This window comes from Trueperaceae bacterium (assembly GCA_002707365.1).
In the GTDB taxonomy this organism is placed as follows: domain Bacteria; phylum Deinococcota; class Deinococci; order Deinococcales; family Trueperaceae; genus UBA6957.
This window is the reverse complement of sequence record PAMQ01000007.1, coordinates 57,672-107,500: the sequence shown is the minus strand read 5'-3', so window position 1 is coordinate 107,500 and position 49,829 is coordinate 57,672. Positions and strand designations below refer to the sequence as shown.

Annotated in this window: 46 protein-coding genes and 1 tRNA gene (2 of these 47 cut by a window edge); 25 read left to right on the top strand and 22 right to left on the bottom strand. The window is 46.3% G+C overall.

The features are described 5' to 3' along the window. Positions 1-642 carry the 5' portion of an aspartate aminotransferase family protein gene (locus tag CMO31_02655; protein ID MAZ52900.1) on the bottom strand. The gene continues 837 nt to the left of window position 1, outside the view, so only the first 642 of its 1,479 coding nucleotides appear in the window; the start codon lies at positions 640-642; the stop codon falls past the left edge of the window. Beyond that, entirely contained in the window at positions 639-1,211 is a 573-nt protein-coding gene (locus CMO31_02650; protein ID MAZ52899.1) for a hypothetical protein, read from the bottom strand. Before CMO31_02650 ends, CMO31_02655 begins: the two co-directional genes overlap by 4 nt. A 592-nt stretch (positions 1,212-1,803) precedes the next feature. Between CMO31_02650 and CMO31_02645 the strand changes: the two genes are divergently transcribed. The 4 genes from CMO31_02645 (at position 1,804) to CMO31_02630 (ending at position 6,151) form a co-directional block, all read left to right on the top strand. Beyond that, positions 1,804-3,255: an RNA methyltransferase gene (locus tag CMO31_02645; GenBank protein ID MAZ52898.1), complete on the top strand. Its 1,452-nt coding sequence runs from the start codon at positions 1,804-1,806 to the stop codon at positions 3,253-3,255. Positions 3,256-3,300: 45 nt separating this feature from the next. After that, on the top strand, positions 3,301-4,077 hold the full coding sequence (locus tag CMO31_02640; protein MAZ52897.1) for an imidazole glycerol phosphate synthase subunit HisF: 777 nt from the start codon (positions 3,301-3,303) through the stop codon (positions 4,075-4,077). A gap of 48 nt (positions 4,078-4,125) precedes the next feature. Next, positions 4,126-5,247, top strand: coding sequence for a cystathionine gamma-synthase (locus CMO31_02635; GenBank protein ID MAZ52896.1), 1,122 nt, complete (start codon positions 4,126-4,128; stop codon positions 5,245-5,247). Between the two features lie 286 nt (positions 5,248-5,533). Beyond that, positions 5,534-6,151, top strand: a complete 618-nt coding sequence (locus CMO31_02630; GenBank protein ID MAZ52895.1) for a bifunctional phosphoribosyl-AMP cyclohydrolase/phosphoribosyl-ATP pyrophosphatase — start codon at positions 5,534-5,536, stop codon at positions 6,149-6,151. Positions 6,152-6,420: 269 nt separating this feature from the next. On the opposite strand, the gene rdgB is transcribed toward CMO31_02630, so the two are convergent. Further along, entirely contained in the window at positions 6,421-7,014 is a 594-nt protein-coding gene (rdgB, locus tag CMO31_02625; GenBank protein ID MAZ52894.1) for a non-canonical purine NTP pyrophosphatase, RdgB/HAM1 family, read from the bottom strand. A gap of 752 nt (positions 7,015-7,766) precedes the next feature. Here rdgB and rnr point away from each other — a divergent pair. Both rnr and CMO31_02615 read left to right on the top strand, forming a co-directional pair. After that, a complete protein-coding gene (rnr, locus tag CMO31_02620) occupies positions 7,767-10,094 on the top strand; it encodes a ribonuclease R (protein ID MAZ52893.1) in 2,328 nt (775 codons plus the stop codon). 204 nt (positions 10,095-10,298) lie between these two features. Then, positions 10,299-11,651, top strand: a complete 1,353-nt coding sequence (locus CMO31_02615; GenBank protein MAZ52892.1) for a hypothetical protein — start codon at positions 10,299-10,301, stop codon at positions 11,649-11,651. Between the two features lie 127 nt (positions 11,652-11,778). Here the strand turns inward: CMO31_02615 and carB are convergent, their stop codons facing one another. From carB to CMO31_02600, 3 genes are all read right to left on the bottom strand, one after another. Further along, positions 11,779-14,877 carry a carbamoyl phosphate synthase large subunit gene (gene carB / locus CMO31_02610; protein MAZ52891.1) on the bottom strand — a complete coding sequence of 1,033 codons (3,099 nt, stop codon included), beginning with the start codon at positions 14,875-14,877 and terminating at the stop codon, positions 11,779-11,781. 350 nt (positions 14,878-15,227) lie between these two features. Continuing rightward, positions 15,228-15,440, bottom strand: coding sequence for an RNA-binding protein (locus tag CMO31_02605; GenBank protein ID MAZ52890.1), 213 nt, complete (start codon positions 15,438-15,440; stop codon positions 15,228-15,230). A 254-nt stretch (positions 15,441-15,694) separates the two neighbouring features. After that, a complete protein-coding gene (locus CMO31_02600) occupies positions 15,695-16,540 on the bottom strand; it encodes a prephenate dehydratase (protein ID MAZ52889.1) in 846 nt (281 codons plus the stop codon). A gap of 765 nt (positions 16,541-17,305) precedes the next feature. On the opposite strand from CMO31_02600, the gene CMO31_02595 reads away from it, so the two are divergent. The 9 genes from CMO31_02595 (at position 17,306) to CMO31_02555 (ending at position 25,024) form a co-directional block, all read left to right on the top strand. After that, on the top strand, positions 17,306-18,316 hold the full coding sequence (locus CMO31_02595) for a hypothetical protein (GenBank protein ID MAZ52888.1): 1,011 nt from the start codon (positions 17,306-17,308) through the stop codon (positions 18,314-18,316). Positions 18,317-18,360: 44 nt separating this feature from the next. Then, entirely contained in the window at positions 18,361-20,664 is a 2,304-nt protein-coding gene (locus CMO31_02590) for a Na+/H+ antiporter subunit A (GenBank protein MAZ52887.1), read from the top strand. After that, complete coding sequence (locus CMO31_02585; protein ID MAZ52886.1) at positions 20,651-21,103, top strand: Na(+)/H(+) antiporter subunit B; 453 nt, start codon at positions 20,651-20,653, stop codon at positions 21,101-21,103. Before CMO31_02590 ends, CMO31_02585 begins: the two co-directional genes overlap by 14 nt. Then, entirely contained in the window at positions 21,103-21,519 is a 417-nt protein-coding gene (locus CMO31_02580) for a cation transporter (protein ID MAZ52885.1), read from the top strand. Before CMO31_02585 ends, CMO31_02580 begins: the two co-directional genes overlap by 1 nt. Then, positions 21,519-23,042, top strand: a complete 1,524-nt coding sequence (locus CMO31_02575) for a hypothetical protein (GenBank protein ID MAZ52884.1) — start codon at positions 21,519-21,521, stop codon at positions 23,040-23,042. The genes CMO31_02580 and CMO31_02575 overlap by 1 nt, the downstream gene beginning before the upstream one ends. Before the next feature lie 5 nt (positions 23,043-23,047). Beyond that, positions 23,048-23,515 (top strand): Na+/H+ antiporter subunit E, encoded by a 468-nt coding sequence (locus tag CMO31_02570; protein MAZ52883.1) that lies wholly within the window; start codon positions 23,048-23,050, stop codon positions 23,513-23,515. A 13-nt stretch (positions 23,516-23,528) separates the two neighbouring features. Next, on the top strand, positions 23,529-23,789 hold the full coding sequence (locus tag CMO31_02565) for a cation transporter (GenBank protein MAZ52882.1): 261 nt from the start codon (positions 23,529-23,531) through the stop codon (positions 23,787-23,789). Next, entirely contained in the window at positions 23,786-24,241 is a 456-nt protein-coding gene (locus CMO31_02560) for a cation:proton antiporter (protein ID MAZ52881.1), read from the top strand. The genes CMO31_02565 and CMO31_02560 overlap by 4 nt, the downstream gene beginning before the upstream one ends. 81 nt (positions 24,242-24,322) lie before the next feature. Then, positions 24,323-25,024 (top strand): transcriptional regulator, encoded by a 702-nt coding sequence (locus CMO31_02555; GenBank protein ID MAZ52880.1) that lies wholly within the window; start codon positions 24,323-24,325, stop codon positions 25,022-25,024. Between the two features lie 181 nt (positions 25,025-25,205). Here the strand turns inward: CMO31_02555 and CMO31_02550 are convergent, their stop codons facing one another. From CMO31_02550 to CMO31_02540, 3 genes are all read right to left on the bottom strand, one after another. Beyond that, complete coding sequence (locus tag CMO31_02550; protein MAZ52879.1) at positions 25,206-26,951, bottom strand: potassium transporter TrkA; 1,746 nt, start codon at positions 26,949-26,951, stop codon at positions 25,206-25,208. Positions 26,952-27,375: 424 nt separating this feature from the next. Then, positions 27,376-27,801 (bottom strand): hypothetical protein, encoded by a 426-nt coding sequence (locus CMO31_02545; protein ID MAZ52878.1) that lies wholly within the window; start codon positions 27,799-27,801, stop codon positions 27,376-27,378. Between the two features lie 152 nt (positions 27,802-27,953). Then, positions 27,954-28,394 (bottom strand): ribonuclease HI, encoded by a 441-nt coding sequence (locus CMO31_02540; GenBank protein MAZ52877.1) that lies wholly within the window; start codon positions 28,392-28,394, stop codon positions 27,954-27,956. A gap of 170 nt (positions 28,395-28,564) precedes the next feature. Here CMO31_02540 and CMO31_02535 point away from each other — a divergent pair, with 170 nt between their 5' ends. Together CMO31_02535 and CMO31_02530 are read left to right on the top strand one after the other, a co-directional pair. Then, complete coding sequence (locus CMO31_02535; protein ID MAZ52876.1) at positions 28,565-29,467, top strand: MerR family transcriptional regulator; 903 nt, start codon at positions 28,565-28,567, stop codon at positions 29,465-29,467. 160 nt (positions 29,468-29,627) lie between these two features. Next, complete coding sequence (locus CMO31_02530) at positions 29,628-30,206, top strand: Crp/Fnr family transcriptional regulator (protein ID MAZ52875.1); 579 nt, start codon at positions 29,628-29,630, stop codon at positions 30,204-30,206. Between the two features lie 86 nt (positions 30,207-30,292). On the opposite strand, the gene acpS is transcribed toward CMO31_02530, so the two are convergent. From acpS to CMO31_02515, 3 genes are read right to left on the bottom strand one after another with little or no spacing between them, the layout of a single operon-like run. After that, positions 30,293-30,661, bottom strand: coding sequence for a holo-[acyl-carrier-protein] synthase (gene acpS, locus CMO31_02525; protein MAZ52874.1), 369 nt, complete (start codon positions 30,659-30,661; stop codon positions 30,293-30,295). Beyond that, positions 30,658-31,350 (bottom strand): ribose 5-phosphate isomerase A, encoded by a 693-nt coding sequence (locus CMO31_02520; protein ID MAZ52873.1) that lies wholly within the window; start codon positions 31,348-31,350, stop codon positions 30,658-30,660. The genes acpS and CMO31_02520 overlap by 4 nt, the downstream gene beginning before the upstream one ends. Further along, the gene (locus CMO31_02515; GenBank protein MAZ52872.1) at positions 31,347-31,811 is read right to left on the bottom strand and encodes a peroxiredoxin; all 465 of its coding nucleotides are present in this window, start codon (positions 31,809-31,811) and stop codon (positions 31,347-31,349) included. The genes CMO31_02520 and CMO31_02515 overlap by 4 nt, the downstream gene beginning before the upstream one ends. Before the next feature lie 126 nt (positions 31,812-31,937). On the opposite strand from CMO31_02515, the gene CMO31_02510 reads away from it, so the two are divergent. The 4 genes from CMO31_02510 (at position 31,938) to CMO31_02495 (ending at position 34,084) form a co-directional block, all read left to right on the top strand. Then, a complete protein-coding gene (locus CMO31_02510; GenBank protein MAZ52871.1) occupies positions 31,938-32,507 on the top strand; it encodes a septum formation inhibitor Maf in 570 nt (189 codons plus the stop codon). Further along, on the top strand, positions 32,491-33,282 hold the full coding sequence (locus CMO31_02505) for a rod shape-determining protein MreC (protein ID MAZ52870.1): 792 nt from the start codon (positions 32,491-32,493) through the stop codon (positions 33,280-33,282). Before CMO31_02510 ends, CMO31_02505 begins: the two co-directional genes overlap by 17 nt. Positions 33,283-33,455: 173 nt before the next feature. Further along, the gene (locus tag CMO31_02500) at positions 33,456-33,650 is read left to right on the top strand and encodes a hypothetical protein (protein MAZ52869.1); all 195 of its coding nucleotides are present in this window, start codon (positions 33,456-33,458) and stop codon (positions 33,648-33,650) included. A 14-nt stretch (positions 33,651-33,664) separates the two neighbouring features. Next, positions 33,665-34,084: an osmotically inducible protein OsmC gene (locus tag CMO31_02495; GenBank protein ID MAZ52868.1), complete on the top strand. Its 420-nt coding sequence runs from the start codon at positions 33,665-33,667 to the stop codon at positions 34,082-34,084. A 134-nt stretch (positions 34,085-34,218) separates the two neighbouring features. Here CMO31_02495 and CMO31_02490 read toward each other — a convergent pair whose 3' ends face one another. Beyond that, entirely contained in the window at positions 34,219-36,747 is a 2,529-nt protein-coding gene (locus CMO31_02490) for a leucine--tRNA ligase (protein MAZ52867.1), read from the bottom strand. A gap of 393 nt (positions 36,748-37,140) precedes the next feature. Here CMO31_02490 and lpdA point away from each other — a divergent pair, with 393 nt between their 5' ends. Then, positions 37,141-38,529, top strand: coding sequence for a dihydrolipoyl dehydrogenase (lpdA, locus tag CMO31_02485; GenBank protein ID MAZ52866.1), 1,389 nt, complete (start codon positions 37,141-37,143; stop codon positions 38,527-38,529). 36 nt (positions 38,530-38,565) lie between these two features. Here lpdA and CMO31_02480 read toward each other — a convergent pair whose 3' ends face one another. The 3 genes from CMO31_02480 to argF are packed head-to-tail and all read right to left on the bottom strand — an operon-like array spanning position 38,566 to position 41,716. Next, complete coding sequence (locus tag CMO31_02480; protein MAZ52865.1) at positions 38,566-39,720, bottom strand: bifunctional ornithine acetyltransferase/N-acetylglutamate synthase; 1,155 nt, start codon at positions 39,718-39,720, stop codon at positions 38,566-38,568. Further along, positions 39,711-40,775 carry an N-acetyl-gamma-glutamyl-phosphate reductase gene (argC, locus tag CMO31_02475; protein MAZ52864.1) on the bottom strand — a complete coding sequence of 355 codons (1,065 nt, stop codon included), beginning with the start codon at positions 40,773-40,775 and terminating at the stop codon, positions 39,711-39,713. The genes CMO31_02480 and argC overlap by 10 nt, the downstream gene beginning before the upstream one ends. Then, positions 40,772-41,716 carry an ornithine carbamoyltransferase gene (argF, locus tag CMO31_02470; GenBank protein MAZ52863.1) on the bottom strand — a complete coding sequence of 315 codons (945 nt, stop codon included), beginning with the start codon at positions 41,714-41,716 and terminating at the stop codon, positions 40,772-40,774. Before argF ends, argC begins: the two co-directional genes overlap by 4 nt. 373 nt (positions 41,717-42,089) lie before the next feature. Between argF and CMO31_02465 the strand changes: the two genes are divergently transcribed. Continuing rightward, positions 42,090-42,581 carry a hypothetical protein gene (locus tag CMO31_02465; GenBank protein ID MAZ52862.1) on the top strand — a complete coding sequence of 164 codons (492 nt, stop codon included), beginning with the start codon at positions 42,090-42,092 and terminating at the stop codon, positions 42,579-42,581. Between the two features lie 66 nt (positions 42,582-42,647). Here the strand turns inward: CMO31_02465 and CMO31_02460 are convergent, their stop codons facing one another. The 5 genes from CMO31_02460 to ffh all read right to left on the bottom strand — a co-directional run bounded on the left by CMO31_02460 (position 42,648) and on the right by ffh (position 46,022). Further along, positions 42,648-43,400, bottom strand: a complete 753-nt coding sequence (locus tag CMO31_02460; GenBank protein ID MAZ52861.1) for a tRNA (guanosine(37)-N1)-methyltransferase TrmD — start codon at positions 43,398-43,400, stop codon at positions 42,648-42,650. Then, positions 43,397-43,837 carry a hypothetical protein gene (locus CMO31_02455; GenBank protein ID MAZ52860.1) on the bottom strand — a complete coding sequence of 147 codons (441 nt, stop codon included), beginning with the start codon at positions 43,835-43,837 and terminating at the stop codon, positions 43,397-43,399. The genes CMO31_02460 and CMO31_02455 overlap by 4 nt, the downstream gene beginning before the upstream one ends. 200 nt (positions 43,838-44,037) lie before the next feature. Beyond that, a complete protein-coding gene (locus CMO31_02450) occupies positions 44,038-44,268 on the bottom strand; it encodes an RNA-binding protein (GenBank protein MAZ52859.1) in 231 nt (76 codons plus the stop codon). A 16-nt stretch (positions 44,269-44,284) separates the two neighbouring features. Beyond that, on the bottom strand, positions 44,285-44,584 hold the full coding sequence (locus CMO31_02445) for a 30S ribosomal protein S16 (GenBank protein ID MAZ52858.1): 300 nt from the start codon (positions 44,582-44,584) through the stop codon (positions 44,285-44,287). A gap of 130 nt (positions 44,585-44,714) precedes the next feature. Continuing rightward, entirely contained in the window at positions 44,715-46,022 is a 1,308-nt protein-coding gene (gene ffh / locus CMO31_02440; GenBank protein MAZ52857.1) for a signal recognition particle protein, read from the bottom strand. A gap of 506 nt (positions 46,023-46,528) precedes the next feature. On the opposite strand from ffh, the gene CMO31_02435 reads away from it, so the two are divergent. Further along, a complete protein-coding gene (locus tag CMO31_02435; protein ID MAZ52856.1) occupies positions 46,529-48,247 on the top strand; it encodes an NAD-dependent malic enzyme in 1,719 nt (572 codons plus the stop codon). Between the two features lie 287 nt (positions 48,248-48,534). Here CMO31_02435 and CMO31_02430 read toward each other — a convergent pair. After that, positions 48,535-48,611 (bottom strand) — tRNA-Arg (locus tag CMO31_02430). 54 nt (positions 48,612-48,665) lie between these two features. Between CMO31_02430 and CMO31_02425 the strand changes: the two genes are divergently transcribed. Further along, positions 48,666-49,829 carry the 5' portion of a hypothetical protein gene (locus CMO31_02425; GenBank protein ID MAZ52855.1) on the top strand. 1,200 nt of this gene lie beyond the right edge of the window, so 1,164 of the gene's 2,364 nt are visible here — the first part of the coding sequence; it begins with the start codon at positions 48,666-48,668; the stop codon falls past the right edge of the window.

Sequence of the window (49,829 nt, the reverse complement as noted above, 5' to 3'; positions counted from 1 at the left end):
ATTTCCATATGGAAGAGTGATTACGCCGGGTAGCAGTGGGGCAAAGGGAGCCTGGAGTTCAGGGTTAGGGGTTAAGGAGAGCGCGCCGAGGGTCTTACCGTGATAGGCCGAAGTGAAGTTGATTATGTATTTGCTCCTCGGCTGGGAGCCACGGGCAAATTTTATTGCCGTCTCTACCGCTTCTGCACCACTATTGGAAAAGAACACTCCACTATCAGAGTGGCTCGGCGCTTCACTAGCGAGGAGAGATACTAAGTTAGTTTCAAGGGCTGCTCGCCAATCTGAAGCCGCTTGCTGTGGTAATCCCATGCTGGTGTTTCCATCGATAAAGTTAGTTATGAACTGTAGAAGCGGTGGGTATGATTCGCCGAAGGGCAGGGCAGCATAACCTCCTGCGTTGATTAGATGGCGCCCATCTGGGTCTTGGAGTGTCCAAGGGTCGATTACTTGAAAGGGACCACCTATATCCAGGATGTTGACGGCTCTAATTAAGTCTGCGTTACCATGTTTCTTTTCTAGGCTTAGGGTTGCATTTACGGATAGGCCAGTAAAGATATCGTCTGTTCTTATTGGCAGGGGAACTTGATTCGGGCCCGTCGTGCTTGCCTTAGGGAGGCGAGGATCAGAAGGGTTAATACTCATGGAAGTGGTTGGGTGTAACGGTTGCCTGCTCCGTCAATTACCTCGATTGTGGTCTGGTCGTCAGGAATAAAGTCGATGGTGAATTGGTGGTTACGGCTAGGAATAAATTGAAGAGGAATCCCAGCTACACGTACTGATTGGACACTTAAGTTATCTTGTGCCAATCCCTGGACTCTGAAACGACCGTTTTCTAGTTCGGTCACTTCAAACTCAAGGGTTGGGGCAGTGGCGTCAACAACCAACTTATGAGTTAGGCGGGACGTACGTCCGCTGGTGTCTTCTACTTCTATTAAAGAGATTATTTCTCCTTCTTGTTCTTGCAAAGCACGGAATTTAAACTGGACAAGCTTCATTCCAATCTCAGTAACGTAGGATTCTTTTCCGAAGTCAGACATGAGGTCCCCACCATTTACTCGGATTGAAACGATACCCTCATCATCCAGAGCATAGCCACCGATGACTAGGTTTTCAGTCGTTCTAGTAGCACCACTAGGGGGATTAGTGATGCTAACGATTGGAGCTAAAGAGTCGGTTCTTTTAAGACACCCAGAAAGGGCAGCGCAAAGCATTGACCCTAAAAATATTAGACGAAAATACCCCAGGTTCATTGTGGACAAGTGTACCGCAGCTAGATAAATTCTGCATATTTTTTGGACTTAGACTGGGAACGAGCTTTGATCCAAAGATCAGGAATGTTATGGATTGCTGTGGGGTAAGCATCAAACGTAATTCCTTTGGCTGTTATTGCTATGAGATGCGGAGTAGTCTATTTAACAGAGATTTGTAAAGCTAGGGCCAATTGTCAGGTTGACGGTTCTAAGGGTCTTAATTAGGAACCTCTTGAAACTCTCTGATCTACTAGGGCGCTCTATAAAATAATATTTGGCAGGAATTATTAACTTTTAGGACTTCTTTTCGTTACTGTCGTCCAAGCTATTCTCTAATTTTGGTTCGAGTGTGGAGTCTTTCTGGACGACATTGGTCTCCCTTGGCGCCTTGGGATTGATGGAGTCTAAGTTGTCAGTAGCAGAAGAGAATTCGTTTACAGGTTCTGTAGCTGTGATTGTAGAGGTAGATGAATCATCCTCTGGCGCAGGTATGGGGTTATTCTTGTTTCGATTTAAAAAGAATCGCACTAAAGCGTAAGCTAGGCCAGCAACTATGGCAATCGGAACAAGGAACCGTAGTAAAGACCAGATAATTCCAGCTACGAATTTTAAACCAATACCAACTAAACCAAGAACCCAACCGATTAACCAAATTAGGCCTGTAGCTAATAGAAGAGCAATGAGGCCAAAAACTACCAGTTCGACAATTTCTTTAAAGGACCGCCTCATAGTTTGTAGTATAGCGCGTTGCGTCAGTTACACTGCCGTCGTGTACAGAGAACTGTCATTAGAGCGAATGGTTCATGGAGGACGAGCAGTCGCGCGACTGGATGATGGCCAGATTGCCCTGGTACAAGGTGGTATTCCCGGCGAGGTAGTACGAGCGAGATTGGAGTACAGATCAGGGGTCTTTCAGGGTGAGGTCGACGAGGTGGTGCTTGCTTCTCAGGATCGAATCGAAACTCCCTTACATCCTGGCCTAGACTACGGTTTTATAACTTATCCTAGACAATTAGCGTTAAAGCGTGAGGTCTTAATTGATGCTTTTCGTCGGACTTCTGGGGAAGAGCATCAATTTTCTCCTGTCACTCCTTCGCCGAATATTTTCGAGTATAGACATGTGGTTCAACCAGCGGTTAGGTTTGGCAGCCTTGGATACAGGAGTTCCAACAGCGACAAGATCGTAACGCTTACTGAGGATGTCACGGCTATTCCTTCTGTTAGGTTGGCTTGGGAGGCTATTACAGAACAGTACCTGCCTCGTGGGCTTGTTGAGGTAGCTATTAGAGGGAACGAGAAGGGCGAAACCTTGGTGGCCTTAATTGCAAAGAAGCCCGAGCGGGAATATCTTGATTTTGCCCATGATCTCATATCAGCAGGGATCCTTGGGGTTTCGTATGCCCCTTACGATTTGCGGGGTCGGTTCCGATCTGGACGTAGCCGCTTGGCTGGAGCGCGAACCATCAAACAGCGATACGGAAATTTAGAAATTACAGTATCTGCTAATTCTTTCGCACAACCAAACCCAGCTGCCGCTGCTCTTGCCTATAGCGAAATTAATAAAATCGTCTCGGGGGGTCATTCTGCATGGGAATTATTTTCGGGAGGGGGAGCAATCGCAATGCAAATAGCTGACCGTTATGAAACAGTAACGGCAATTGAGATAGATCGAGCTAGTGTTGAAAGAGGTGATCGCGATGCGTTGAGTATGGGTTTGGACAACATAGTTTTTTTGTTCAAAGATGCCCGATCCTTAAAGTTGCCTGATGGAATTGACCTTCTCGTAGTTGATCCACCTCGGGCTGGTTTAAATAAGAAGCTTAGACAGGCAATCCTTACATCAGATGTTTCAGCAATAATATATTTGTCTTGTGATGTGGCTACTTGGGCTAGAGATGTGACCCATCTAACTCAAGGTCAGTATCAGTTGGATTATGTGAGGCCTTTCGATTTTTTCCCACATACTCACCACTTTGAAATCTTATCTCAACTTCGTCGCAGTTAGTTTGTTGATGGCCGTTAAACTTGTTTGTCAAGGTATGCTGTTCGGGTGCTTGCGAAGAGAATTATCCCTTGTTTAGATGTTCACGGTGGTAGAACAACCCGAGGTCAGCAATTTGGGCGGGCTGAAGAGGGAGAATTGAATGATGTTGGCGACCCTGTTAGCCTAGCAGTAAAATATAATAAGCAGGGAGCAGATGAATTAGTTTTCTACGACATCACGGCAACTGCTGAAGGTCGGGGGACGATACTCAATGTTGTAGCTGAGGTAGCAGAACGGTGCTTCATGCCTCTTACCGTGGGTGGAGGAATACGAACTTTTGAGGATTTCCGACAGTTTTTCCTGTCAGGTGCCGACAAGGTCTCGATAAACTCAGGGGCTGTTACGAGACCAGACGTAATAAGGGCAGCAGCGGATCATTATGGGTCACAGGCAGTGGTTCTTTCAATAGATGTCTTGCAATCAAGCAGTGGTCACTGGGAAGTCTATATAGCTGGTGGTCGAAAAGCGACTGGGCTTGAGCTTCTCGCTTGGGCAGAACAAGGTCAGATTCTAGGGGCTGGAGAGATAGTTTTAAATAGTATAAATGCTGATGGGATGAAAACCGGTTACGACATTCAGGCGACACGAGCCCTAGCTAGGACGGTTGATATTCCAGTTGTTGCTTCAGGGGGAGCTGGTAATGCTGAACATATGCGGGAGGTCCTCCAAGAAGGAGAAGCAGATGCTGCTCTCGCAGCTGGAATATTTCATAGTGATCAAACTTCCGTAGGTGATGTTAAGCAAATTCTAGCGGCTGCTGGGGTTCATGTCCGCAGGGCCTAGTTACTAATAAATGATTCGTAGGGCATACAGGGAGAAGTCATGAAAAAGATGCGTTTCGAGACACTTGCGATTCACGCAGGTTCCGAGGTCGACTCTGATACTGGGGCGATAGTTACACCTATTCATCTGTCGACTACTTTTGAGCGTGACCCGTCTGGTGAGTACTCTAGGGGATTTTCCTACTCCCGAAGTGATAACCCAAATCGGCGATCTTTGGAGTTATTAATGACAGAACTTGAGGGGGGGGAAGACGCAGCTGCTTTTGGTTCGGGTTCCGCTGCTGCGGCTGCTGTGTTCCGGTCACTACGTCCTGGTGACCATGCTTTAGTACCCGATATGATGTATCACGGTATTCGTAGTTTCCTCCAACAGGCTGTGGTGCCTTGGGGGGTTGAACTGACTTCTGTAGATATGACAAACACGCATGCAGTGGCGGACAAAGTTCGTTCAACAACGCGTCTCGTTTGGCTTGAGACTCCCTCCAACCCTTCGCTGGGGATTACTGATATTAGAGCTGTAGCAGATATCGCACACGATGCTGGGGCGGTTGTCGCTTGTGATAACACCTGGACGCCACCTCCGCTTCAGCCGGCTCTTACGCTTGGTGCCGATTTAGCTATTCATGCTTCAACGAAATATCTCGCTGGGCATGGCGATGTTATGGGAGGCATTGTCATTGCTCGAAAAGGTGTCGATTTATTTGAAAAAATAAGGTTTCTCCAGGTGAATGAGGGCGCGGTTCCATCTCCATTTGATTGTTGGTTGACTGTGCGGGGCATTAAGACCCTTCCTTATCGGGTTCGTGCTCAGCAAGATAGCGCTAAATTGATTGCGCTTTTCTTAGATGATCATGCTTGTGTTGAGCGAGTTAATTATCCAGGCCTTGAGGGCCATCCTGGGCATGAGGTTGCTCGAAGGCAAATGATGGGTTTTGGCCCAATGCTTTCGTTCGAAGTGTTAGGTGGTCGTGAGGAGGCAATGCGGGTTGCAGCCAATGTTGAATTAGTCACTCGGGCAACGAGCCTCGGAGGCATTGAGACGCTTATCGAACACAGAGCTAGTATCGAGGGAGTTAATAGTCCAACCCCAGATAATCTTCTCCGGCTTTCCGTTGGTTTAGAGCATCATGATGACCTTTTGGCAGACCTCCAAAAGGCTCTTCGCAAATAATTAGACACCAGACGTCTCTAGGCATACCTACAATATCTGCGACCTTTGCAGGGCTAATACAAGCTGGTTTATCTGCTGATAGGACAGGATGGCGTCCTATCAGCAGATAAAAGAAAGCTCTATCTTTACTATTTGCGTGGGCTGCTTTTCTATTTGTACTTAGTTGAGATTAATGATTTGCTTGGTCCATTTAATTCCTAAAAGGGATTTAGGCTTGTTTAATTATGGGATTAAAATAAGTTTTATAACGTACCTAAGGACAGTTTGTTGAGTACACTAGGTCGTTATGAAGTTACCTGACATACAATTCGATGCTAGTGGTCTAGTTCCGGTGGTGGTTCAGCACGGTATCAGTGGGCAGGTATTGACTCTTGCCTACGCAAATTATGAGGCGATTGAGCTGACCCTTGAAACTGGGGAGGCCCATTTTTGGAGTCGAACTCGTCAGGAGATATGGCGAAAAGGTGCTACGAGCGGTTCTTTACAGCAGGTCATAGAGGTGCGATACGACTGCGATGCTGATACCCTACTGTATCGAGTTGACCCAGCCGGACCAGCTTGCCATACCGGACAACGTACATGTTTTTATCGGACGGTAGCTGGTAATGCTGTCCCTTCGGTTGGCGAGATCATCTTGTCTCTCGAAGAGACCATTGCTGATCGGATTCAGAAGGAACCTGAAGGATCTTATGTGGTTAATATGCATAGTCGTGGGATCGGTTATGTAGCTCAAAAGGTGATCGAGGAGGCTGGCGAGACGGTTGTAGCAGCACTACAGGGTCATGATGAAGAAACCGTCCAGGAGGCGGCAGATCTAATTTTCCACCTTTTGATGCTCTTACGGGAGCGAGAGATTACTTTCCAACAGGTAGTTACGGAGTTAGCGAAACGTGATGAGAAATAAACTGTGAGGGTGCTAACTATACAACCTCGGTGAGTTGGTTATCGAGACGATTAGGGCTCCCAGGTGATTGTTCTAAGAGAGTTATCGCTTTTCGTTTTGGCCTATCCATATAGGCATAACTTTTAATCAACTATTATGAGTTTTGCTAAGTAGAGATTTTGGTCTTCTTAATTCGGGAGAACATGGTTTACCAATAAGGTTATAAATTACCACTAAGGGTGTAGGCAGTAGTATTCAGTCAACTACTCAATTCTAAAAATTGTACGTTTTTATGTCAGTTCGCGAAACCATGTTATGAGGCTTTTTAGTGCTTTGCCTCGGTGACTAACACGTTGCTTTTCGTCTTTCGTAGCTTCAGCAAAGGTTTTGCCCAACTCTGGACAGAAAAATATGGGGTCGTAACCGAAGCCACTTTTGCCCCGGGGGCTGGGCAGTATTTCTCCAGCAACTTGTCCGGTGAAGGTTTTTGACAGGCCACTTGGGAGAAAAAAGGCGATGGTACAAACAAATTGCGCATCTCTTTTACCCCCGGGCACGCCATCTAATTCTTTGAGGAGGTAATTTATTCTTTCTGAGTCCGATAAGATTCCACCAAATCGAGCGGAAAAAATGCCAGGTTTCCCCGCTAAGGCATTGACTTCGAGGCCGGAATCATCTGCGATTGCTGGTAGATTGGTTTGGTGCGCAACATATTTAGACTTTAGTAAAGCATTCTCAATATAAGATGATCCAGTCTCTTCAGGTAGACTAAAGACCCCCGCCTCTGTCGGTGAAAGAATTGTCTCATATATGGCGGTAAGTGATTTTCGGAATTCTGCGAATTTACCAGGGTTGCTTGTAGCGATAACAACAGAGGAATTCATATTTGCAGCTGGGCCCTGGAATCGACTCTGTGCGGAAAAGTAATTACTTGGGTTGTTGTCACCGTAAACGGTTGAACGTAGTGGTTACCGACTATTGGATTTATGAGTAGAGTTCCCTGGGTGTCGATCGATTTTAAGTCGAGAGTGGTGATAATGTTCATAGGTTGCTTGCATTTTATATTTTCTAGGTACTCATTAGTAAGCTAGAGGTTAATTTCCAATTAATCTATGATGATTCTACCGTTTTCTTCAAAAAGGAACTAGTTTAGATTTGTTTTGAGCAGCTATCACATAAAAAATAATGTAGCGGATTTTTGGATATTTTCGTTAACCAAAAAACAGTTGGAACCATAATTATTCATAGTCGTCTAAGAAATTGTTACATACTGTTTGTGCTAGGACGAAATAATATGAAAAATTTGGTCAATACGAGTCGATTAAAGGGTGCCAGGTTACTTTCGGTTGGGGGGATTTGGTTTTCAGTGATCAGTTGTCTTTTATAAGAATGATTCTTTGGGGTTGGATGTATATCTTCCTTGGTCTGTAAGGTTGCTAGCAAACAAGACTGTCCCGTATTAGCTAAACCCCTGGAAATTCCTTTTAGGCTGTGGCAATTATCTTAGGATATACGTCTGATTTTTGTTGATAACTGCATTTTTTGCGTTAAATTAATGGGTAAGTACCTGTCAGGAAGCTTTATCATCTGCTCATGGTGACCAGTTTTGATTTAAAGAGCACGTTAAACTGAATCGATTATGCAGTTATCTAAAGACGAACTATTTGCTTTTTTTATTGATCATCCGGAACGACCATGGCATGTTCAGGATTTACAAAAACGCTTTGAGCTTGAGGATCGTACAGGGTTGAACAAAATACTAGGGATGCTAGTTAATGAAGGCTTATTGATACGTACTCGACGTCGCACCTATGGCCTTCCCAATGAAATGAACATAAAACCTGGTCGCTTACAGGTTACTTCTGGCGGCTACGGTTTCGTTATTCTCGATGAAGGCGGTAAAGACATCTTTGTTCCCGCGAAAAATCTTGGGACTGCTTGGGACGGTGATCGGATTATGGTTCGGCCTAATTCTTCTCAGGGAGATAATGGGCGTCCTAGTGGGGAGGTTGTGCGGATCATAGAGCGGCGGCATAACCGGATTGGGGGGACTCTTGAATACGGTCGGGGTCACGCGATTTTACGACCGGATTCTCCTCGTTTAGGTGACCGTATTTTGCTGGTGCCTGACTCTGTAGGTCATCTAGAGGCTGGTACGAGGTTGGTTGCTCGCATGATTTGGCCGGAAGACTCCGGTGAATTAGATCCTTTTGGCGAATTGGAGGAGGTGCTTGGAAGGGGTGACGACCCTGAGATCGAGACCCGGGCAGTCATTATTAAATTCGACCTCAAAGATGTTTTCGATCCCGATACTATTTCGGAGGCTTCTGCGGTTCCTCCTAAGGTTACTGGTGAAATGATGACTGGTAGGACAGACTACCGACATCTAAACACTTTTACCATTGATGGTAAGGATGCAAAAGATTTTGATGACGCGATTTCAGTTGAGCGGCTTTCGGGTCGGAGTAGAGACGGTCTAGTCCGAATAGGGGTACACATTGCAGATGTGTCTCACTACGTTGCAGAGGGGACCACTCTTGATCGGGAGGCTAGGGAGCGTGCTACAAGCGTATATCTGCCAGGCAGAGTTTTGCCAATGTTACCGGAACAACTGTCAAATGGCATCTGTTCTCTGGTTGAAGGGGAGTCAAGATTGGCGTTATCCGCTCTCATTGATTTGACTCGGGGCGGACAGGTCAAAAGAGTTCGTTTTCGGGAGACCGTAATCGTTTCGGATGCCCGTCTAGACTATCAGCAGGTCCAGGAATTTGCCGATGGGGGGAGGTTGCCCAGAGGAAAGCAAAAACTTGAACGAGATGTTCGACTACTAATTAAACTGACGCAGTCTATTCGCGAAGCTCGGCAATCGGAGGGTGCACTCGATTTTGATCTCGCTGAGGCTAAGGTTGATGTTGATGAGGAGGGATCACTTGACCTGACACCGATTCGTTCCAATATTGCTCGACAAATTGTCGAGGAGTTGATGCTTTTAGCAAACCGGTTGGTTGCAAAAGAATTGTCTGAGCGGGACGTGCCGACATTGTACCGTGTTCACGAGGATCCTAACCCTGAGAAGGTTCAAATGTTGGGAAAGGCTTTGGGAAGACTTGGGTATGAGATTGATCCTAAACAACTGGAGTCGCAGGATTTGCAGAAGGTTATTGCTGAGGCTTCCGGAAAGCCTGAGGCGCAACTGGTGAACATCCTGATGCTTCGCAGTCTGAAGAGAGCCCGTTATAGTGCAGAAAATTTGGGCCACTATGGTCTGGCCTTTACAGATTATCTTCACTTCACCAGTCCTATACGGCGCTATCCGGATCTCGTTGTGCACAGAGTCCTCAAGGCCTCTTTGCAGCATAGGCTGTCGCCGACTCTCAAGGAGCGCTTAAGGGCTGATTTTCCTGGTCTTGCAGAAATTTCAAGTCAGCGAGAGAAGCTTGCTGAGGAAGCTGAAAGGGATTTGACTCGGTATTACCATTCCAAATGGGCGAGTGAACGTTGTGGCGAGGTCTTTGAAGGAGTCATAAGCGGTGTTAACAATTTTGGTCTATTCGTAGCTCTTCGGAATGCTGTCGAGGGTCTGGTTCACATTTCCAACTTAGACGATGACTACTATTTGTTTCTAGAAGACGCTCTTACGTTGTTAGGAAGAAACACCAAGAAACGGTATCGACTAGGGGATCGGATCGAGGTCACGATTGCTCAAGCTAATCCTATTACGCGCCATATTGATTTACTTCCAGGCAGGACAGCGGTACCAGAGGCAATATTAAGCAACACTAAAATTATTGGTGGTCCCAAGGGTTTAAGTAAGAAGCCATTTAGTCAGCAGTCATTGGCCCAAGTTGAAGTACCTTTACGAAACAGGGATCCAGTGGCTGATAATTCGGAAGCTCAGGGCGTTAAATCACCCAAACACCTTAAAAAGATCCTGGTCTTTGGGAACAAAAATATCAGACGGTAAAGGCTTGTAAATTAGTTACTCATGTTTGTACTGGCGAAATGGAGTCTAGACCCTACCGGCAGAAGGCGTTATAGAATGGGCTAGATGATGACCAAGGTAAATCTTAGGTACAAGTTATTGTACCCAAGTGATTCCTTTTCGCGTATTCAGGATTATGAAATGAGAGCTATTGTGTCATGACGGGTTTGTGCCTGGGGGAGGTATATGACTGAAACCTTCAAATATGTCCTGACGCGGGTTTGTTTACGGTCTGGCCAACTTACTTTGCCCTATGCGATGCTTGGTCTTTTCCCAAAAACGGGTACCGTAGTCGTGATTGATGCAGAGAATAATCGTGAGTACGAGTTGTCTTTCCCGAGTCAACGGAATGTCATAGGTTTGGCAGATTATTTTCGGGAAAAAGAGTTGCAAGTAAATGACATATTGCTTTTTCAGCATGATGCAGGAGGCCGGTTCGGCATTTCGGTAGTTCCTCGCCCGCAAAAATCTGTATTTAAGGAGACCGATGCCATCAAGAGTATCCTTAGTAATTTTTATCAGGCAGGTGTTTCGAGCTCGGAGGCAGAGATAAGGGCAACATACCCACAGATCCCAGACGGGTTTGATCTTCGGGAGGCCTTAACTATGGATAGGAGGCTCGCATTCACTGATGGTCGTTGGCAACCAGTTGAACGTGTAAGGGCAGAAGAGGCGGTTATGGATGAGGTGTCCGCAGAATCGCCAAAACCGCTATTAGGGCTTGGTGTTATTGACGAAGCTCCCTCTTATCCCAAAGGATTGTCAGGCGATACAGGGGATTCTGGGTTTGGTGCAGAGGAGAATGATAGTGAGCTCATGGCTCATAATCGAGCTCACTTTTTGTTCAGTGAGTTTGGATACTCTGTAGAAGGCATTACGCAAAGGCAGCTGTTGGTCAAAACAGATCTAGGTCGAAGAAAGTATCAGGTTTTTGTTTACCTTTTGCCTCCTAATGAACGCATTGATTGGTCAACTCTATTATCTTGTCGGCGAGACAGTGGGGCTACCTACCTATGTGTAGTTGGAGACGAACGAGATCTAGAACGACTCCATTCTCCAGCTGAACTGGCGAGAGCTTCTCTTTGGCCCTGGGTTGGGTTAGAACGCGTACAAGAGTTTTCTACTTTTGTCTCTTTGAACCCACTTGATTTAGAGCCATTTTTTGAGCGTGATGGACTGCTTGGTCGAGGGATTGGGCGCCTCGAGAAGTCCGTTAGGAAACGCGTAGGCGAGATGCGCGCTGTTGATGTGATTTTGGCGCGATTAGCAGATATGCGTGCGCCATCAGTCTTTCTTCTCGAGGATATTGTTGATGTAGAGCTTCCACGAGACCAACTTTTAACCCTACTTGAATATTTAGCAAAGGCGCCTTTCAATCTTGTTAGTCGCGTAGATAATGGTGAGTTTTGTCTTCATGCCCCAGTACCTGAGGCGCTCTCGCAGTTGTCAACCTATTTGCTTTCGGTACGGGACCGTTTTTTGGGTGTTGAGGGGGAAACGTTTGTAATGGGTCGTAATTACGACGAAGCTGGGGCATAACCTAAGATCTTAAAAAAGCCTTAGGCAATACATTACTCTTGTTGTGCATTGGTTTGAGAGTTAATGGGTCTTATTAAAAACAGGGTTATGTTGGAGTGATTTTGTGATTTTATGGCCATGAAAAAGTTTATTTAGAGAGATCCTGGAGGGCAATAACACCTGCATCAGTTTGGTTTGCAGCATGTATCGCACGTACGGTCCACCAAGCAGCTTCTAGGGTTGTAGTGAAAGGAATACCGGTTTCTAGAGCCTGGCGTAAAGCTTCGCTGTGATTAGTATCTATCAAGAGCTGATAGTCCTTAGGGTTGGGCAGGTTAGCCTTGCTTCCATGAATAACCTTAAAGCCAATTCTTTGGCATTCGGAACTCAGGTCCTTTAGTGATCCTATGCGTGAAGGGTCTTCAATAATCGCAATAGTTCCTTCTTGGGGAAGGACGATGCCAGCACCAAGCTGTGCTTTCCAATAAGCCAAGTGAGGGTCGCTGTCAATGCCCATGCTTTCTCCAGTAGATCGCATCTCTGGCCCCAGAATCGGTGGGACAGCTGTGAATTTCTCGAAGGGTAGCACTGCCTCCTTCACGCTGTAATGCGTCGGTTTAGGCATTTCTGTAAGTCCAACATCTGCCAGGCTATGTCCGGCAGCGATGAGGGCAGCATATTTGGCTAGGGGGTGACCTATCGCTTTTGATAAGTATGGGACTGTTCTACTAGCTCGCGGGTTGGCCTCGATTATGTATACTTCCTGAGCACGAACAACGTACTGAATGTTGATTAGCCCACGAACACCAATTGCATTAGACAGTTGTATGCTGTAATCCACGATTCGGGCTTGGATTTCTTTTGTGAGGGTTACTGGTGGCGTTATACAGGCGCTATCGCCTGAATGGATTCCGGCGCCCTCAATGTGTTCCATAATGCCGGCGACTATAGTTTCTTTGCCGTCCGAAATTGCGTCGACGTCTACCTCACTAGCACCCTCAATGAAAGCATCTACTAAGATTGTAGGATTTTCGGGAAGTTCAGCGTAAACTTCTTTGAGATAACGGACCAGTTCAATCTCATCGCGAACGACCTTCATAGCGCGTCCACCAAGAACGTAGCTGGGTCGTACCATCACCGGATAGCCGATTTCTTCAGCTAAGGCTTGTACCTTATTTGGTTTGTCGGCCACACCACCACGAGGTTGGGGAATTTTCAATTCTAGACAAAGGTTGCGGAAACTGTCCCGGTCTTCAGCTTTATGAATCGCCACAGCAGTAGTTCCCCATATTGGCGCACCGGCATCTGTTAGGGAACGTGCAAGTTTAAGAGGGGTTTGTCCACCGAGTTGTAACAAAACGCCAGCTGGCTCCTCGCGATCGAGAACATTCAGAACGTCTTCGAGAGTTAATGGTTCAAAATAAAGACGATCTGCCGTATCATAATCCGTGGATACGGTTTCTGGGTTAGAGTTCACCATAATCGTTTCATAGCCAGCATTTCGCAAGGACCATACTGCATGTACTGTGGCGTAATCGAATTCCACTCCTTGGCCAATTCGGTTAGGGCCAGATCCTAGAATGACGACCTTCTCAGCTTCAGAATTTGATACTTCATCTTCTGATTCGTAAGTACTGTAGTGATATGGCGTGTAAGCTTCGAATTCTGCAGCGCAGGTGTCGACGGTCTTATAAACTGGTGTTAAATCCTTCTCTAGGCGTAGGCTTCGGAGCTCTATAGGCGATTTGTTCACAATGCCTGCCAGGGCATTGTCGCTAAAGCCAATTCGCTTAATCTCATGCCAAAGTTGCCGTGACCAGTTATCAGGAGCGGGCAAAGCGGCGATTTCCTGTTCCGCGTCTATGATTTCTCTTAACTGGGCCATGAACCACGGGTCAATCCCGGTTTTCTGACATAAGACTTGGGTACTTTTCCCTCTTCTCAAAAGTTCTATTACTGCAAAAAGGCGGTAAGGGCAGGGTCTCAATAACTTCTCTAGATCTTCAATAGACTGTTCTTGAACAGAGATCCGAGTGTCCAATTCTAAGGACCGAAGTCCTTTAAGAAGAGATTCCTTGAAAGTTCTGCCGATGGCCATTGCTTCGCCAACCGAATGCATCTGGGTTCCGAGGTCATCTGAGGTTGTTGGGAATTTTTCAAAGGCAAAACGGGGTAGCTTGGTCACTACATAATCGATAGAAGGCTCAAAAGCGGCTTTTGTTTCTTTAGTGATGTCGTTAGGGAGCTCATCCAGTTGGTAACCCACAGCCAACAAGGCAGCAATTTTAGCTATTGGATATCCGGTAGCCTTAGAGGCAAGAGCTGAAGAACGTGACACTCTGGGGTTCATCTCTATAACTACTACTTCGCCATCCTCTGGATTTACGGCAAATTGAATGTTTGACCCACCGGTATCTACTCCTATTTCTCGGATGATAGCGATCGAGTCGTCCCTTAGCCGCTGGTATTCCTTGTCTGAAAGAGTTTGAGCTGGTGCAACTGTTATGGAGTCACCTGTATGTACGCCCATCGGATCAATATTTTCAATTGAGCAAATAATGACAACAGTGTCGTTGTGATCTCGCATTACTTCGAGTTCGTACTCTTTCCAGCCAATAATGGATTTTTCCACCAACACTGTACTGGTAGGACTGTCGTGGAGACCTTGTTTCACGATCCGTCTAAAATCAGTTTCGTCGTAAGCGACTCCACCACCGCTACCACCCAGGGTGTAACTTGGTCGGACTATGACTGGATAACCCAGATCCGTAACAAATTCGAGTGCGTCATCCAGTGATGACACCATTTTGCCTTCAGGAGTGCGGAGTCCAATGTTGGTCATGGCTTCTTGGAAAGCTTGGCGATCCTCACCCTTATGTATCGCTTCGTAGCGCGCTCCGATAAGTTCTACTTGGTAGCGATCCAATAATCCTGAATCGTGAAGTTCCTTGGCGAGATTTAGGGCTGTTTGTCCCCCTAAAGTTGGTAAAAGTGCGTCTGGTTTCTCTATCGCTATTACACGTTCAATAGTACTGGGGGTTAGAGGTTCGACATAGGTCCTGTCTGCTACCTCCGGGTCAGTCATAATTGTCGCAGGGTTCGAATTTACCAACACTACACGGTAACCAACTCCGCGCAATGCTTTACAAGCTTGGGTACCGGAATAGTCAAACTCTGCAGCCTGACCTATCTTGATCGGTCCCGAGCCGAGGATAAGAATCGTGTTGATGTCGTTGCGTCTCGGCATAACCCCGTCCCGGTTCTCCAGCGTTGCACAATATCATGAGGGATAGCTTAGGTGCTATTGGTTTGTGGTCGCATCAGGCTATATAAAGGTTCGGAAGTTTGTTCAAACTACTTAAACCCACCTTTCAGCTTTGTCGGGAATGTGCCTCTTCCTGCATGTGCCCATAGAGAGACTGGGTCAAATAGATTTGGTGGCGCTAGGTATATGGGGTGATGCTTTTGAAAACAAAAGACGTTAGTCAGAATAGTTCGTTTTGCCTTTGAATTGTTAAGATTATTAAGACATTAGAGGTTCTAGGTAAAGGCAAGCAATAATTAGCTGCTTTGAAGAAATTCCTATGACGGGTAGTGTTAATTATAGGTGATATGGGTACCTACGATAATTACCTCACCTGCAATTTCGATCTTATCGCCTAACATAAGCTTCTTCTTGCGCCGTGTTTCTACGATTCCGTTTACTGTAACTTTTCCTGACTGGATCAAATGTTTTGCTATTCCGCCAGTTTCTACGCTTCCTGAGAGCTTTAGTACGTGATCAAGCCGAAAAAGTGCCGTGGTATTCATGAACCATATTCTAATTTGCTGTAGTTAAGGTAGGCAAATTTTGAGCGAGGTATTTTTGTCGCTTTTCAGCAGTAGTTTTTGTTACGGTACCGGAATATCAAAAAAGTTTGTAGGGCTTAGCCATTAGTTTCAGGAAATCGCTTATAACTGCGTGCCTGGTTAAAAGCTAGTTCAGTTTTGCGGAAAGAGCCGTCTCCTGTTTCGGAAACTTATCTGGATTGCCTACCATAGGCTGCGGTGAAAAAATAAAGGTATCAGTCGAGGTCAACAAGTGCTGGTGCAGCCAAGTACGAACCAAGGTATTTAACGAAAGCAGCTTTTCTCATTAGTCCGTTCATCGCGGCAGACAAATTTTCGTCCTCAAGGTGTCCCTCCACATCTATATAGAAGAGGTAGCTCCAAGGTCGATCACGGCGTGGTCGTGATTCTAGTTTAGTCATGTTAATACCGTGTTTGGGAAATTCTTCGAGGCATGCGACGAGACTACCTGGTTTGTGTCTAGTAGCCAGTACGAAACTGGTTTTATTGAGACCTTCGCTCTTAGGAGCTTCATCAGGACCAAGAATGAAGAAGCGGGTATAGTTGAAAGTCCGGTCTTCAATACGTTCAGCTAAGATTTCAAGGCCATATGTTTCCGCTGCTCCTTTGCTGGCAATAGCGGATCTCCCTTCGCCACCTTTTTTTGCAAGACTTTTGGCGGCGCCTGCGGTGTCAAAGTCAGTTATGGCTTCCAAGCCATGTTTACGAATGAATTCTTGGCACTGAGCAAGTGCTTGAGGATGACTGTAGACTTTTTGGAGACTATCAAGTGTAACTCCAGGTTTAGCCAATAAGTTGTGGTGGACTCGAACTATTTGTTCACCAACAACGTGAAGGACCGAATCGGTTAAGAGGTCGTAGGTCTGGTTAATTGAACCAGCAATGCTGTTTTCAACTGGTAAACAAGCGTAGCTACAATCACCCCTTGCGGTGGCCTCGAAGGCTTCCTCAAAGGTAGGGAAACCGACAGTTTCGCTATCGGCGCAGAATTGCTTGGCAGCTTGCTCACTGAAAGCCCCGGTGACTCCTTGATAGGAGATGCGTATTGTTCCTGACGGCATAATAATTAAAAGTTTACCATCGGAGCCAGTTTTAGGGATGACGCTGTTATTAACTTTTAGCATCTCGCTGTTGAGATGCTAAAAAGACAGCCCCCTGATGGGTAATTAACGATTTCCCGGAGGAACAGATGATGTTTTTGTGAGGGGGGAATGGATGCGGTACCGTCTACATAGGCAAAATCAGTTTAAAGCTAAAGCCGGTTTATTAAGTTACCGCTGATTTGGCCCTTCGTGAAAATAGTCGTGACAGAGATTCCTAAAAGGGGTGGGGTTAGCTAGGCAGTGTTTTGATTGGCGATAGCCGATTGCCTAATTTCGTTTGTAGGTACAAGGGTTCGTCAGAGAACGATCTACTTGGATTATCGTATCTCTATTATCCAGTTGTTTGGAAAAGCATTAAGGGTATTTCATAATCGGGACTCAAGTGCCTTATTAATTGCCTACAAATACCTTTTGTAGTGTTACTTTTCTGGACTGAGTTGGGCAGAAAATAAGCCACTTGTTAGCCCGTTTGATGTGTTTTGTCGACGCACCTGATTTGTTGCATTCGGTTACATTCCAACTATGTGAGGATGCCAGGTGAGGCCTATACCACTGTTTCACCACCGAACTTACCTATACATTAGTTCTTAATAACGTGTGCGTTCTGCTGAAAGTACTATGCAGGTGTTGGGAGGGGTAGTGCAGTGATCAAGATAGTTGGGCAGAAATATGTCGCGATAATGGGCATCAAATATATGCCCCTAGCGAAGGGGGTTTAAAACGATGTCAGGCCATTTCCGCAGGATGACACTTTTTCTCGTGGTTCTCCCTTTTCAGTTGGTTGTGGCTCAAATTGGTGAATCGCCTGAGAAGATTCTATCCGGGTTAGATAGTTACAACGTAGTCTCGATAGAAGATGGAGCTTACACGGGGCCAGGAGGCTTTTCTTTCGCTTTCGTGGTTAGAAGCGGGTTGCTGTATTCGGTATCTGGTCGGGGGTCGCTTGGGGATGAAAGTATTCCCTTCGCTTCTGACCTTCTTGCTGAGGCCACCGGGTACGGTAACAATGTCTCGGGTGTCCTTATTGATTTTTTCCGAAACAGGGTAGGAGAGTTACAGGGACAAGGGTTAGTCACCTTGGGTCTTGAGGCTTATCACCTTCATATCGAGGTGGGGACCAATCCTGAGGGGGAAGTAAGAATAGATTTCACGCTCAACATTCAGGAAGTAGACTGGAGCGGATTCTCACCTTCCAGTTACCCATTGGGCCCTGTAGGTGCCCGTTACGTGATACGGGAATTTAGTGATTTTCAATGCCCATATTGTGCGGATTTTGCGCGTTTGGCACTTCCCGCTATTAAGGAACAATTGCTTCAACGTGGCGATGTCCGTTTTGAGTTTCATCATTTCCCGCTGAAGAGTATTCATCTAAATGCAGCCCCAGCGGCAATTGCCTCGGAATGTGTAGGGGAAACCTACGGCAGTCCAGGTTTCTGGTCGTTTCATGATGCGTTATTCGATAGCCAAGCTGAATGGAGTGATTCGACCGTTCCGGGGATGATCTTTACGACACTTGCTGAGGAAGTAGGCCTTGGTGGCGAAGAGGTGACTAAATGTATAGTCGAAGGGAAGTTCGCGCCAACAGTTGAAGCAGCCTACCAGGCCGCGGGTGAACTTGGTATCAGAGGAACTCCCACAGTTTTTGTGGGTGGTTACAAGGTACAAAATTTCCGTGATCTGGAGGCATACCTAGGCCTGTTCGCCCTCGTCGACGCATTTGGGTTCGATGAGTAACTTAAAGTAGTGCTAATGATATTTCGACGGCAAGCGGGTACAACATGAGTCCGGAAACCCTTTTGCTTTTGTCTGTTTTTGTTCCCCTGGTTGTTGCAATCATTGCGCCTTTTATCGGTGGAATTTTGCAACAGAGAACAGGATGGTTGCTAGCTTTTGCTTTCTCCCCAGGAATTGGTCTATTCACCTTAACTCCTAATGCCAAGCGTTCTGACCCGGTAGAGGTAGTTTTGCCTTGGGTACCCGGGATAGATTTAGAGTTAGCTTTTCGGGCGGATGGCTTTTCCCTTGTTTTGGCACTTCTCATTTCGACAATTGGATTCTTGATACTGATCTATTCAGCCAGTTATTTGAGATCTGGTGAGCGGCATGGCCGGTTTTATGCCTATATGTTGCTTTTTGGCAGTTCTATGCTTGGGTTGGTATTAGCAGATAATTTAGTGGCGCTGCTAGTCTTTTGGGAGCTTACCTCTATCAGTAGCTTCCTGCTGATCGGTTTTTGGGGAGCAAGGCAACCCTCACAGGATGGAGCCATGAAGGCTTTGCTAGTGACAATAATTGGTGGCCTAGCCTTGCTTGCAGCGGTTGTTCTAATTTCAATAGCGGGTGATAACAGCCGCCTGTCCGATATCGATGTGGTGGCTTTCCGGTCAAGCAGTGTCTTTGTCCCTGTAGTTATTCTTGTCCTTCTTGCCGCCTTTTCTAAATCTGCCCAGGTGCCATTGCATCTATGGTTGCCTACAGCTATGGAGGCCCCTACTCCTGTTTCTGCCTTTTTGCACTCTGCAACGATGGTTAAAGCTGGAGTAATCTTGATAGCGAAACTTGGTTTTCTGTTCCACGGTACCGAGTTTTCCACTATCGTCCTGTTTGTCGGTCTATTTACTCTCTTTTGGGGCGGGTACCTAGCGATGCGCCAGGATGATTTGAAGGCTTTGCTAGCCTATTCCACTGTTTCGCAATTGGGGTTATTGATGGCACTGTACGGCTCTGGTCACACGTTCGCCGGGACAGTACACCTAGTTAACCATGCGGTATTTAAGGCTGCTCTATTTTTAGTGGTAGGGATAATTGACCACGTTACGGGAAGCAGGTCGATCTCAGGGCTTAGTGGTTTAGCTCGTAAGCTACCTATTACGACAGCATTGGCAATACCCAGTGTTCTCAGCATGGCAGCCCTTCCTCCGTTAGGTGGCTTCATATCAAAGGAGCTGTTCTTTGAGGGCATTCTCCTAGAAGGTTTGTTGCCGACAATTATTGCGGTGGCCGGTAGCATATTTACTTTCGCTTACAGCTTACGGTTTCTGTCGGTATTCTTTGGCTCTCTACAGTGCCCAAACCCAAATGTCAGCGAGGCAAAGTTTTCATTTTGGGTCCCAGTTCTTCCGCTAGTTGTTGCTACAGTCGCCTTTGGAATTATTCCTTGGCACGATACGTTTGCGGGTTGGTTTGCTGGGTTAGCCTCAGCTTCCTTTGGCTATTCGATAACACCATTGACCATTTGGCATGGACTAACTCATGCTCTTGCGCTCAGTGTTCTTACTTGGTTCGTGGGATTAGGTTTATTTATAGCTCGGGAATCGTTCCAGCGTTTACAAACAAATATAACTCCTAAATGGAATGCCAACACAATTTATTATGGTCTGGTAGAGAAGGTGGAACAACTAGCTAATCGGATCACCCTGAGTACTCAGGGGGCCACTTTTTCTACCCATCTTCGAATAATTTGGATCGGTGTAGCTCTGATAGGGGCTTTAAGTTTTTGGAGTTATCAGCCTAAAGTCTTTAGCATAATTTCGTTAGAGATTTGGATGGTTGCGATCCTGATCTTTGGAGGGGTGGTTGGTGTCTTGGTCGCTCGGACCCGTTTAAGCGCAATCATCTTTGTGGCTTTGGTGGGTTTTGGGGCAGCCTTAATATTTGTAGTCCTTCGCGCACCGGATCTAGCTCTGACACAGCTACTCATCGAGACGATAACTTTGATTCTCTTCCTTTCAGTTTTCCGGCGACTTCCACTCTTAACCCGCTATGACCGGTCGAAAATGTTAGCTGGTTTTGATGCCCTGATTGCCCTGGGTGTTGCAGCAACCGTGTTTACTGGGCTAACAGCGGTCCAGTCTCCTATTAGTCCCCGTATTGGTGATTTCTTTCTCCAGAACAGTAAGCTTTTAGCAGGCGGCAAGAACGTTGTCAATGTCATCCTTGTTGATTTCCGTGGATACGATACTTTGGGGGAAATTACGGTTCTGGGAATTGTTGCTGTTACAGTCATCGCGTTACTTCGCTTAAGAACAAGTAGAAAAACTACTAAAGTCGCAACAGGGGAGGGGGAACGTGAAACTTCCTGATATCTTTTTCCACACAGTTGCTACTCCGATAGTATTTGTGTTGATCGCCCTAGGCTTTCACTTTTTCCTGCGTGGCCATAATGCGCCTGGTGGTGGTTTTATTGCTGGCCTGATTATTGCGGGTGCTGCCTTGTTTGCACGGATGGTACAGACTAAGCATTTACTAGCGATTCGTACCGAGATAATGGTTCCAATAGGCCTCTTATTAGCTGCGTTAACTGGGATTGCTCCGATGTTTTTTGAACTACCTTTTCTGAAGAGTAATTTTGGTTTCCAAAGCTGGCCCCTGGTTGGCGAGTTCGAGTGGTCCTCAGTGATGCTTTTCGATTTAGGGATCTTTATGGTAGTGGTTGGCACAACCGTCACCATTATTGACCTTCTTGGTGACGACCGAAAACTTACCCATATAGGAACAGATGCTGAACGGGATGAGGCCTAGTGGAAGTACTGCTCCCATTACTAGCTGCTGTACTAATCGGTTCTGGTGTGTATCTGGTTCTAGCACGTGCGCTTATCCGTCTCATCTTGGGGCTTAGCCTGATTTCATATGGCGTTAATTTGGGGATCATCATTGCTGGGGCAGGATTTAAACAAAAGTCTCCACCTTTTTTAGATGGTTTGGGGCCATATAACGACCCCTTACCGCAGGCGTTGATTCTTACGGCTATTGTTATCGGATTTGGGACTACGGCACTGCTGTTGGTTTTGGCTGTCCGGGCCTATCAGGTTACAGGTACAGATCACGTCCAGGAACTTACCGAAAGGCCGGACCCAGCTGAGTCACCGGAAGTTTATGCCGATCCAGAACACCCGTCTGTTTCGCCCGAGATCGGGCCGCTACGAGGAGAGGCTTGATGAATCTACTAATCTGGCCTGTCCTTCTACCGCTATTGTCAGCCTCAATATTGCTCCTAGTGCGAAGTCGGGTGGTCCGTACGACAACATCCGTTATTGGTGCTGTCGTTACCCTGATAGTGATTTTAGCTATTGCTTCGAGGACGAGAACAGGAGAGGTTCTCACCTTAACTCTTGCCGACTGGTCTGCCCCTTACGGGATTATTCTTGTGGCTGACAGCCTTACTGGTTTGGTCCTCACCCTGTCAGGAATAGTGGGTTTGTTGACTGTACTATTTCTGGCTGTAAGCCTTCGCGACTCACCGCGACGGGGAACAGGATCTCTTCTGAACCGAGCGCGGGAGATCTTTGGGGCACAGGCACTTCTTCAGTTTGTGTTCGTTGGCGTGAACATGTCGTTTCTGACAGGCGATTTGTTTAACTTGTTTGTATCGTTTGAAGTAATGTTAGTAGCTTCGTATGGCCTACTTTTGTTGGGGGGAGAGTTACCGCAACTCCGGGAGGGCCTCAAATACGTGGTGGTTAACCTTATTGCCTCGGCGCTATTTGTGGTGGCAGCGGGAATGGCTTACGGACTTTTTGGTACATTAAATATGGCAGACATCGCTATCCGTATTGAAGCCCACGGTACAGACCCTAGGATTGGGCTTATTGCCCTACTCCTTGGCCTAGTTTTTGCTACAAAAGCAGCAATTTTCCCTTTAGGATTTTGGTTACCTAACGCTTATCCGGTTCCTACCGCGACTGTTAGTGCTTTTTTTGCAGCTCTTCTCACTAAGGTAGGCGCCTACTCGTTAATCAGAACCTTTTGGTTAATGTTTCCACACGAACGAGATGTCCAACTTATGGTTCTTCTGTTTGCAGGCCTAACGGTTGTAATTGGAGCTTTTGGGGCCATTGTCAGGAGAAGATGGAGGCATGTTTTGGCATTTGCTAACGTAGCTAGTATCGGCTATGTAGTAATGGGTGCTTTTATCGGATCGGTAGTTGGGTTGAGTGCCGCTATATACTACCTAACACACTCTGTTATTGTGGTTTTCGGACTTTTTCTTGTTGCGGCTTTGGCCGAAAGAATAGCAGGAGAGAGTTACCAATCCGAAGGACATCTTGAGGTTTATCCGTGGCTGGGAGTCGGCTTCTTCGTTGCAGCTATTTCTCTTGTTGGAGCACCTCCGACTAGTGGTTTCATTGGTAAATTCGGCATTGTTCGCGCTCTTTTTGAAGCTGGTGGTTCGTTGAGAATATTTGTTGCAATAGCCGCTTTACTAGCTGGGTTCTTACTTTTGTACGCATTTATGCAGATTTGGCGTAAATTTTTCTGGGGTAGTGCAGATGCTGTTCATCGGGTTAAGTTATCCAAAATTGCCACCGGAATCACAGGCATTACCGTGATTTTGATCGTCGCTTTGGCTGTGTTTAGTGGGCCGATTTTTAGTGCTTCTGAGAAGGTTGCTGAACAACTATCAAATAATCATGCCTACCTCGAAGCTGTTTTCCCTAGCGCGCCAATGGAAGGGCCCTAAAGCTCATGATAGCGTCCTTAACTATTTTGGCCCTAGCGGTTATTTGGAGCGTACTTTCTGGTCAATTGTCCCTGTTTAATTTATTGGTAGGAGCTCTACTTGGAGTGGTACTACTAAGTGTTGTCTTAAGGAGTAAGGAGCGGCCGGTTGCAGCTCGTATCGTCGGGATTGTCTACTTTATTATTAGATTTGTGGTTGCTTTGGTACGCGGAGGTTTAACTGTTGCGGGCCTCGCGATTCAGTTCAGCCCAAGCTTTCATCCGCACGTAGTATCAGTTCCTCTAAGAGTTCGTAGTGATGCGGCGATTTCACTCCTGTCAGCTGCCATTACCTTGCTACCTGGAACGGTAGCGATGGGAACTTCTGCGGATTCTAGAATTCTTTATGCTCATGCGATTGGTCGAGCTGATCCTGAAGATTCTCGTAACGATATTCGGATTATAGAGGACCTGATACTGAGGTTTATGGCGTGAGGGTTGGCCTATTGTGATATTGGATTTGGCTTTGGGTTGTCTGGTGCTTGCAGGAGTTTTAGCTGTCTATCGTGTGTTGCGAGGACCTAGTTGGGGTGACCGGATAACTGCTCTTGATTTTCTTGGGGTCGACCTTGCGGTCCTTATCGTGGTTCTAGCAATGCGGACCGGTATTCAGCACTTTCTGGATATCGCACTACTGGTTTCGATTCTCGGGTTCCTAGGTACTGTTGCGCTGACCCGCTATTTGCTTGCCGGGAGGATTATGAAATGAGACGCCATATTTTTTTACTTATCACAATCGTAATCAACCCTATTATCGTCGTTGCTGAGAAGGAAAGTTCCTTTCAGTCTGGCCCTTTACAGGCCAACATGGCAGCTCAATTGCTGATTCTTTTCGGTTGTATTTTTATCTTGGCAGCTGCCCTAGGCCTTATCCGATTTCCAGATTTCTACACTCGACTACACGCTACTACAAAGCTTGTTGCTCTTGGGGGCCTCGGTATTTTTGTGGGAGCCGCCGTGTTGTTTGCGCCGTTAGGGCTGATGCCTAGGGTGCTAGTAATTGCAGCCTTTTTCTTCCTTACGGCGCCTCTATCTGGGTATATGATTGCGCGATCTGGTTACCTTCGAGGCCTGAAGCCTTATAGAGAGTTGGGAAGTGTAGACGATTGGGGTTTGATGGGTGAAATTCCGGATTGGAAAACAGAAGAAGATGACCAATAAGGACTGCATCTCGAAATATTTCTTGTTAGTAGATTTTAGGTTTTGAACCAAAAAGCCCTACATTAAGTTAAACTATGTAAAGTGCACGAATATCCTAGTTTGGTTTGGCATCTTAAAAACACCCAATTGTTCGAGGATCTTACTCCAGAAGAGCTCGAGCAGCTTTCCAGGATTACACCGTATAAGCGCTTTGCGGCAGGAGAGATTATTTATCACATGGAGGATCCTGCCGATGCGTTGTATTTTGTGCGTGACGGCATGGTCAAGATATCTATGTGCTTTCCTAATGGGAAAGAGATGATCCTGGGGCTGCTTGGCCAATACGATATTTTCGGTGAATTGCTACTTTTGCCAAGTGAGCGGCGACCGAACCAGGCAGAGGCTGTTATAGACACGACCCTGATTGTGATGCCAGAACAGGATTTTCAGAGGCTCCTTTCTCAACAACCGGAAATCGCGATGAAATTTATTAAGGTCATGTCTACCCGGCTTTGGCAGGCTCAACAATGGCAAGCCGAGGTAGGTGCTTTCGATGCACCGGGTCGACTCGCAAATCTGCTGTTGCGTCTCGCTGGTGATTTTGGGGTAGAGTCTGAGCGCGGCACCGTGATTGATCTACACCTTACCCAGCAAGACTTAGCGAAGATGATTGGGGCGACTCGAGAAACGGTTAGTCATTGCCTAGCTAGGTTGCTTGAGTTCGGTGCCGTTAGGCGTCGTCGAGCACCCATAACGGTGAATATTGATAAATTACGCCAATTTTTAGATGAGGCAAGTGAATAGGTTAACCACGTATTTTTGACTGCTTTGCCTTGAGAGCGTAAAAAAGAACACGGTTCAAGTACACTCGATGTTTCTCGGCTAGCTTAAATTATCTCGCTCAGGTTTGTGGAACTAAAATAGGGTAGGCAAAATCTAGACCACGTTAGTAGAGGCCTCCGAATTAACCTAACTTTAGAGGCAATCATGCCAGGAATAGATCGTTCACTTGCTTTGTGCTAACGGGTGCACCCATCACAGTAATCCTATCGCCTAGGTAGATACGTGTAGAGCCCTGGGCAAATATCAGGGTGCCTTGACGGCGTATTGACAGGACAAGTACATCGAGTGGAAGGCGGAGGTTGCGAAGAGCAATCCCATTTAGGGCTGGGTCGAGTAGCTCTAGTTCTACAATGTCCTGATTGTCCGACAAGCCAAGTAGTAATGAAGTTGCCGAAGGGTTTCGGACATATTCTTCGAGTAATTGCACCCCCGCAGTGGTTGGGTCGACAACCGATACGTTAATTTGTTCGAATCGCTTGTAATTTTTTTGATCCACAAGTCTCACAACAACGGTGTCAGTACCATATTCTTCGTAGACAATTTCGCAAACCTTTAAACTTTCTTCGTCTGAGGGAAACAAACATACAACTGCATCCGCACCTTCAAGATTTATAGTACTGAGAGATATTTTATCTAGAGCTTTAATGCTTTGAAATCTTGTATCCGTTGCTAATTCTGTTCCTTGGTCGTTTTCCAACCCGGTGATTTTAGCCTTCCAACCGTGAGCTTCTAGGTTATTGGCTAAGGCGATCCCTTGGCGGTCTAGCCCAAAAATTACAACATCCTTGCTCCCATCGAATGCATTCGGGTTAGCCCGAACCCGACTTTCTCCTACGATGCCTAGAGATACCTTGAAGAAGATGGGACCAACAAGCTCGTTTAATATGACAAGCGAAATGATTAAAGTTGCTAGATCTGGTCCGAAGGTCGGGAAGGAATTCGCGGTTTCTCGTGCTAAGCCAAGCGCTATTCCCGCTTGAGTGACAAACCCCATCCACCGCACTCGATTATGTAATGCTGGTTCTCTGGATATGACACCTCCTACAAAGGTTCCCAGCATTATTCCCCCTAAACGGAATCCAAAAAGAGCTAAGGCGATCAACCACGTTTCCCGAAGAATATTGAGGTTTAGCGATGTTCCAACTAGGGTAAAAAACGCTATGTAGATTGGTAGGCTCACCTGACTTGTTAGGGATTTAAGGTCTTTTCGGTAACGACCAAAATTAGTGACGCTGAATCCGGCGATTAAACAAACCAATAAGGGTTCGATATGTAAGGTCAGAGGGAAGTAATCTTGTGTCAGGCTGTACGTGGCTCTAGTCAGCAGGAAGATGCCGTACCCTGAAGCTAACGTAAGTGCTGATTTGATGAGTAAGTGGGTCTGCAGTGAGAGGTATTGCCTAATTAATTCTGCCAATAAGACGCCGAGCAGTAGCGCTAGGCTAAGCTCTAGGGCGACTGTACCGAATACAGTTAATTCAATCTTTTTGTCGTCGAATAGTGCGAGGGCGATCGATTTGTTCGTGGCAAACATTATGATTACGACCACGTCCATGATCACGGTTACCCCCAAAACTAATTGGGTAAAAGGTCCCTTAGCGCGCAGCTCGTTGATAATAGCTATGGCTGATGAGGGCGATCGTGCCACCAAGATGGTTCCAGTAATGATGGATACGGCTATTTGGTTGGTGGCTGAAAGGTCACGCAGAAAGGGAATGAAATTCATCAAGAATAATGTCCCTAGGCTTCCTAAAACAAATGTACAAACGACGAGTCCTACAGTTACCCATGCGATTGACCGGATGCGTGTTTGAAGTTCTTTCAGGTATAGTTCGCTTCCAGCAACTAGAGCAATAAAAGCTAGGGCAATTTCATCTATGAATCGCAAGCTTTCTTTCCCGCCTTCGGGGAGTAGGCCCAGGACATATGGGCCGGCGAGTAATCCAGTAAAGATAAAGCCAGTGATGAGCGGTAACCTAAAACGCTTAAAGAATTTCCCAATCTGATCTGCAGAGAGGGCAATGATAAGGAATGCAGCTAAGATTGATAGCAGTTCTATTGGATTCTCCCAACTATAGCTGGCTTTTTTCTAACTGGATCCTTTGGACTTTCTAATGAGTAACAGCATTAGTAAGGTATTAAAGTGATTAAAAACCTTTATCCGTAAGGCTAACTCTATTAGTCTCAATAGTTTCGTGAAGATTTCCTTACAACGAGTCTTAATTCTTACATAACGCATTACAATTATACATTGTGGTTAGTTAGCCTCGCATCTCGATGCGTATTGCTCATGCCGGATTGTGTGTAAATGATTACTCCTCTGGCGCCTCCACTATGTCTCCAAGATCTTTAAGAATGTTTTTGTAAAGGCTCAGACCTGTCTCCTGAACTCTTTGTATCCCTGCTATTCCGACCAGATTTGGTTCAGTACGTTCATGAGCAATTTGCAGGCACGAGGCTAGCACAGCTTCGAAAACCGGCCAAGGGCCTTCGAAGTCATCGTGTTCTGTTGATTGTATTTGCTTTTTGTTGAGCTCTTCTAGAGCGTGCTCTGCTGCTCGTTTTTCAGCTTCGCGTTTGGTTTTCGCTTCTCCGTAACCTAGTAAGTCGTCATTAGCCGTAGCCTTAGCTACAAAAATTCTATCGTGATCAGGTCCTCGGCTTTCTGTTGTGAATTTGGCCTTGCTTTTTCCGCGCTCTTTAAGGACTTTGTTTAGCTCAGTTTTTGGGTGAGGCATAGGAGCTCTCCATCGAATTGCTACGTTGTTATTTTTTTAAAGAAAATCAATTTAGATTTTCAGGGATCAGGGTAGCATAGATCTTCTTGGTCACCGTTTTTTAGCCAATAGGCCTTTAGGATTTTCCTGGTAAGAGGAAGAGGCCACCTCATTTAATGTCCGCGTTTGCGTGCTTCTAGTGCAAGCTTATCGGCCCGTTCGTTTGCTTTATGTCCGGTATGACCACGCACCCAAGACCAGGTTATTTGATGGAATTCGGAAAGTTCTATCAGTTTGCGCCAAAGATCTTGATTCTTCACCGGTTGGCGTTTACTAGTGCGCCAACCATTCTGTTGCCAGCTATCCAACCAGCCATCGGTGAAAGCCCTCTTAAGGTATTCGCTGTCGGTAACCAAAGTGACTATGCAATGCTCGCGAAGATTTGATAATGCCTGAACGGCTGCTGTTAACTCCATGCGGTTGTTGGTGGTGTTCGCTTCATAACCACTTGCCGTCTTCTGCTGCCCCCGATAGTTGATGATGTACCCCCAACCACCATTTCCAGTGGTGGTATCGCAAGAACCGTCGGTGTAGACGTGCACATCTTTGGGCATACGAGGCATGCTACCCCATAACGACTTACCCAAGTGTTGGTATTTTTGCTACCAGCCATCTTAATAAAGCTCTTTGCGGCGGTACGCTAATTTTAGCTATGACTTGACTTAAACAAACATTATACGTATGATGAACAAACCCTCTACAAAAGGGTGCTCCGCCTAAAGGATTGGAACTAAAAGTGATCAAAGGTAAGTACACAGCTCACCAAGTTGAGGAACGCACTGAGATTCCTGCGTCAACGCTGCGGCAATGGGAGAGGAGATACGGAGTTCCTCTGCCAGAGCGCAGTGAATCAGGTTATCGACTCTATAGTGACGATGACCTCAAATTGATTGGCGAGATGAAAAATCACATTGCAGGTGGTGTACCAGCCTCCCGGGCAGCCACACTTGTCAGGCAACCGATCCATAATGATCGGGAGCCACAGCACCTTTTAAATGTGCGGTCTAGGTTAGTGGGTGCCCTTGTGGATCTTGACGAGCAAAGAGCTGAGAGTATTCTTAGCGAAGCTTACAGCATGTATCCTGTTGAGGTTATAGTTTCTGAGGTATTTCATGGCGTTATGGTCGATATTGGGACCTCCTGGCATGACGGATCGATACCTATAACCACAGAGCATTTTGCAAGTAATTTTGTTCGGGGTAGGCTTCGCTTACTAATGAACATTTCGGGTCCCACAGTTACTGGGCTAAGCGTAATCATAGCTTGTGCGCCTCAAGACATGCATGAGCTCGGCGCTTTAACTATGGCGGTCCTTCTAAGACGAGTCGGTTACCAAATATATTTTACTGGCTCTGATACCCCGATTCCCGATCTTGTAGCTATGGCAGAAGCAGTTAATCCTATAGCAGTGATGATTTCTGCTAGCAGCAGAGAAAGTGTGTCAGTACTCAAGCAGGGAAAAGACTTGCTTAGTAATTTGGCTCCGCTCTTAATCTTTGGAGGGAACGCATTTAACGAAGATCCCTCAGAAGCCGAGAGTCTCGGGGGACATTTCTTAGCAAAGAGCGCCAATGAAGCGGTTGAGTCATTCAATCACCTGATTAATCAAAGGAGGTCTTCACAATGATCAATTTTTGGAAACATCTTTTATTGAGGACTGAGTTAATGTTTTATGCCGTAGAAATTAGACGTGTTGATTTGCAGCTAAATCAGGGAGGATTATTAAAATGACTGCTTCTTCAATTCCAATCCATAATGGGGATATAGATTTGGCGACACCCTGTCAGATGCTTAGTTTTGGTCGTCGGCAAACTCTGTATCATAATGGTGATCTTGCTCAATCCGTGTTTAGGGTGCGTGACGGTCTAGTACGCATAACTCGCATGACCCCAGAAGGTCGTACCCTCACTGTGCGCCATGTTTTACCCGGCGATTTTTTCGGCGAAGAAGCCCTTCGCCATGACACTAGGGAGGAAATTGCAGAAGCCCTCACTTCTACTAAAATCGAAGCTATCGATCCTGAGAAAATTGCCCACGAGGACCTTATGACGATTACCCAATCATTATCTCTTCAAATGCATCGTCTTATGGATTACGAGTATCACTTGCAGACTGGTGATCTTCGACAGAGAGTTTCTCGATACCTGCTTAGGCTTGCTTCGACCCCACTAACGCGGGAAGATGAACTTGGCCGAAAAGTGGTTTTAGCTACTCACGAATTGATCGCTGAGGGTACAGCTAGTACGCGCGAGAGCGTTTCGAAGATAATTACTGAGTTGCGCGCTGAAGGTTTGATAGAGTCGGGTTACCGTAGTGTAGTTTTGATTAGTATTAAAGAGCTTACGATAATTGCTGACGATACGTGAATTAGTTTTTAGCACCAGATATTAGATACTTTTATTGAGAAAAGCATCTAATATCTCGGTCTGGTTGCTATGGGTTCTTCGTGATTTCAAGTTACTAACTTTTCGAGGATAACTACTGCTGCGGCATGATCTCGACTGTGAGTCAAGCTCACATGCACAGCTAGGTTTTTTGCTCTAAGTTCCTTTTCTATTTTTGCTGTGAAGGCAAGTCGCGGCTTTGTCTCGTCTCGTATTACCCAGACGTCCTGCCAACCGTGGTTTTCGGCCCAGCATTTTTGGAAAGCCTCCTTTGCAGCGATTCGTGCGGCAATCGAAGGAAGGGGGTCAACTTTGCTACGGCAAAATATTATTTCCTCGGATGTGAAGTGTCTATACAAAAATCTCTTAGGGTGCTTCTGCCATATCTTCTTTATGCGAGATAGTTCTACCAAGTCTAGCCCAACGGCAACTATCATGTGATACTTCCAATCATCGAAACTTGACCATTCTCTCCGATATAAGCCCGATCAGCGATATCAATAAAAAATCCGTGTTCAACAACCCCAGGCTGCAACTCTATCTTTTTGGCTAGCAATTTTGGTTCCAATAGGTCAGAGAAACGACAATCTACAACCCAGTTGCCGTTATCTGTAATTACGGGTGTGTTTTTTACGGTGCGGAGCGTCGGTACCGTGCCGATTTGCTCCAAAAGTGAAAGTGTTCGTTGCCATCCGAACTGGAGTATTTCAACTGGAACTGGAACTTTACTTCCAAGGCGAGGCACCCGCTTACTAGAGTCGCCTACAAGGATAAATGTTTGGGCGCTAGTCGCTACCAACTTCTCTCGTGTTAAGGCTCCGCCAAGACCTTTAATAGCATTAAGGTCCATTGTGACTTCGTCCATGCCATCGACAGCGAGATCTACCCCTGATGGGCCTAAGTCAACTAAAGCAATGCCTTCCTTCTGAGCTAAGTTTTTGGTTTCTACAGATGTAGGGACAGCTCGAATATCTTGGAGGTTACCTTCCTGGATCATTCGACCTAGTTCTTCGATAACATAACGAGCTGTAGAGCCAGTGCCCAATCCCAAGACCATTCCCGACTTCACGTGTTTTACGGCTCTTCTAGCTGCTCGGATTTTGTCACGCTCACTGTTTGTAATCACGTTTTAAGGGCGTCTAGTTGTTTCTTCACTCGCGCAACGTGGCCACGAGCTTTGACGTTATACATGGCCTTGGCAATATGGCCGTCAGGAGAAATGATGAATGTTGAGCGGATTAAGCCTTTATAAGTTCGTCCATAATTCTTTTTCTCTCCCCAAGCACCGTATGCGCTTGCTAGCGAGTGATCCTCGTCTGAGATGAGGTTGAATGGAAGCGAATGTTCTTCCTGGAACTTTTCATGAGAACTGACTGGATCAGGTGACACTCCCAATACCAAACCATCTACCCCTGTAAACTGATCTCGGAAATCGCATGACTCAACAGTGCAGCCGGAGGTGAAGTCCTTGGGGTAAAAATACAAAATCACCCAATTTCCAAGAAGGGTGGCAAGGTCGACTGTGCCGTTAGTTGCGGGTTTACGGAATGTTGGGGCTATGTCCCCCGGTTTGAGTTTGTCTGCCATGACGTAGTGTATACTCCTTTGCAATTTAAGGACAGGCCCGTGATGTGGATTAGACAGGCTAGGGTTAAGATCAGTCGTAGGTTTTTATGCTCTTGTCAGTTAAGCAGAGAAGTATAGAATGTTTCTGTGAAGAAACTTGTCCTAGCCAGTGGTTCGCCAAGAAGGTGTTCCCTTTTAGAAAGCCTTGGACTGGACTTTGAAATTGCCCCAGCTGATATTGATGAGACCCCGCTAAATGATGAAACACCAGAGGCCTTGGTATTACGCCTAAGCTGCGCTAAAGCCCAATCCGTTGCTCAGCAGCATTTTGGAGCTTTGGTAATAGCTGCCGACACGGTTGTAATTGTTGGCGGACGTGTTTTGGGCAAACCTCTTGATAAACATGAGAATCACTTATTTCTACAACAACTTGAAGGTTGCACCCATACCGTTTTAACGGGACATGCCCTTTCTAAGGGAGCTCAGTTAGAAGTTGAAACCGTGTCAACTACAGTAACTTTCCGACAACTCAATTCTTGCGAAGTTGAACGTTACGTTGACACGGGTGAGGGACTTGATAAGGCCGGCGGTTACGGTATTCAGGGAAGAGGCTCAGCATTCGTTGAACGGATAGAAGGGTGCTATTACAACGTTATGGGATTGAGTTTGGTTTCGGTGACTTTGTTAGCTAGACGCTTGGGTGTGGATCTTGTCTAACTTGTTGCGTGCCTGGTATATCTTGCTTGGGTTAGGTCTGATTACTTTTGTCCTGACAGCGGTAATTGAAAGGCTTCCATTTAGCGTTACTAGCGCGGTAGCTTTGCCATATAATTATGTTTATCGGGCAGGCATAAACCTGCGTCAGGCTTCTGAGGGTTTGATTGATCGGCGTTCGTATCGAGCGGAAATAAGTAATCTTAAGGCTGCTGTTGACGGGTTAGTCGAGGACAATCGGCAGTTAGTCCTCGAGGTTGAGAATCTTCAGCAACTCCTTGCGGTAAGAACTGAAATTTCATCCGGAGCTAAATTTACGGTACCCGTCGTTGGGGGCAGTATTGATGCCATTATCGAACGTTTAACGGTTGGTCGTGGTTCTAGGTTTGGGGTTGTACGAAATATGCCGGTGGTTGTACCAGGGGGTCTGGTAGGTATCGTAACAGACGTTTCAGCTGGCAAATCTCTTGTACGGACTATTACAGATCCTGAGTCTAGAGTTGGTGTAACTGTTCGGGGAAAAGGCGGTCAGGGTGTAGCTCATGGAGAGCCTGGAGGTCGGGTTAGAGTAACGGATTATCGATTGAAGGATACGCTCAATGTTGGTGATTTAGTAGAAACTTCGAGTGAGGGTGGTTTGTTCCCCCGTGGTTTGCTGGTCGGAATGATAGTAGAAATACCACCGCCAGACCCAAACGACCTACATCGTACCTTTATGGTGAGGCCTGCTGTTGACCTTTCCACCCTATTACAGGTCACATTGATCCAACCACTATGACAAAATAACAAGCGGCTTGTTTCATTTCTGGTCGTTGTAAATGCCTCGGTGGTAAAACAGTTAGAAAACTAGGATTTAATATGAAGATGCAGGTTCCTTGAATTAGCTTTAATTGTAGAGCGTGTGTGGTTTCTAGCTAAAGGTTTTATTAACGAGCAGTAGGGTTTAGGCAAATGGCACCTAGTCAGGTTTTCCATTCAGGCCTTTTCGGGGAAGGTTACTCGCAACAATGCCTTCACATATTTGATTCGGTGGTTGTTTTCATTAAGTTGGATGCACTATTCTTCGGTATGCAATGTGGGTTGTCAAAAAGACCCATGGATGAGGAATTCTTTTGGGTTGGTTGGGTATCTACTAAATTGATGTGACGGAGGGAAATTTAATGGCTAATGTCATTAAGGTGAAGGTGAATCAGGTTGGTAAAACTACGTCGCAAGGGGTCATTAGAAGTCATAAGGTACTTATTGATCGACCACTTGGTAAGGGAGGTGAAGACTGTGGTCCGATGGGGGGCGAGTTGCTTTTGATAGCCCTAGGAGGTTGTTTCAATAGCAATTTACTTGCTGCAATTCGCTCTAGAAATGCCTCAATTTCCAACGTCAGTATATGCTTACAAGGAATATTAGAAGGGAAGCCATCACGTTTTGCAGCGATTCATATGAATATTGCGGCGGATTTTGATGACCGTACCTTGGTAGAAAAATTACTTACCATCTCAGAGCGTTCCTGTATTGTGGCTAACACCTTAAAAGATATTGTTGATCTTACTATCTCGGTAGAGAAGAACCCCACGTTGCTCTGATGGACATATAGCAATCGGTAAGTTTGTACTCAATGTATTCTCAAATACGTCATTCATTTGCAGACTCTTGCCTGCTCTTAACTTAGTGATGAAGATGAACGGTAGCAAATTTTGGTTGTGGTAGGAAAGTAGAATCAGTTTTCGGACTTTAGGACTAAATTGACCAGCCGACCCGGTACGATTATCTCCCGCAAGACAGAAGTGGTTTCCAGTCTCCTGGCGATGTTGGGTTCCTCTTTTGCGGCAGAGAGTACTTCTGCCTCAGTAGAGTTAACTGGGATACAAATTTGCGCCCTGACCTTGCCGTTTACCTGAACAGCCATATTGATAGTTTCGGATGTTAGGGCCTCTTCGTCATACTTCGGCCAGGCTTGTTTGTGGATTGAGTCTTTGTGATCCGTTAATTCCCATAACTCCTCGCTAATGTGCGGAGCAAACGGTGCTAACATCAGGAGTAAGGCCTCAGTTGCTTCATTCCAAACCGTAGATTGAACTAGACCTGCTCCCTTAGCTTTACTCATTGCGTTTACGAGGGTCATTAGTTCTGCTATGGCTGTGTTGAAACTGAAATTGTTTAGGTCTTCTGTTACCTCTTTAATTGCATGGTGTACTGATCGTCTAAGTTCCTGTTTATCTTCTTGGCGGCAATCAGTGGTTACTGTTGATGGTTCTAGTATTGTTGACCATGTCCGATTTAAGAATCGAACCACTCCTTCTATGCCTTGTGAATTCCAGGGTCCTCCTTGTTCCCAGGGACCGATAAACATCAAGTAAGTTCGTACGGTGTCACTTCCGTAAGTAGCTACTAAATCGTCTGGGTCAACGACATTTCCCCGGGATTTAGACATTTTTTCGTTGTCTTCACCGAGGATGATTCCCTGGTTTCTGAGCCGCAAGAAAGGTTCGTCTTGTTCAATCAGGCCAAGGTCTCGAATGACCTTGGTAAAAAAACGAGAGTACATTAAGTGCAAAACAGCATGTTCTATTCCACCTGTATAAGTATTAACAGGTGTCCATTTACGAACTAATTCAGCATCGACTGGCCCGTCTTCTTTGGCTGGGGAGAGGTATCTGAACCAGTACCATGAGGAATCCATGAAGGTATCCATTGTGTCTGTTTCACGTGTTGCATGGCCTCCACATGCAGGGCAAGTAGAATTTATGAATTGCTCGTTGTGTTTGAGGGGTGATTCGCCAGTTGGGATGAATTCAACATTTTCAGGTAGGACCACGGGAAGGTTATCAAGTTTTTCGGGTACGATCCCACATTTGTCACAATAAAGAATAGGGATTGGTGTGCCCCAGTACCGTTGTCTGGAAATTAGCCAATCTCTAAGTCGGTAGGTGATTTTGGCTGATCCTAAACCGGTTTTTTCTAGGTAATCAATTGTTGTTGCAATAGAGGGACTATTTTTGCCCTTCTCACCATTATGGTACGCACCGTTAATTGGCTCAGAATTGATGATTATGCCCGGACCGATATAGGCCTCTGTGAGATCTTTAGCCAATACCTCATCGACGCTATCGGGTTGAACAACCGGAATTATTTCGAGGTCAAATTGCCGTGCAAATTCAAAGTCACGCTGATCCCCATAAGGGACAGCCATAATAGCACCGGTACCATAAGTCATCATTACGTAGTCAGCGATCCAAATAGGTATCTTTTTGCTGTTGACTGGATTCGTAGCAAATGCCCCTATAAATTCTCCTGTTTTTTCGCGACCCTCTGCTTGCCGGTCAATCTCACTTGAATGCGAGGTTTTCGTTACATATTTGTCCACCCGCGACTGACGGTCAGGAGTAGTTAGCTTTTGTACAAGATCGTGTTCAGGGGCGAGGACTAAGAATGTTGCTCCCCAGAGGGTATCTGGTCGAGTAGTAAATATTGGGATGTCGTCGCCGAACTCACTTTTGAATATAACCGTAGCGCCTTCGCTACGTCCGATCCAATTTGTTTGCATGATTTTCACGCGATCTGGCCAATCGAGATCGCTAAAGTCCAAGAGTTCCTCAGCGTAGTCTGTGATTTTAAAATGCCACTGTGGCATTAGGCGACGCTCTACTAGTGCACCAGATCGATCTCCTCTACCATCAATGACTTGTTCGTTTGCCAAGACAGTCTGGTCCACCGGATCCCAATTTACGAAGGATTCTTTACGGTAAGCTAGGCCGCGTTCAAACATTTTTACAAAAAACCATTGATTCCACTTGTAATAACTTGGTTCACAGGTTGCGAGCGTCTTGCTCCAGTCGAACATCGCACCCATCGCTTTGAACTGACGTGTCATGTAATTGATTCGTTCATGTGTGAGGCTAGCTGGATGGACGTCGTTTCGGCCTTCCGCCGCTGCTTTTATGGCTGCATTTTCAGCTGGGAGGCCGAATGCGTCGTAGCCCATGGGGAAGAAAACATTGTAACCACACATGCGTAGGTACCGGGCTGCGGCATCCGCTGGAGCTTCTGCCCACCAATGACCTACGTGGAGGTTGCCCGAGGGATAAGGGTACATAGTCAGAAAATAATATGTGGGCCTCGAGTTGTCTTGGAGGTCAACTTTGTGAGCATTAGTTTCTTCCCATATTTGTTGCCACTTAGATTCTATTTCGCTCGGTACGTATCTCACCTGCTGTTGAGGTCCTGAATTTGTCTTGTAGTTAGTCATTTTGTCTCCAGTGGGCTTACCAATTGATGTCCCCATCTAACTTGAACGCGCTTTCGGGACAAAAAAAGGCCGACCGGTTTTGGTCGGGTACCACAGGGGGTCTGGTGCTCGTGGCTAGCTATTAGTTTGTCCAATCGTGATTAGTAATTTGAGCACTACCGGGGCAATCATCCGTATAAGACTATTTGGTCTATAGAGGCGCTGTCAATCTTTGTTGATTACCGAGCGTTATAACCTAGAGTAAAGATGACTGGTGAAAATATAGACGATTAACCGTTTCTAATGGCGAAGAAAATCAACGAAGGTAGGTCAGTAGATCATCATTGAAGACTAATAGAGCTCATTACCAGGGGTTACACTAGTGCGACTTCGATATCTATATGGGGAGTATCCATGGATTATGACATCATCGTGATTGGCTCTGGCCCAGGGGGTTACCATGCTGCTATCCGAGCAGCTCAGCTAGGGCAGAGAGTAGCTTGCGTCGAGAAGGAATCGCTGGGCGGGGTTTGCCTTAACACCGGATGTATTCCTACGAAGGCTTTATTACATATTGCTCATGAAATACTTGGAGCTCGGCATGCAAAAGCTCTTGGGGTGGACTTTGGTGAACCACGGGTGGATCTGACAAGGGTGGCAACTTGGAAGGATGAAGTTGTTAAGCGCATGACTCAAGGCGTGGGGATGTTGTTGAAGGGTAACCGTGTTGACCATATCGAAGGGGAAGCCATCTTCGCTGGGCCAAATTTGTTAAAGGTTGGTGACCGTGATATTACAGCAGAAAAGTTCATAATTGCTACTGGTTCCCGGCCTATCTCGGTACCAGGTTTTGAAGTGGATGGAGATCAGATCGTGGACTCTTCTGGGGCCCTCCTGATCTCTACGATTCCCGATAGATTCTTAGCTATAGGGGGTAGTGCTATTGGGTTAGAGTTCTCAGATATTTACGCTGCTTTAGGTAGCGAGGTTACGGTAGTTGAGTTGCTAGAAACTATTAACCCCCTGGGGGATAAAGAGGTCTCACGGGAATTGCACAAAAGCTTTAAGGGTCGGGGTATCCAAATTCGTACCTCCACCAAAGCCCTTGGTTGCAACAAGACTGATGGAGGCCTCGCTGTTGAACTTCAACAAGAAGGCTCAGACATCGAGACCATTATTGTAGATAAGATCCTTGTGGCCGTAGGTCGGCAGCCAAATGGTGATTTGCTAAATCTAGCATCGATAGGAGTTCAAGTTGATGAGAAGGGTTACGTGCCTGTAAATAGTCACCTGCAAACTTCGGAGCCATACGTATATGCGATAGGTGATGTTGCAAGACCGCCGCTGTTGGCACACAAGGCTATGAAGGAGGGCCTTGTCGCTGCTGAACATGCTTCTGGACTGCCGGCAGCATATGACACCATCGTGCCGAATGTTATTTACACACAGCCAGAAATAGCTAGTGTCGGGATGACTGAGGAGGAGGCTACGGTTGCTGGTTATAGTGTTAAAACGGGCCGCTTCCCTCTTGCTGCATCAGGAAGGGCTTCAACTACTGGCAATAATGAGGGCCTAATAAAACTTGTGGGAGACCAGGAAACTGATGCTTTACTCGGGTTTCACATGGTTGGTGCCAATGCTGGTGAGCTTGTCAGTGAGGCAGTTCTTGCTATAGAGATGGGAGCTACGCTTGAAGACATTGCTCTTAGTCAGCATGCTCACCCTACACTTGCAGAGGGAATAATGGAGGCAGCTGAACAGGCACACGGCCGGGCGATTCATACCACTAACCGCCGTAATTGAGTTTACACTTCCAAAAACAACAGCAAAGAAATTGATTTAAGTTGTGTATTCGGCGTTGATACGGATGTATTCTGCACTAAGGTCGCACCCCCAGGCTTTCGCTGAGTGGTTGCCAACTTTTAGATCAATTTCGATAAGTACCGTCTCGGTATTCATGGTAGAGGAAAGTTTCTCAAGATCGAAATTTTGGGGTGCGTTTTCATAAACAACGGTGCCTTGTAATTTCACTAGAATCTTTTCCTGATTAAATGATGCACCTGAAGCTCCAACAGCAGCTAGGATTCTTCCCCAATTAGGATCGTTTCCATGGACAGCTGTTTTGACAAGAGGGCTGAGAGCTACAGCTCTAGCTGCAAGTCGAGCTTCGGTAGCCGACCGAGCTCCTCGTACCTGAACGATCATTAGTTTAGTAGCCCCTTCGCCGTCTTGGGCAATCTTTTCAGCGAGGCCCATACAAACAGAGTTAAGGGCATCCGCTAACTCTAGGGCGTCCTCAGGGACCCGATTACTAGACATTACCAATGCCATGTCGTTTGTCGAAGTATCCCCATCAACAGTGAGTTGGTTAAAACTTTCATCTACGATGCGTGGCCATAGGTCGCGAAGAGTTTCCTGTGGAATTACTGCGTCGGTCAACACGAAAGCTAGCATTGTTGCCATATCCGGGTGAATCATTCCTGAACCCTTTGCAATTCCTACAACCCGGGCGCCATTTTTAAGTACAACGGCTACTTCTTTGGTTGTAGTGTCTGTTGTTAAAATTGATTCTGCAAAACCCGGGCTTTCGGACTTTAGATTCTTTACTAAGCTAGGTAGAGCTTGGTAAACCTTGTCTATTGGTAGCTGAACTCCAATTATTCCTGTGCTAGCTGTCAATACCGATTGTGAATCAGTGAGGTTTAAAGCATTAGCGGTAAAAATACCAAAATCCTCATCACTCTTAATTCCTTGATTACCAGTAGCGGCGTTTGCATTCCCAGAATTGACTACTACGGCACGGATCGGGGTCCCTGCCCTATAAATGCTTTGGTTACGGGAGACACAGGCCGCCTTTACCTGATTCCTTGTACTTGTTAGTGCCCAAGCAGTTGGGTCTAGACAGTAGATGAGCCCGAGGTCTTGCAGGCCGGATGGTTTTATTCCAGCTTTTGTGCCTGCCGCTTCGAAGCCTTTGGGGAGTTTCATGGCCAATCTCCAGTAAGGGATAAGCCAAGGGTTTCATCGAATCCAAAAGCAACATTAAACCCTTGGATCGCTTGGCCAGCAGCTCCTTTACCAAGATTATCGAGTGCAGTAAAAACTAGAACGGCTTGAGATCTCGGGTCTTTCCGAACTGAAATTAAGACTCGGTCGCTGCCGGTAACCGCCTTTGTCGTGGGCAGTTCTGCCTGGATATGAATCAAAGGATCACCTGAATAATAGTTTCGATACATAGAGAGAAGGGTTTCGTCGTCAGCGATATCATGGTCAGGAAAAGTCGTGCATGTTGCGAGAATACCTCTGGTCATAGGTACTAGATGTGGAGTAAAAGTTACGGTAGGGGAGATAGTATCGTCTTGTTCCGCCACCATCTTTTTCTGATTTATAGCGTACTTTAAGGACATTTCGATTTCAGCTAAGTGTCTGTGCTGTCCGGCTACCTTATACGCGTGCGAGGTCTCATTTAGTTGTGAGAAATGAAGATTGTCTGATACTCCGCGTCCGGCACCAGAAGCACCGGTAATTACATTAGCGTTAATGTCTTTGCCCAGGAGACCTTCTGCTGCTAGTGGTGCCAAGGCAATAATTACGGCTGTGGCGTTACAACCTGGAGCCGAGATTATGTCGGCTCCAGGTAAGTCTTCCCGATATAGTTCGACAAGTCCATATTTAGCTTCAGGGCATAATTCTGGGTGTGGGTGTTCGATGCCATACCATTCGGTGTAGATTTCCGGTTTTAGGCGGAAGTCAGCTGAGAGGTCTACAACACGTTTCCCAGCATTCCGAGCGCGGGCCACTAGTGGTGCTGTATAACGGTGTGGGGTCGCACAAAACACTACGTCGCTTTTCTCGATCACCGCGTTATTTTCGATGAAAGCTTGATCCTTTAACCCAGCTAAATGTGGCCACGATTCAGAGACGGCTCGCCCGGACCACTTACGGGATCCGAACTCAACGGATCCGACTTCTGGGTGGCGCAACAAACGTCTTATGAGGCCCACGCCACCATAACCAGTGGCTCCGAGGATACCAACTTTGAGGGTCATGCCAAAACACCTGATCCTAGTACTTGGGTGAGAATGGCTTTATGGGCATGCAGTCGGTTTTCTGCTTGGTCGAACACACGACTTCGTGGATGATGGACCGCTTCAGCGACACATTCTTCGCCGTAGTGGGCAGGTAGATCATGCATAAAAATTCCCTGGGGGCTAAGGTCTTTGAACCACTCGGGAGTGATTGTGTAACCTGCGAAGTCCTTTCGTCTTTTAGCTGCATCTTCCTCCTGACCCATAGATATCCATACGTCCGTGTACAATACGTCAGCTCCTAGGACAGCGTCGCGTGGGTCCCGAACAGTAGTAATGTTTGCTCCGGCTGCCAGCGCTTTTGCTAGGACTTTTGAATCAGGGTCGTATCCTTCTGGACACGCGATGATTAATTTTGTTTTTGAGTGCATGGCTGCAAGTAAATGTGAATTACAGACGTTGTTTCCATCACCAACGTAGGCAACAACTACTCCTTCGAGCTGTTCAAACTCCTCAAGCAAGGTTAGGTAATCGGCGAGAAGTTGGCAGGGGTGAACCAGGTCTGAAAGACCATTTATTACAGGAACGCGAGCATGATTGGCTAACTCTTCTAGGGTTTCGTGACCGTAAGTTCTTGCCATTATGGCATCCACCCATCGTTCTAGGTTTTTGGCTACATCTTGGGTCGTTTCACGCACACCAACACCTATAAAGTTTTGGCTTAGTAGAATTGAATGTCCGCCAAGTTGCATCATCGCTATGTCGAAAGTTGAACGGGTTCTCAAGGATTGCTTTTCAAATAGCATCGCGAGAGTCATGTCGGTAAGGGGTTTGGGTCTTTCCCCCTTTTTCCAGCCAGTCTTCAGTTCCAGTCCGATTCTGAGGAGTTCATTAAACTGCTTTGTGTTTAAGTCTCCGAGAGTGAGAAAGTCTTTCCCTTCGAGGCTAGATACTCGGGTCATGCAATCCTCCTGTAGCTCCTTCGCTGGTGTGAAAAGCAGACCTAAACTGTACCACGGTAATCCCCAGACCGAACTACTTAGATTTTTGTCGGTAGGGAAAGCTATGGGATGTAACAGACCTGGTTTGATTCAAGAACTGTTCATTTGCTCAAGATCGAAATTGTTTAGCGAATTTCTGCGTGTATTGTTTTTATTGGTAAGGGAGGCAACCCTTGTGTTTCATTCTAGGTGAGTATATTGCGTAGCTTCGGTGAGGGGCACCAGGAAATATGTCCCTAATTGGTACCGAAATAAGAAATGAGATTGTTGGTTGAAACTGTAGTGTAGTTTTGTCCAGACATCCCCGCCTTGGGGGTGGTAAGCTATTTCCCGTATGAAGAGATTGGCGTTTATTGTTTTAGTCGTGGTTTGTGCATTAGTCGTAACTCTGGTTACCCCTAATGCTCAGAAGCAAACAGCTCCAATCGTCTTTGTTGATTCTCAGGCAGCCATTAATGCTCACCCTGCCGGTCAGGCTGCTAATGACTTACAGATCCAAGCAAGGGAAGAAATTAATTTTATCCGGGCGGATATTGAAGAGCTAAATGACCGTGTGATCCAATGGGAAGTTTTACCTGCAGCAGATCGCGAAAGACTCCAGGTGCTACTTGCAACTTTAGATTCTGTACAGCTCAGGTATCAAGAGGATATTTCGGTGACTGCCCAGCCAGCTATTCAAGAGGTTAACGATGTGATACGTGTGCTTGCTACCGAGAACGGTTATTCCATAGTCTTGGATACCTTGGTGGCTGGTAACGGATTGGTAGTGTTTGCACAGGATGGGCTTGACATAACCCCGTTGGTGTTAGAGCGTATTCGAAGGTAAGCTCTGCCAAGGAAAACAAGAGGTACTTTTTCAGTAATTAGGGTATTTACTTTGATTATTCGAAGGCTATTCTTCGTCCTCAGAAGTAGTATAAGCAGCGTTTAGTTGATCGAGAAAAGTAAGATCTTCGGCAGTAAGCCTTGCTTTAGTAAGAAGGTCTGGGCGCACTTGCGCGGTTCGGATGAGAGCTTGTTCTCTGCGCCAACGATTTATTTTGGCGTGATTCCCTGAGAGCAGAATTTCAGGGACGTTCTCTCCGTTAAAGTTAGCGGGTCGTGTATATTCGGGGTAGTCGAGCAGGCCAGTAGAAAACGATTCTTGCTCATGGCTTTGTTCGTTACCAAGAACGCCGGGTAATAGTCGAGCTATAGATTCGATTAATGCCATTGCTGCAACCTCCCCACCCATGAGAATGAAATCTCCCATTGAAATAGACCGATCTACGAGAGGTTCAACTCTTGCATCAAATCCTTCGTAACGTCCTGAGATTAGACATAGATGTTTAGTTTTTGAGAGTACCTCTACTAGGTTTTGCTGCAACGGTGTGCCAGTTGGGCTAAGCAGGATTACTTCGTCGGGTGGGTTGGGATCAGCGCGGACCTCTTTGATTGCGGCAGCTGCGATGTCAGCACGGATCAGCATACCAGCCCCACCCCCGTATGGTGAATCGTCAACGCGGTTATGTTGATCGGTTGAGAATTGGCGCAGATTACGGATTCTACAGTCTATAAGGTCATTAGCGATTGCGCGGCTAAGTAGTGTTTCTTTGGTCCAGGGTTCGAGTAGCTGAGGAAAAAGTGTGTAAACCGTAAATATCATAATGGTCCCAATAGACCTTTAGGGGGATTATTGACTTCGATATGGTTCTCTTCTAAATGGATGTAGGGAGCTGAAAATGGCAGAAGTATATTGCCATGTTTGGTGGCTACTTCTATAAGGAGATTCAAACCCACCGAGTTAACTCTTGTTACTTTCCCTAAAAGCTTCCCCTCGAACATTACTTGTAGGTTTAGTAATGTTCCTATATAAGCATCACCATCGAGGGCGGGTGGCAGGTTCTTCGTATGAGTGCTGACATTCCGGTTGACTAGACTTTGTGCCGTTTCGATATCACGAACCGAGTTTAGTTTCAGAATTAGGTGACGTCCGATGTGGCGAACGGATGTGATGCTAGAAGGGCCAAACCCTGTTACTTCAACTGTTTTGATTAGCCCGATGGCGTTTTTCTCAGAGCGGCCATGTGGGTGAAAACGCATAGCACCCTCCAGCTGAAAGGTTCGTCCGAGTTTACCAAGGGAAAGTAAGGGAAAAGAATCAACAGGTCTCAGGTGAGCTTCTCCTAAAGAATTGTGTTCTGAACTCGAGTTAGAATCTCGAAATGAAATACTTGTTTGGGTTTCTAGTGCTCGATTATGTGAATGATCCCAGACAGTTGAATGAGAAAGGTTTTTTTGAATTAGTCAATCAATTGCACCTCAACCCGCTGACGTCCGTCAGAGGATGCCCGGGCTAAGGTCCTGATGCTGTTAATGATTCTTCCCCCACGTCCAATAATACGTCCCGCGTCGTTTGGGGCGCATGTAATATGTATCTGTAATGAATCCTCTTCTTGCTCTGCTTTTATATTTAGCTGGTCCGGTTCATCGACAAGATTACTAATGATATAGGTGACCAGTTCCAGGGACATTTAGGTCCTCTTTCCGCTAGTTAGAAGGGGTTCGTTGTTGGTAGCCCGCTCGGCGCTTAACCAGCACTTTAGGGACTTCGACGCCGACCTGTTCAATTAGTCGCAAGGCAGTGTCCGTGGGCTGAGCGCCTTGTGATAGCCAATAGGTTGCCCGTTCGGCGTTGATCTCGAGGGGTGAATCAGTCGTCTTGCGGGGATCATAGTGACCAAGAGACTCAATATACTTGCTGCCTCTTTTTTTCCGTCCGTCGACGACCACCATTCTATAGTGCGGGTTCTGCTTGGAGCCCATTCGCATTAGGCGAATTTTAACCATAGCTTTGTTTGCCTCCGTGTCTAATCTAACTCAATTATCTAGCGCCACAGCGCTGATCGCGAAACGACTTATCCTAGCATTTCTTGCTTACTTATGGGTAGCGGCGAAGACTCTAGCGATAATAAAGACGTTAGGCGATGTTCCCGAAGCCCGGAACCTTGCCATTAGGTCCTAGCCGCTTGATCAATTTTCTGGTTTGTTCGTAGTTTCTAATAAAGCGATTTACTTCTTGTACAGTCGTACCCGAGCCACTTGCAATTCTCTTGCGGCGATTGGCATTCAGGAGTTTTGGAGTTCTTCTTTCCTCACTCGTCATGCTCGAGATAATTGCCTCAACCCGAAGAATATGCCGTTCATCAAAAGCCGCTCCTTCTGGAATTAGTTTAGTGGCCCCCGGGATCATCTTTAACAAGTCACCGAATGACCCTAGCTGTTTCATCCGTTTCATTTGGTCAAGCATGTCTTGCAATGTAAAATCATTTAGTTTGTTAGGACGGTTTTCGGTGCCTTGTTCTAATTCTTTTGCTTTCTCGATTAGTGTAAGTACATCCCCCATGCCAAGGATACGCCCTGCCATCCGGTCTGGATGGAAAGGTTCTAGGCCATCAATTTTTTCGCTTGTAGTAGAGAAGAATATAGGCTTTCCGGTTATTTGTTTGGCAGAAAGAGAGGCACCCCCGCGTGCATCTCCGTCTAGCTTCGACATTATTAGACCTGTGACACCTATTACATTTTCGAACTCATTTGCTATTGATAGAGATTGTTGACCCGTCATTGCGTCAAGCACCAACATACTTTCACTCGGATTAAGAGCTTTGCAAAGGGCATATAGGGAATCCATCATATTACCGTCAATCTGTGTTCTTCCTGCCGTATCTACAATGACAAGATCTCTATAGTTTTGGGCTAGGGACTCATCTATGCGGATTCTGGTTTGATCAGGTGTTTCGTGATTATTTACTTCTAGAATAGATACGCCAACCTGTTCTGCCAAAATTCTTAGTTGCTCGCGAGCTGCAGGGCGTTGAGTATCGGCAGCCACCAGTAGTGGCCTACGACCTTGGGCTTTGTATCGATATGCTAGCTTGGCGGCCGTGCTTGTCTTTCCGGCTCCTTGTAGTCCCATAAGTATCCAGAGATTGCCGTGGTCCTTGAGGTTGGGTGTTATAACTTTACCGCCTAAAGTAGCTATAAGTTCTTCTTGCACTATTGCCATAATCTGCTCATCAGGCTTCAAGGACATTAAAACCTTAGACCCTGTAGCTTCTTTTTCAATATTGCTAACAAATCTCCTAGCTACCTCTAGGTTTACGTCCGCCTCCAAAAGTACGATCCGAATTTCACGAAGAGTCTTGAAGACATCAGCTTCCGAAAGCTTTCCCCGTCCTCGGAGTTTATTAAAGACCTGCTGGAATTTGTCACTAAGATTCTGAAACACGACCGCTGTGCAGGGTATCGGAAAGTCGCCAGTTTGGTCAAGATAACCCCATAACAACTTAGGCTTCCATTAAGTTAAAGCTATCTTTGAAAATGGTGTTAACAAACAATGCAGGCGTGACAACCTTTAAGAGGCCTCGATAAACTCAAACAGCGGTGAAATTTGTTGGGGCTTGCAGGAGAATTTATGAGAGGTGTAGGATGATTTGTCTCTCGGTGCGGGATTTAATCGGCGCTTTGGTCAGATTTAGACAGTGTTATCGGTTGATGATTTCCAAGCCGCTGAGGCTAGTTTCTCCGATTTAGGGGCAACAATAAATTTGAAATATTACATAATCATGCGACTGGATTGGTAGGATATCTCTTGCGAAGTCCAGCTATTTGCTTGGGTTAGGTTATTGTACGCGTCTCAGTATTTTAGAAACAGGAGGATTGAAGATTGTGGTCCGAGTGGCGTAGTAGAAGTACTTTTTTAATTCCGATAATCAAAGACTTAAGGAGAGGCAACTGAAATATTTTCAGAGAAAAGTTGACAAGCAACGTAGGGAACATAATGAAACTAACCTTACTGGCGTTCCGCTAACACGGTTACCGCTGTTGAACAAGGACACGGCTTTTCCACCCGAAGAACGACAGATTTTTGGGTTGGAGGGGCTCTTACCAGGACATGTTTCTACTCTCGACGAGCAGGTTAACCGCAGCTACGTTAATTTTAAGAGCTTTAAGACAATGCTGGACCAACACGTGTACCTTCGAGTTCTTCAGGATCGCAATGAGGTTCTTTTTTACGCACTTCTGGACCGTCACCTTGAAGAATTGATGCCGGTCATATACACCCCAACGGTTGCTGAAGCGGTACGCAAGTTTAGTGTAATTCATCGCTATCCACGAGGTTTGGTAATTAATACCGAAAATATTGATCGTATTGATGACATTCTTAGAAATAGCCACATTCCCGATCCTCGTCTAATTGTTGCAACTGACGCTGAGGGCATTCTAGGTATAGGAGATCAGGGTATTGGGGGGTTAGCTATTTGTATAGGTAAACTCTCAATTTATTCAGCAGCGGGAGTTGATCCTGCGACAACTTTACCCGTCGTTCTTGATGTTGGAACCGACCGAACGGATCTTCTCGATGACCCTCTGTACCTTGGGACTCGTCAACGTCGGCTAGTAGGGCCGGCGTATAACGATTTTGTAGCGAAGTTTGTAGATGCCGTCTCTAAATATGCCCCTGGGATACTTTTGCAATGGGAAGATTTCAGTAAACAAAAAGCTTTTGACGTTCTAGATCGATATCATGACGCGTTACCTTCCTTCAATGATGATATTCAGGGCACAGGAGCTGTCGTTCTTGGGGGGCTTCTTGCTGCTTGTCGGCGCAGCGGTAGGCAGCTTACCGAAGAGGTATTTTTGATTCACGGCGCTGGTGCCGGTGGAATTGGGGTGGCACATCAAATTGCTCTCGGGTTAGAGCGGGAAGGAATCTCCCGCCGAGAAGCTCTTGAAAGAATACTGTTGGTTGATTCAAAAGGCCTTGTTTTGAATGATCGGAGCAACCTTGAAGCCTACAAATTACCATTTTCCCAAAGTCCTTCTCGCTGTAGTGGTTGGTCGATAAAGGGAGAAGTTCCTTCGCTTATGGAGTCGATTAAAGGAGCTAAGGTCACGGCTCTTATAGGCCTATCTGGTCAAGCTGGTGCCTTCTCGGAAGAGGCCATTCGCACTGTCGCTTCCTTCAGTCCTTACCCAATAATCTTCCCGCTTTCCAATCCCACGTCTAACAGTGAGGCCATTCCTGAAGAAGTGTTTAGGTGGACGGACGGCTCGGTGCAGATAGCTACTGGAAGTCCTTTCCCGGATGTAATTTATGAAGGCGTTAGCCATCCAATAGGACAGGGCAACAATGCTTTTGTTTTTCCTGGAATAGGCATGGGTACCTTGATGAGTGGTGCGAAGAAAGTGACTGATGGCATGCTTACCGCTGCAGCCGTAGCACTCTCGGAGTATACGGATCGTGACCGAATTTCAAGGGGCGGTTTATATCCACGGATTGATCTCCTGCGCTCTGTGAGTCGCGCCGTTTCGGTCGCAGTTGTCCGGAGCGCAATCATGGAAGGTGTGGCTAAAGTTAACCTAGACCAAGAGCAAGATGAAGCCCTAGAGGCTTTTGTTGACGGACAAATATGGCGTCCCATCTATCTGCCGCTCAAGAAGAGTGGTTAGATAACTTATCCTGGTTAGGCTGCCTCCTAATTTCGCTAACATGGGTGTTCTTAAGGTCACAAGTACCCTCACCAAGGACATATCTAGAGAGACTGGGATCTTTGCTCAGCGAGGCTCGGTTGCGCTGAAATTCGGGTTTAGTATTGGGTTTTCGATTTATACTGATAAGTGAAAAATTTGTAGGGTGTGGCACAACTATACGTGCGTACGGTAAATTGCGAGACGTTGCCAAGAACTTATACTAGATTGGCAACGAAAAAACAGTAGGGTGGTTCTATCAATGTAGTTGGTGCGCCCGACAGGATTCGAACCTGTGACCTTTCGCTCCGGAGGCGAACGCTCTATCCAGCTGAGCTACGGGCGCAGAGGGCTTTCAGGGTACGGAACGTAGCACCACCACCGGGAGGAAGTCAAGTTCATGAGGTTTACACGACGAACGAACACTATCATCATGTGGTTGCTCGCGGCTGGTCTGTTATTGGGAATGATTATCATGTTTACGCCAGCTCTCGGCAGCATTGGAGACCTCCTGAGTGGTGGAGCTAGGGGATCAAGTAAAGCTGGTTTATTAGTAAACGGGATTCCAATAACTGAACTGGAAGTGCAACGGGCTCGGTCAGGCAGTTTCTTTAACTCGGTTACTGAGGGTACTGTTGCAGCTGATCTCGAGAAGTACGCCATAGAGATACTTATTCGTGAAGAGATCCTAAATCAAGCTTCTTCCGGAGTGAGAGTCGGTTCTGGTGAGGTGCGCCGTGCAGTCAACCAATTCCGTCAGTCCCAAGGTGTAGAAGGCAGGCGTAATGACCAAGCGTATGTTCGACTGATTAATAGAGCTGGTCTTACTGATCAAACATTTAGATTTTCGCTGCAGGAGCAAATACGGCGACAAAAGTACCAGGATCGCCTAGTAAAAGACGTCGGTGTTTCTGATGAAGAAATCGCTTCCTATTATGAGATCAATAGTGGGGCTTATTCCACGGAAGAAAGGATCAGAGCACGAATGTTGGTCCTTGACGATGAGGCTTTGGCCCTAAATCTTATGAAAAGAATCGAGGGTGGCGAATCATTCCAAGAGCTTGCTTCAGAGTATTCACTGGAACTCGGAAGCGAAAAGGGTGCCCTTGGTGCTCCTAAAGGAAAAACAGAGCCCCGGCCTATAGGCAGAGCAGCTTTGGTCAGGCCTGTAGCGAATGCAGCCTTTGGCCTCAAAGCCTCTGGCCTAACCGGAGTGATTAAGCATTCCAACCGGTTTCATATTGTTTCTGTTGAGGAATACTTGCCTTCTCAATCAAGGTCTTTGGTTGAAGTGCGAACAGAATTGCAAGAAGACCTGCTTGAATTGAAGCGTGCAGGTGTTGCGGAGAACACTCTGAGACAATTACGATCTAATGCAACTATTAGCTTCCCAGAGGAAAGTTCATTTAGCTTTGCCAATCCAGTTATCGCTTCAGTCGGAAGCATCGAGATTAAGGAAGCTGAACTCATTTATGCTACATACGGTAATCAACAAATACAACAAGCCTTATCCCCTGAATTTGCCCCTCTCATTGAACAGCTCTTCAAACCCAACGTGCTGGAA

Excerpts from the sequence above, each read along its gene's own strand:
- CMO31_02650 (MAZ52899.1), bottom strand. The coding sequence starts at position 1,211 with ATGCTTTGCGCTGCCCTTTCTGGGTGTCTTAAAAGAACCGACTCTTTA.
- CMO31_02645 (MAZ52898.1), top strand. The coding sequence starts at position 1,804 with ATGGCAATCGGAACAAGGAACCGTAGTAAAGACCAGATAATTCCAGCT.
- CMO31_02635 (MAZ52896.1), top strand. The coding sequence starts at position 4,126 with ATGCGTTTCGAGACACTTGCGATTCACGCAGGTTCCGAGGTCGACTCT.
- CMO31_02630 (MAZ52895.1), top strand. The coding sequence starts at position 5,534 with ATGAAGTTACCTGACATACAATTCGATGCTAGTGGTCTAGTTCCGGTG.
- rdgB (MAZ52894.1), bottom strand. The coding sequence starts at position 7,014 with ATGAATTCCTCTGTTGTTATCGCTACAAGCAACCCTGGTAAATTCGCA.
- CMO31_02615 (MAZ52892.1), top strand. The coding sequence starts at position 10,299 with ATGACTGAAACCTTCAAATATGTCCTGACGCGGGTTTGTTTACGGTCT.
- carB (MAZ52891.1), bottom strand. The coding sequence starts at position 14,877 with ATGCCGAGACGCAACGACATCAACACGATTCTTATCCTCGGCTCGGGA.
- CMO31_02605 (MAZ52890.1), bottom strand. The coding sequence starts at position 15,440 with ATGAATACCACGGCACTTTTTCGGCTTGATCACGTACTAAAGCTCTCA.
- CMO31_02600 (MAZ52889.1), bottom strand. The coding sequence starts at position 16,540 with ATGCCGTCAGGAACAATACGCATCTCCTATCAAGGAGTCACCGGGGCT.
- CMO31_02595 (MAZ52888.1), top strand. The coding sequence starts at position 17,306 with ATGTCAGGCCATTTCCGCAGGATGACACTTTTTCTCGTGGTTCTCCCT.
- CMO31_02590 (MAZ52887.1), top strand. The coding sequence starts at position 18,361 with ATGAGTCCGGAAACCCTTTTGCTTTTGTCTGTTTTTGTTCCCCTGGTT.
- CMO31_02575 (MAZ52884.1), top strand. The coding sequence starts at position 21,519 with ATGAATCTACTAATCTGGCCTGTCCTTCTACCGCTATTGTCAGCCTCA.
- CMO31_02570 (MAZ52883.1), top strand. The coding sequence starts at position 23,048 with ATGATAGCGTCCTTAACTATTTTGGCCCTAGCGGTTATTTGGAGCGTA.
- CMO31_02560 (MAZ52881.1), top strand. The coding sequence starts at position 23,786 with ATGAGACGCCATATTTTTTTACTTATCACAATCGTAATCAACCCTATT.
- CMO31_02545 (MAZ52878.1), bottom strand. The coding sequence starts at position 27,801 with ATGCCTCACCCAAAAACTGAGCTAAACAAAGTCCTTAAAGAGCGCGGA.
- CMO31_02540 (MAZ52877.1), bottom strand. The coding sequence starts at position 28,394 with ATGCCCAAAGATGTGCACGTCTACACCGACGGTTCTTGCGATACCACC.
- CMO31_02530 (MAZ52875.1), top strand. The coding sequence starts at position 29,628 with ATGCTTAGTTTTGGTCGTCGGCAAACTCTGTATCATAATGGTGATCTT.
- acpS (MAZ52874.1), bottom strand. The coding sequence starts at position 30,661 with ATGATAGTTGCCGTTGGGCTAGACTTGGTAGAACTATCTCGCATAAAG.
- CMO31_02515 (MAZ52872.1), bottom strand. The coding sequence starts at position 31,811 with ATGGCAGACAAACTCAAACCGGGGGACATAGCCCCAACATTCCGTAAA.
- CMO31_02500 (MAZ52869.1), top strand. The coding sequence starts at position 33,456 with ATGGCACCTAGTCAGGTTTTCCATTCAGGCCTTTTCGGGGAAGGTTAC.
- CMO31_02495 (MAZ52868.1), top strand. The coding sequence starts at position 33,665 with ATGGCTAATGTCATTAAGGTGAAGGTGAATCAGGTTGGTAAAACTACG.
- CMO31_02490 (MAZ52867.1), bottom strand. The coding sequence starts at position 36,747 with ATGACTAACTACAAGACAAATTCAGGACCTCAACAGCAGGTGAGATAC.
- lpdA (MAZ52866.1), top strand. The coding sequence starts at position 37,141 with ATGGATTATGACATCATCGTGATTGGCTCTGGCCCAGGGGGTTACCAT.
- argC (MAZ52864.1), bottom strand. The coding sequence starts at position 40,775 with ATGACCCTCAAAGTTGGTATCCTCGGAGCCACTGGTTATGGTGGCGTG.
- argF (MAZ52863.1), bottom strand. The coding sequence starts at position 41,716 with ATGACCCGAGTATCTAGCCTCGAAGGGAAAGACTTTCTCACTCTCGGA.
- CMO31_02465 (MAZ52862.1), top strand. The coding sequence starts at position 42,090 with ATGAAGAGATTGGCGTTTATTGTTTTAGTCGTGGTTTGTGCATTAGTC.
- CMO31_02460 (MAZ52861.1), bottom strand. The coding sequence starts at position 43,400 with ATGATATTTACGGTTTACACACTTTTTCCTCAGCTACTCGAACCCTGG.
- CMO31_02455 (MAZ52860.1), bottom strand. The coding sequence starts at position 43,837 with ATGCGTTTTCACCCACATGGCCGCTCTGAGAAAAACGCCATCGGGCTA.
- CMO31_02450 (MAZ52859.1), bottom strand. The coding sequence starts at position 44,268 with ATGTCCCTGGAACTGGTCACCTATATCATTAGTAATCTTGTCGATGAA.
- CMO31_02445 (MAZ52858.1), bottom strand. The coding sequence starts at position 44,584 with ATGGTTAAAATTCGCCTAATGCGAATGGGCTCCAAGCAGAACCCGCAC.